The following is a 42,473-nucleotide window of genomic DNA, read 5'->3' as shown; positions in this document are numbered from 1 at the left end:
AAACCCCGCTCGACTTGCATGTATTAGGCACGCCGCCAGCGTTCGTCCTGAGCCAGGATCAAACTCTCCAATAAAGTTATTGAAAAGAGCGATAAGCTCATTTTTAATCTGACGAGATATAAATCTCATTGTTTGCTGTTATTTACATAACAGCGATACTCACTCGTTGTTCAGTTTTCAAAGATCAAGCATTTCGTTCGGTCATTTGTTGACCGGAATTAGAGTATATCACACTAATTTCTTCTTTGCAACTTATTTTTTTCAAAACTTTTAAGTCGCTTTTTTGCTTAGCGGTCCTTTTCTCGACCGGAATTAGAATATACCATGCCTGTAAATCAATTGCTACATGTAAAATATTCCAATGCATACGACCTGCAATTTGCTTTTCTCATGTGCAGGTCGTGTAGACAACTGTCTTTATATTTCCCTTAAATGAGCTTCCCATTCCATAATCGAAAATTTTTCAGTGACTTCCTTCAGCTGCTCAGGCACCTCTACTGTACACATCAATTCCAGGCTGTTACCGTCTGGGTCTTTAAAATAGATAGAACCATTACCCTGATAAGGTCGAATGAATGGTGCTACCGAAGTTCTGCCGCCAAAGGGGACTGCCTTCACTCCAATCGACCCAAGCCACTGTTCAGCCTCTGCCAGACTGCTGTAACTTACCCTGAAGGCAATATGCCGCAGGGACGGATGATAAGGAGTGTCGACTTCTTTCCCTTCCCACAGACCGAGCCAGCTTTTCCCTTTCTCCAGCCAGTAAAATAAAGTCTCATCATCACGCCACGCTAATTCCAATCCTAGCTTGGTATAGAATGCTTCTGCAGTCTTCAGGTTACGGACAGGGAGATGCGCTTCGTACAATCCTTTTATCATTGTATCAGTCCCCCTTCGCTGCACCGAGCAGCCGTTCCTCACCTCGCTTCAGCTGCTGGGTCAGATGAAGAAAAGTTTCAGTAACCTTGTAGACCCGATCATCCATCTCCAGACTGCCTTCATAATCTTCATACTCCTGTTCAAATTGCATTCGCTGTGAACCGCCGATGGAAATCCACTCGGGACAGTTAATGCCATGGAGATTACGTATAATCGCCTGAAGATGCTGAAGCGAACTAACCCCAACTGCACCTCCAGCCGAGCATACGCTTAGTACCGCTTTACCGCTGAAATAACTTTGCCCCAGGTAATCCAAGGCGTTCTTCAATACCCCACTAATGCTCCCATGATATTCAGGTGTTGCAAGAACAATAGCATCGGTACCGGCAAAAGCGGACTGCAGAACCTGAACATTCGTGTCCATTCCTTCAATATCTGCCGAGTAGAACGGCAAGGGGTGTTTAAATAAATCAATGATCTGTACATGATGCCCTTTTCTCTGCATCAGATTAGCAGCATAAGCTGCCAGACGTGTACTCGTTGCACCCTTACGATTGCTTCCAGCCAAAACAACAATATTCATATCCCTTCGTCCCTTCATTCCTTTAAGATAGTTCTATTCTAAAAGGAATCCAGGAGGCCGGCGTCAGCAGACAGAACGATCTTCTTCCAAATAAAAAGCCAGCCCTAAGGCTGAGCTGTACGACCTCCGATGTACCGGCTGATGAATACGCGGGATTAAGGATGTTCTTTCAGTCTCCCGTCTTTCAGCAGCAGTACCCTGTCACACAAAGACAGTATCCGTTCATCATGCGTGACCATCACCGCACTTGTCCCTTCCGCTTTGACCTGCTGTGCGATCAGACTCACTACATCCTGACCCCTCGCTGAGTCCAGGCTGGCTGTAGGCTCATCGGCATAAAGCACCGCCGGGTCATTCATGAGCGCGCGTGCCACCGCTACGCGCTGACGCTCTCCCCCCGACAGCTTATCCGGATAAGCACTGCTTCGATGGCTCAAGCCCATCTGCTCAATCAATTGCCGTGCCCTGTAGGCTGCGTCCGCCTTATGGATACCGGCCAGGCTGGCCACCAGCCGCAGCTGTTCTTCAACCTTAAGATAGGGAATCAGATTGGCGTTCTGAAAAATAAAGCCGATCTTATGGAGCCGAAGTTTCGACAGCGTATCAGGAGACTTGCCAAGAATGGATTCTCCGTCAATCTCGACTTGACCGCTAGACGGCTCCAGCAGCGCACCTGCTATGGACAGGAACGTGCTTTTACCTGAACCAGACGGTCCCATTACCGCTACCAATTCCCCTGCAGCTACCTCCAGGTTCAATTGATCGAGTACCGTGCGGTTCGCAGTCCCATCTCTAAAGGTACGTGTAATGTTGCGGAGTATCAGTCGGTTGTTCATGCTGCAGCCCTCCCAATAGCTTCAAGTGCGTTGATTCTGGCTATTTTCCATACCGAAAACAAGGAGCCTGCCAAGGACATCAGAATAAAGGCTAGGCAAGTCAGCAGCAGTACAGGCAAATGTAGCCGGAACGGCATGGATGCCGGCAGCATGGCTTCAAATCCCTTGACGAGAACGATACTGACAACAAGGCTGACCGCCGAGAGGATCAACACCTGCGCTGCGGCGCTCCCGGCCAGATAAGCTGTACGGGCACCCATTGCTTTTAATACGCCGTATTGGCTTGTTTTTTGAATCGTCATGACATAGAAGAATACGGCCAACACAAAAGCAGAGATTACAAATAAAAAGACAATCATCATGAGCAGAGAGCCCTGCTCCTCCTTATAACCAGGAATAGCCGATACCGCTTGTGACTTCGTCAACACTTCTGTGCCCGGCACTTGGGCTTGTATCGATTCGGCTTCCGAATCAACAGCCTTGATGGCAATCGCATTAAAGGCGGAGCCATCTGTTACCGACGGGCTGCCGGCAGCCTGGCTGCGGGATTGTGATTCAAGAAGAGCCCACGTTGACATATTCATCAATATTACCGGCGTATGGCTGAAGGACTCATTTTGCACAAATCCGGCAACGATCCACTCGGACCCTGAAGCTTGATCCACAAGTCTGCTCCCCAACTTAACGCCCTGCTCCATAAGACTCTCGTCTACCACGACCTGTCCTGTCCCCGGCAGGCCGGATCCTTCCGTCAATCGCGGCATCAGCCACCCATGTGTATCCACAGCCAGCAGCGTGACGTCCACTTTCCCTGGCTCTCCATCCTGTACGACGGTGGTCATTTTAACCCCAAGCGGCTCAGCTTGCCCTGCACCGGCAGTTTCCCTCACTTCGTCCAGCTTCTGCGGGGACAGTTCAGACCTCGTCAACCGATGCTCTGCTCCCTGTTCCAATATAAAATGCGTCGCAGACATATTCTGGACAGATGCCGCATTATCGTAAGCCAGCCCCTGTGCAAGTCCTGTAACGAACATGACCAGAAACCCGACCAGCAGCATAATAACGCCTATCAGGATATACCTGCCCTTGGAAAATCTCATTTCACGTAAAGCTAAGTACATTCAAGCTCCCCCCCTCTGTGTAGCCCCAGTATAGGGAGCCAACATGAACGGAGTATGAATAACAGATTACAGTTGTTACTCCGGAAGCCGGATTGTAAAGCAGGTACCTTCCGGGGAGCTGGATACCGTAATTATGCCGCTGTGCAGCTGGATGATTTTCTGTACGATAGCTAATCCGAGTCCAGTCCCGCCAGCTGATCGCTCGCGGGCATGATCCACCCGGTAGAAGCGGTCAAAGACAAAAGGAAGATGCTCTTCCGGGATGCCGTCCCCTGTATCCTGAATGGACACGGTCATTGCAGATCTGGACGGTTTTGCATGTATGGAGATGGATCTGCCTTGAGGAATGTACCTGATCGCGTTGCTCAGGATATTCATCCATACCTGCATCAGCAGCACTTCATCTCCTCGTATATGAATAGACTCCGGGATCGACAGCTTAAGCAGCAATCCTTTCTCCTCCAACTGCCATTGGAGCACCTGAATTACTTGAAGCAATTGAACACGAAGCCCGAAAGTTTTCATCGTCAGCGTTTCTTCTCCCTGTTCCAGCGAGGACAGCAGGAGCAGCTGTTTGCTCAGCTGGGCAAGATGACGGCTTTCCTTTTCAATAATCTCCGCATACTGCCGGCTCTCCCCCTTCGACAGCTCATTCTCCGCCAACACTTTGGCAAATCCCTGGATGGATGTCAGCGGGGACTGGATCTCATGGGATACATTGGACACGAACTGCTGGCGCGATTGATCTGCCCGCTCTAAGGCCTGGCTCATAGTTGTAAAATGTCCGGCCAGCTGGCCGATTTCATCCCTTCTCCGGATCGGCAGCTTCAGCCGGTAGTCGCCCTGAGCAATTCGCTTTGTGGCTTCGGACAGCCGGGAAATCGGTTTGACCAAATAACGGGTACTGACAAGAAACAGCAGAATGCTGATAACGACCGTGCACAGGATAATCAGGGCAAAAAAGACACGCAGCTCGCCAAACTGCTGTATAACATCAGGTCGTATGAATAAAGCATAAGTATGGCCTTTATATTGAATCGGAGTGCCTACTGTGTTGCTCAATGTATTCTCAAAAAAACCGGTTATAAACGGCTTGTTGGGAAATTCAGCAATGCCGTGATACCGCTCCCCTTTCAGCACCCGGTCACGAGCCAATCGGCTCAAATTTTTTTCCCGGAAGCTGCGGCCGTAGTACTGTTCATCCCCTTGCCCGTCGGTCAGATAAATTTGATATCCCAGTGCAGCGGCATGATCCAGGTAACGGTCCATATTTTCTGCAGAATCTTCAATATATCGTTCAATCTCTACTGCCGTATGCATTAGTTTATTGTCATTGTAAGGTTTTAATTTGAGATGATAATAGATATTGGAGGAAAGGAACCCCAGCATACTGCTGACGATAATGACCAGTAATGTAAATAGAAAAACACGGGAATACAAGGTCTTCAACGCCGCCCCACCTCGATCTTGTAACCGATGCCCCGAACGGTCTGGATGCTGAAGTCATCCGAGTAGTCTGCAAACCGCTGGCGCAAACGCTTAATGTGCACATCAACCGTCCGCTCGTCCCCTTCATAGTCCGCTCCCCAAACCAAAGAGATCAGCTCATCCCTAGAGAAGAGACGTCCCGGATATTGCGCGAGCTGGGTCAGCAGCTCAAACTCCTTCATAGGAAGAATGAAGGTAGACTCTCCGTCCGAGACTTCTACGTTATTCCGATTAATCACAATCCGGTTCAGACGGATTACATCACTGGACGTCCTGTGATAACGGCGGAACAAGGCTTTCACCCGGAAAACAAGCTCCTCAGGCTCAAAAGGCTTAGTGACATAATCATCCGTCCCCCGGAGGTAGCCCTGCTCTTTGTCTGTCAGCTGGTCTTTGGCTGTCAGCATGATGATGGGAATATCATAGTGCTCTCTAATATGCTCGCACAGTTCAAGCCCGCCCATATGGGGCATCATGACATCAATAATGGTTAAGTCTACGGCTTCGGCCTCCAGATACTGAACAGCTTCCAATCCATCCCCCGCTTCCAATAAACGGTATCCCTCTTTGGTCAGGACATACCGCAGCAGCGTCCGGATATGCTCATCATCATCAACAACCAAAATACGTTTCATTTTCACCATCGCTCACTTTATGTTTTAGGATGCCATTAAGTATATCGCAAGGAACTGAGACCAACAAAAACCTCTCATCGTGATCGTTCAGGTTAATAACCTTTCTTCACTGCATAGATTGCTGCCTGGGTACGGTCTGTCAGACCCAGCTTATCGAGCAGATGACTGACATGTGTTTTGACAGTCTTCTCCGTGATGACCAGCTCTTCCGCAATCGCTTTGTTGCTCTTTCCGCAGGCAATAAGCGCCAGCACCTCTCGCTCCCGCGGCGTCAGCCGATCAGGGTTATCTATCGAATCAGCCGCAACCGTTGTGCCGGATATCCCTTTCGTCTCCATCAATGAGGATGAACCAGCCGCCACGTGCTGCATGAGCTGGCCGGCTGCATCCGGATGCAGCTCCACCCTGCCCTGGTATACACTGCGGATGGCTTCAGCCAGTTCCTCTGGTTCAATATCCTTGAGCAGGTAGCCTTTTACGCCGGCTTGGACCGCAGGCAGAACATGGGACGGATCGCAAAAGGACGTCATAACGATCACCTTCACCTCCGGATAGGAAGCGGTTATCGCCTGTGCCGCCTGAATTCCATCCAATACCGGCATATTCAAATCCATCAGTATAATATCCGGCTGCAGCTCAGCCACCTGCTCCAATGCTTCCCGGCCGTCCGAAGCCTCCCCAACAAGAACGATATCCTGCTGAGTGGACAGGAACACCTGCATGCCCCGGCGCACCATAGCGTGATCGTCGGCCAGCAGCAGTCTGATACTCATCTTGAATCCCCCTCTTCTCCTATATATTTCTCTATTGGCAAACGGACTTCAACCGTCGTGCCTTTTCCTGTAACACTGTAAAGCACAAGCCGTCCTCCCAGCGCTTCAGCCCGCTCTTTCATCATGGTCAAACCGTAGGATGCTCCCGCCTCTCTGGGTCTGTTCGTGGCAGCACCGCCCCGCCCCTGATCCGCTACATGGAATGTAACCGCGTCGTCACGAGCGCTTAACCTGATCTCGGCGCTCCTCGTACCGGCATGCTTGCTGATATTGTTGAGCGCTTCCTGCCCGATCCGCCAGAGCGCTTCCTCCATGGTAGAGGGCAGCTCGGCAATGCCGTTTACTTCCAGATGGACACGGAGGCCGAGCTGCCGGGCATAGTTCTGCAGCGCTGGGGTCAGTCCCTCTTCGAGGCCGGCAGGCCGCAGCTGTGTAATCAGGCTGCGCATTTCTTTGAGAGCAGCTTGGGACAAAGTACGCATGTCAGATACAGCTTCCAGCAGCTGGTGCTCCTGCTCACTTCCGCCAAGCATGCTCTCTACTCCCCGCGCCGTCAGCGAGAGGGAGAACAGCATCTGGCTGACCGAGTCATGCAGATCCCGTGCCAGACGGTTGCGTTCCTCGAGCCGGGCGAGCTTCCGGCGGTTCTCCTCAAGCTGCAGATGTTCCAGAGCAATAGCTATATGTTCCGCCGCAGCCTCCAGCACCTCAGCATCCACTTCCTCGGTATGTCTGTCAGACGGATAAGCGGCCAGCAGGAACAGCTGCGCCCGGTTTCCGCTCAGCGGGAGAGGTACGGCCAGCACATGTGAAAGTTCAGACTCGCTGCCGTGTGACCGGCAAAGATGCGTCCATTCCGCCATCTCAGCCTGCTCGGCTGCCGCATATCTCCGTTCTCCTACACGGGTAGTGAGCAGACGAGCAGCCCCAGATACAGCCGTCGTATGGACGATAGGGCAATTCGAGCGGCCCGCGGCTCCCGATATGTAGCTCAGACCGCTCTCCACCCGATAGAGCGCTGTCAAAGGCAAATGAAAATGTTTCTGCAGCAGCCGGATACTCTCGTCCTCCAGCCTCGTTCTACTGCCTGTATCCGCCACTGTCCGGTCCAGTGCACGGCTGAATTCACCCAATCTGGCGAACAAGTCCCCCCTGTGCTGCTCTGCCTGCCACAAGCGGATACGCTCGAGTGTCCCGCCGATCTGGTAAGCTACAGACTGGAGCAGCGCGAGCTCCCGGTCTGTAAAATGCTCCTTGCCAGGTGCGGCAACGTTCATCAGACCAAAACGCCGCGTCCCTGACACTAATGGAATGGTCGCATGATGGGTAATCCCGCAGGTATCTCCCCATTTGTAGTCGACGGCGTCTTCCAGCCTCTTGCAGTTCAGGATATTCACCGCATCCTGCAGCCGGCCGTCACGATAACGGTTCAGGCACCAGCATGCCGGAGAGCACATCGGCTGCATGCCGTCCTTACATAAAGCCGGGGGCATTCCGCATGCCGCCTTCAGCTCCTGGGGGGAATCGGTATCTTCGAGAAGAAATATCCACCCCGCAGTCAATCCGGTAAGCTCGAGCAGCTTATGCAGCACCTCAGACAACATGTGATCAGGGTCACCGCACTCGTTCAGCGTCTGGGCAATCGTTTTGAGGATCTCCAGCTCCTGTGCAGGTGTGTCCATAAGGACCCTCCTTTCAGCCGTAAAATCATTTTCCTTCTATTATAGCATTAGCTGCAGCATGAGAGGATACATGCAGAAGAGGATGCCTGCTCATCAGGGAAGGCTGTACCGCGGCCAAAGCAAAAAGCTCCTTCCATGTAGGAAAGAGCTCCTCTTCAAATCATATCCATACATACCGTTACTCCCGACTGCAGACTGGCCTGAACGTCAATCAGCCGCTGATTACGGCTCCCGCGGAAACGAAGAGACACGTCTTTCTCTCGCTCCACAAAGGACCCGTCCACGATAACATCGCACAGCTCCGCCAGCCTTCTCATCGCCGAGCGTTTCAGCAATGCCTCAAATTCATAACCTGTATATGCCCACACCGTGTGGCCCGGGCAGGTCTCCCGGTAACGCTGGACAAAGGGAATACACTCTCCAGCTGAGAAGAAAGGATCCCCGCCGCATAGGGTCAGCCCTTCCAAAAGCGGGTTATCTGCAGCTTCCCGAATGACTTCTTCCTGCCGTTCTGGAGTGAACACTTCACCTGCCGAGAAGCTCCAGGATTCCGTGTTAAAACAGCCCGGACAGCCGTGCCGGCAGCCGCTGATGAAGACGACGGCGCGCAGCCCTGTTCCTTCATTGACTGACTCCCGGATATACCCGCATATATTCATCGGTGTTTGACCCGGTCGCGGACCTCGGCCTGCTTGGCATTATTGAATCTGACCTTGTAATCGCCTGTCAGGTAGCCGGTCACCCGGCGCAGCCGCTGGATGTGAACCTGTTCCTCATCCGCTCCGCACTGCGGGCAGCAGCTGCCAATGATTCCTTCATATCCGCAGCCGGTACAGCGGTCGATCGGGTGATTAATCGAGAAGTAGCCGATGTCCTGGCTAAGCGCATACTGTACGATCCGCCGAAACGCCTCTGGGTTGCTGCGGGCATTGCCGTCCATCTCAATATAGGAGATAGCGCCTGCGTTGCACAATTTGTGAAATGGAGCTTCCAGCTGGATTTTGCGGGCGGCAGGAAGCTGGTGATAGACCGGGATATGAAACGAATTGGTATAATATTCACGGTCGTTCACTCCCGGAATCAGCCCATAACGCGCCCTGTCAATCGCTGTGAATTTGCCAGACAAGCCCTCGGCCGGTGTCGCGAACAGCGTTATATTCAGGTTATGAATCTCGCTCATCTCATCACAGTAACGGCGCATGTACTCAATGACCCGGTAGGCTTCGCGGTATATATCTTCATCTCCTCCATGATGCCGTCCGAACAGCCCAACCATACATTCCGCAAGGCCGATAAAGCCTATAGCCAGCGTGCCATGCTTCAGCAAGGATGCCACCGGCTCATCTCCTTCCAGCTGTTCCCCGCCTTCCCATACACCTTCACGCATCATGAAATCAAAAGCTTTGGCTGGCTGCGCCGACTGAATTCGATAGCGGTGAATAAGACCACGGGCAGCAATGTCCAGTACGCTTTGAAGCTCATTATAAAACCCTTCCAGATCGGCCTGCTCCCGCTGTCCCTGACAAATGCCGTAATCGATACCCAGCTTTACCAAGTTCACTGTGTTGAATGACAGGTTACCCTTACCGCTCTGGCGGTTACGCCCGAACCGGTCCGCAATCGTACGGGTGCGGCAGCCCATGGTGGCAATAATGGTATCCGGGTCATCCTCACGATAGTAAGGCAGATTGAAGGAGGCATCCACATTTACAAAATTCGGATACATACGCCGGCTGGAGCAGTCTATGGCCTTAAGGAACAAATCATAATTCGGATCGTCCTCCTGCTGATTCACTCCCTGCTTACATTGGAAAATATGCTGCGGAAAAATCGGCGTTTCTCCGTGTCCCAATCCTGCAACAGCAGCCTCCAGGAGTGAATGCGATACCAGCCTTCCTTCTTCTGAGGTGCAGAGTCCGTAGTTAAGCGAGGTAAAAGGAATCTGCCCACCTGCACGACTGCTCATCGTGTTCAGATTATGTATCAGAGATTCGGCCGCCTGCCTTGTCTCCTGCACCGTCTCATCTACGGCGAACGAATAGGCCCGCGGACAAGCAGCTTCAGCCAGGATGCTTCCAAGTCCTATGTCCTGATCATCCAGCTCCGGGGATACTTCGCCAAACAGCCGCTGTCCTTTGCGGTAATGCTTGAGAAAGGAGCGTTTGACATAAGGAGCCAGATCCCAGTCCATCTTATTCGCCGATACGCCGCCATACTGACTGTTCTGCTGGGACTGAAAGATAATAGCCACCAGTGCCACCGCCGACATAATCCCCTGTGGAGTGCGGACAGAGCCGTTACCGGTGTTAAAGCCTTTGGCCAGCAAACGGTCGAACGGGATAAAGATACAGTTGGTGGTTCCGAGTGCATACTGATCAAGATCATGAACATAGATCGAGCCGGCCTCGATGGCGGCAGACAGTTCTTTCGGAAGCACGGCATGATGCGCATACCATTTGGCGCTTTCGGAGCCGATTTTACTCATTTTACCGCTGAAAGAGTCGCCGTTCATGTTGGCGTTCTCGCGCAGCAGATCCCGGTCCCGTGAACCGATAATGCCGGAGATCATGCTGTCAAAATAAGCTGTCTCTGTAAGAACAGCTCCTTTTCGCCCCGATTGGCCCTGTTCCTGACGTTCACCTCTGCCGGTCGTGCGGCACGTCGTGTCATGCCAACGGCTCCGTTCACACAGACGTTCTTCCTCAGCAAGCCCGGGAGCGAATCCCGCTTGGATATTCATCTGATCAACCTCCATGCTATGCGCTTGTATTTTTCAGGACGCGAGTACTAGTAATTCTTCGCAAACACAACATATAGAACTTTCAACAAATTATAATTCCATATTTAGTCTCTATCATGTGACAATTCTCACATCTACAGACCATAGGAAATGAGAACCCCGGCAGTTCAAAAGCGCACAGAATCCCCGTACCTATGCGGTACAGGGACAGATCATACATAAGAAGGGTGGTGCAGAAATTTTAACAATTGTTTGTCCGCGTTATGTCCTGCGGGCAGCGACCAGAATATCCATATGACGCGCCTGGCGAAGCACCTGATTCACAACCGAACCCCGCCAAAGCTCTGCTGCCCGGGATAACCGAGACTGTCCTATAATCATCTGTGTTACCTTGCGGCGATCGGCCTCCATGACCAGAACCCGCGGCAGCTGACGGCGGTCTCTACTTTTATAGATGAGAAAAGTCCCGCCCAGCCGTTCCGTCAAGCGCTGCAGTTCCTCCAGCAGAAGACGGGCCGCTGAGGACAGTTCTGTCGCTCCAATCTGTACATAGGCGGCATGCCACGAGGCCTTCAGGCGATAGGCGATGCGAAAGCCGCGCCGAATTAATCGTTCCGCTTCATTACTTAGATTGACGCAGACACAGATCACTTCCTGGCGCCGCCAAGGTCCACGCAGGGAAGATGTTCGCTCCCAGGCCTCGAGACGCTCATCAACATCATCGGCGATCTCCCGCAGCGCCAGTTCACGGAGCGCGATTAGGTTGCCCGTCTTGAAGAAATGGCTCAAGGCCTGCGGAACCTTGTACATGGCATAGATCCTGCCTTCCTCCAGCCGTTTGCGGAGTACCCGCGGGGATACATCAATCAGCTGGACTTCATCAGCCATACGCAGAATATGATCAGGCACCGTCTCACGCATGACAACTCCCGTAATCTGTTCCACCGCATCGTTCAGGCTCTCCAGGTGCTGAACATTCATCGTCGAGATGACCGAGATGCCTGCATGAAGAATCTCTAATACATCTTCGTATCTTTTACGGTTGCGGCTGCCGGGGATATTCGTATGCGCGAGTTCATCGATAAGGACAACCTCTGGAGCCAGAGCGATCACAGCTTCAGTATCCATCTCTTCCAGCCGGGCTCCGCGGTAATCCAGCACACGCCTTGGTACGACATCAAGAGCTCCTGCCTGGGCCTCCGTTTCCTGCCTTCCGTGCGTCTCCAGCAGACCGATCATGACACGGATACCGCTCCGCTGCAGATCATTACCTTCGCGCAGCATGGTGTAAGTCTTGCCTACGCCCGGAGCGGCACCGATGTATATTTTAAACCGTCCTCGTTTAATGTGGCTGATCTGCTCCTGGATCTCTTCCCGCCCAAGACGCCGATAGGTTGGGGGCGGCAGAGCTGGCATCGTTTTGGCCGGCAAAATCCGTTCACCCTCCCGCTCTGTACGATCAGCAACGACGAAGATGTCCATCTGATGAATCATACGCAGCAGACCGTGAATCACAGAGCCGTGCCACAGCTCCTGCCACTTGGATTGCCTGGAGTGGCCTATAACCATCCTCGTCGTATAATTCTGCAGCGCATAGTCCACCAGCTTGCGAGGGAGCAGACGGTGGCTGCTAAAAGGAAGCTCCTCCATATCTGCTCCAACCTTTGCCGCAAGCTTCAGCATCGCCTTCTTGAACACAAGCTCTTCCTTGCCGAGCTTCTTTTCTTGCCGTACTAGTGTAACGACCTGCAGATCACCGTTCAGACGGCGGGCAATCTGCTGGCCGCGCCGGATATAGATTGAACCATTCCAATGATATTGGGCCGCTACCAGTATACGCTCGCTCGCCCCATTGGGACCCACCGTATCGTTCTCCTCCCAGTGCTTCTCCAGTGAGCCATTGACTCCCTCCGCAACCAAGCGCAGCGCCAGCTCACGCAGCACTCCAACGTTGCTGAGTGTCATGATATCCATACGCTGGTTCACCAACAGGTTCTCCTTTTCAATCCGTCCCAGCAGCTGCTCAGGTGTAACATCAATCAGCCTGACATCATCCGCTAGCGTCAGCGTGTCTGAAGGCACACTTTCCTCCACCTCAACCCCGGTCAGCCGGGAAGCAATATGCCGTACTCCTTCCAGCTCATAAACATTCACTGTTGTTATAACGCTAATTCCATGCTGTCTCAGATATTGGATATCGTCCAGCCGGGTCGTAAACTCAGCACCAGGCCGATTGTGGTGAGCAAGCCCATCTACTAGAACGACCTCGGGATTGCGCTGAAGCAGCGCGGGAAGATTAAGGTCTTTGCGCTCCAGGCCGTTCTTCTCCCAATGAATACTTGGTATCCGCTCCAGTCCAAGACTAAGCTCCACCGTTTCCGGGCGCCTGGATGTCGTCACTGCGCAAATCACGACATCCACGCCCTGCTTCTTCAACTGCAAACCCTCGAATAACATATGATAGGTCTTGCCTGAGCCGCTGACAGCGCCGATCAGAATGTCCAGCCGTCCCCGTCCCAGACTGGAGATCATCTTCAGCAGCTCCTCCGGTGTCTTGCGTCTGAATGTGTCCATCTCCGGGGCCTCTCCCTCTCTTTATTCCGGCATCAGCGATTTCAATTCCAGATTTAATTCCAGTACATTCACCGCCGGTTCACCCAGAAAACCCAGCTCTCTTCCTTCGGTATGCTTGTTCACCAGCAGCTTCAATTTAGAGGGAGAAATGCCGGTTAGTTTACTGATCCGTGGAATCTGCACCTCTGCAGCAGCAGGGCTGATGTGGGGATCCAGGCCTGAGCCGGAGTTGGTGATTAGATCCAGCGGCAGGCTTCCGATCTGCACGTCAGGGTTCTGAGTGTGCCACTCCTTGACTGCGTCGGATGTCCGCTTCAGCATATCCGGATTGGAAGGCGCATAGTTGGGTGAACCGGAAGCCCCGTTATATTCAATACTTGAGACCCTGTTCTGAAAAAAAGCCTGATCCCTGTTCTCCTGTCCAATCAATCTCGATCCGACGACTTCTGCTTGGTCGTTGAGAATCAGGCTCCCGTTCGCCCGCTCCGGCATCACAGTCTGGGCGAAACCCGTAACCAGCAGGTTATAGCCGAGCCCCAGCACAATCATCATCAGCAGACTTATTCGCAGTGAACTCATAACATATCGCATGAGCATGTTTACATCCTCTCCTCTTCGTTACACCCATAAATGTACAAGCATATCCAGCAGCTTAATGCCTACGAATGGCGCTGCTACACCCCCGAGACCATAGATCAGCAGGTTGCGGGACAGCAGCCGTGATGAGCTCATCGGCTTGTAGGCCACACCCTTCATCGCAAGCGGAATCAGGAGCGGTATAATCACCGCATTGAAGATCAGAGCGGACAGAATGGCTGACGTCGGCGATCCCAGCTTCATCACATTCAGCAGCTCCATCTGCGGAATAGCAACCATGAACATGGCAGGAATGATCGCAAAATATTTGGCCACATCGTTCGCAATACTGAACGTCGTCAGTGCCCCTCTGGTCATGAGCAGCTGCTTGCCTATGGCAACTACATCAATAATTTTCGATGGATCCGAGTCGAGGTCGACCATGTTGGCTGCCTCCTTCGCAGCCACTGTGCCGCTGTTCATGGCGATGCCCACATCTGCCTGCGCCAGAGCAGGCGCATCGTTGGTGCCGTCACCGGTCATGGCGACCAGCTTGCCGGAAGCCTGTTCGCTCCGGATCACAGCGATCTTATCCTCCGGCGTGCTCTCGGCGATAAAGTCATCCACACCCGCTTCCCTTGCAATCGTGGCTGCCGTCAGCGGATTATCTCCCGTACACATCACGGTACGAATCCCCATCTGACGCAGCAGCTCGAAGCGCTCGCGCATCCCCGGCTTTACCGTATCCTTTAGATAAATCACACCATAGATGGTACGGTCGACAGCGACGGCGAGCGGTGTCCCCCCAGCGGAGGCTATTGCATCGCTGCTGCTGTCCAGGTCGGGGGGAAGCTCGCCGCCCTGGGATTGAACCCACCTTTTGACCGCATCAACCGCCCCCTTGCGTACCTGTTGGCCGTTCGCGAGATCCAGACCGCTCATGCGTGTCTCCGCCCGAAACTCGATGAAGCTTGCACCTTCCGATAGCGCGGTGTCATACACCATCTGTTCCTTCCGCATCCACTCCAGTACCGAACGCCCTTCCGGTGTCTCATCCTGAAGCGAGCTGACCGCCGCCCACCGCGCTGCCTCCGCACGGCTGTATCCGCCAACGGGGATGATCTCGCTAGCCATACGGTTCCCGAAAGTGATGGTACCCGTTTTGTCGAGGATAATCGTATTGATATCACCGGAAGCTTCAACGGCTTTTCCCGACATGGCAACAACATTGAAACGGGTAACCCGGTCCATGCCGGCAATCCCGATCGCAGACAGCAGACCGCCAATCGTGGTAGGAATCAGGCAAACCAGCAGCGCGATCAGGATCGGCACCTGAAGCTGGATGTTCAGATAGCTCGACAGGAAAGGGAGCGTGACCACGACGACCATAAAAATCAGCGTCAGGCTGGTCAGGACCGTGTTGAGGGCAATCTCATTCGGTGTCTTCTGCCGCTTGGCTCCTTCCACCAGCGAGATCATACGATCCAGAAAGGATTCACCCGGATCGCTCGTGATTCGCACCTGAATCTCATCACTGATCACACGTGTACCGCCGGTGACAGAACTGAAGTCGCCTCCTGCTTCCTTGATGACCGGCGCGGATTCACCGGTAATCGCAGATTCATCAACCGAGGCAAGGCCGTCGATGACTTCCCCATCGCCAGGAATGAGTTCTCCCTGCGTCACCACAACGATATCGCCCTTGCGCAGATCTACGGACAGCACCTCCTTGATCTGTCCTCCGGCAAGCTTCCTAGCCTTGATTTCCTGCTTTGTCTTCTTGAGCGTATCGGCCTGTGCCTTGCCGCGCCCCTCCGCCAGAGCCTCGGCGAAATTCGCGAACAGGACGGTGATCAGCAGAATAACCGTAACAGCAGTATTGAAACCTGCTGATCCGCCTGCTCCTAAAGCATTGGGCAAGAAAATTAAAAAGAACGTAATGATCATGCATACCTCGACAACAAACATAATCGGATTGCGCACCATCACGCGGGGATCCAGCTTATAGAAGGACTCCTTCACCGCCTTGCGGACCAGTCCGGCATCCAGCGTCCATTTCTTCTCACTCATCGTGTTCGTTCCTCCAATAGTAGTCGTTCATTTGTTCATCCTTTATTTGTTCATCCATAGTAATTGCACGTCTTGAGTCTTTAGGGCAGCAGCGTCAGCTGCTCTGCCACAGGGCCAAGTACGACAGAAGGGAAGAAAGTCAGCGCCCCCACGATTAACACCGTACCCGCAAACACAATTCCGAATAAGCCGCTGTCCGTGCGAAACGTCCCGCTTGTCTCAGGCACAGCCTTCTTCGCGGCCAGGGACCCGGCTGCAGCAAGAAGCAGGACCATCGAGATATAGCGGCCGAGGAACATGACAATACCTGTTGTCATATTCCAGAAGAGATTGGCGTCGCCCAGACCTTCAAAACCCGAGCCGTTATTGGCCGCAGAAGACGTGTACTCATACAGGACCTGAGTCAGGCCATGGTAGCCCGGATTGGATATGGTATTGGCATGTGTGAACAGAGCAGCGGCAGTCGGAACCAGGATTAGCAGCGGCTGAATAACGAGCAGGACTGCAATCAGCTTCATTTCACGGCCTTCAATTTTTCTACCCAGAAATTCAGGCGTTCGTCCAACCATCAACCCGGACAGGAATACCGCGATGATGGCGTACATCAGGACATTGAGAAAACCTACCCCTATGCCGCCGAAAACGGTATTGAGCATCATATTCGCCAGAGGCACCATGCCCCCGATGGGAGTCAGCGTATCATGCATCGTATTCACGGCTCCCGTCTCGGAAGCTGTTGTTACGACCGAGTACAACGAGGATTGGGCGGTGCCAAAACGAACCTCTTTCCCTTCCATACTGCCCTGCTGATGTTCTATACTTAGTGTATTTAACGCCTTGTTACCTGAATATTCAGCGGTTAGAGATATGCTTATCATGATGATAAACAGCACCGCCATAGAGACGAACAGCACCCGCCCCTGTTTTGCGCTGCCGGACATTTTGCCATAGGTAAACGGCAGAGCCGTTGTCACCAGCAGCATCAGAAGGATCTGCAGCATATTACTGATCGCGTTCGGGTTCTCAAACGGATGAGCCGAATTGGCCCCAAAGAACCCTCCGCCGTTATTGCCCAGCTCCTTGATCGAAAGAAATGAACCCACCGGTCCACGCGCAATTTCCTGCACACCTCCTCCAATGGTATGGGCAACCTCCGTCGGTTCGAGCGTCTGTGGAACTCCAAGTGCAATGAATATTAGCGCACCAGCCAGCGCGATGGGGAGAAGGATACGGGTAATACTCCGCACCCAATCCACAAAGAAGTTGCCCAAAGGTCTGCCCGTTAACGCGCGGATAAAAGCGAGGGCAACCGCCAGCCCTGTAGCTGGTGAAGCGAACAGCATAAAGACGATGGCCACCATCTGTGAGAAATAAGATAAACCGCTCTCCCCGCTGTAATGCTGAAGGTCAGTATTTGTCATAAAACTGATCGCAGTATTAAAAGCAGTATGTGCATCCATAGCTCCTATACCGTTCGGATTCAGCGGGAGCCATCCCTGCAGCCGGAAGATCAGGTACACCAGGAGGATCATCACAGCATTGCTTACCAGCAGTGCTGTCGCATACTGCTTCCAGCTCTGATTCTGGCGGCGAATACCACTGATTGCATAGATCGGTTTCTCCAGCCAGCCAAACCAACGGTCAAGCGCTGTCTTTTCATAATCAAACACTTTGGCAATGTACAGCCCCATTGGACGTGCCAGCAGCAGCACAATTCCCAGCGTAACTGCAATGGACAGAACAGCAAACATGTTTATAACAACCTCCTAGCAGGCTAATGAATTTTTTTTATTAATGAACACTTAGAATTTCTCGGGATTCAGCAGGACATAGACCAGGTACACAAATAATACAGCCACGACGCTCATCAGGAACCAAGTCATCACTCACGCCCTCCTTCCTCAATGACATATTCAGACCACCGGATCAGTCCCAGCATCAAAAGAAACAACCCCAGCATAACAGCTGCCATCCATACATCCATTTGTACTTCAACCCCTTTTCATGTCAGCCTTATTTGATCAAAAATGATAGTTCCTCCTTCTCTCGAGCTGGGAGAAGCCTTCTGTATGTGAACAGCACAAAGAAGCCAGCGGAAAAGAGGTCCCTTCCCGTGGCTTCCTGATCGCGGCCGGGCCGCTTGCAGTGTCACTACAGAATGCTGCCTCTCCCAATATGCGCTGACGAGGTTAGCTGCCGGATTCGGGCTTGAGAGCTGCCCTACACCAATGCCACTCACACCTGACGAGCTGACACCGGTGATTCACCCCTGGGTAGAATGTACCCCTTTGGTTCCCCCGCTCCCTTGCTATTAAGGGATTAAGCACTGCATCACCTGATTCGGCGGCCTGCCGGTAAGGGATGCAGATGAATCATACTTCCGGTGTGATCGCCTGTAAATGGAATGTAAAGCCGGAAAAGGAGGTTTTCAGCCATTTTCATGCTGGAATGTAATTCAGTTCTGCAATTTTCTGCATCAAGCTTGTAATATCTTTCATTTTCTTGAATAATGAAATATTCAAAGATAAATAGAGATAATCTAAGATAATAAAAGATTACCCCCGATTTAGTTCTTGAAATTGTCTGTATTTGACCGATAAGACCTAGAAAATGCTGAAATTTCCGTTTACAATCCAACCCCTCCGGCGTATGATGTCATAGACACATTACAGTGCATGTGATCGTTGTCCTGAATTGTCCTTACAGCCCTGAATGGAGACCACCCGTGCTCCCAGGGCTTGTTCTTATGCTGTGCTTGCTGCGTTGCAGCCGGCCTTTCCGTTATATTTCAACAAATTACAAAATTAAACAACTCACAGGTAAGGAGACTGATTTCCCTTGAATGTATTGCATCTCTCGCCCGCCCTGCGCGGAACCGACCTTTCGCTTCTGACAATCGACGCCATGGAATTATACCGTTATGACTGCAAGAAAATTGCGCACCGCTACCCTGAGTTTGATTCCTATTGCAACTGCGGACTGCTCAAAATCACAAGTCATGGCATCGTGGGTTGGGCTGAGTATCATATACCGGATGGCCAGAAACATTTTGATCTTATTACTTGGGGATCTGTATTCCGTAAGCTCAAAGGAAAAACGATGGCGGAAGCCGCTAAATGGATTGATTGCAAGCAGGAAGCATGGGGAGAGGTTCGCACCTCACTGGTGCAGTCTGCCCTGGCCGATCTGGCGGCCCGCGCCCAGACTCCTGCCGAGCGTATGCCGGCAGCCCATTCTCTTGAGCGCTCTATATTGTTTGACTATGCCCAGGCGTATTTTGCCTTTTAAATAAGGGGAACCTGATTCTGTATGGAAATCTGTACAGAACGGGGGAGTTCCCTGTGGAAATGAATCCCGTCACGCCATTTGAGCCTGTGAGCACAGCTGTTCTGCCACAAGGGCCGGAATGGACTGCCCAGGTCAAATGGGATGGTGTTCGCATGCTTATCTATAGCGATGGACAACAGGTACGTCTGATAAACCGCAAGCATAACGAGCGGACCTTACAGTATCCAGAGCTGCTGAATCCTGCTGACTACTGTCTCGCCTCCTCTTTCATTCTGGACGGAGAGCTGGTTGCGTGGCAGGAAGGCAAGCCCTCCTTTCATGAAATCATGAAGAGAGACAGCCTGCGCAAATCGCAAAGCATTATGGCTGCCGTCCCCCGTGTGCCGGTCACTTATATGGTCTTTGATCTCCTGTATCTGAACGGAAATTGGGTCATGGAGCGTCCGCTGTCCGAGCGCCAGCAGCTGCTGCAGCAGATCATTCGTCCGCAGAGTCAGGTACAACTCGTACACGATTTTCCGGATGGAGAATCCTTGTTCAAAGCCATCGAGCAGCAGGGAATGGAAGGTGTCATCTGCAAAAGGCTGGACAGTCCCTATGTGCTTAGCGGTAAAGACAAGCGATGGCAGAAAAAGAAGATCAGCCGCGATCTGTATGCCGTCATTGGCGGAGTCACCTACCGGGACGGGATGGTGAACGCTCTGCTGCTCGGTCTCTACGGCGATGAGGATCAGCTTATCTATATCGGGCATGCCGGTGCAGGACGGTTCACCGTTCGCGATTGGCGTAATCTGACCGAAATGGTCGAACTCATGAAGACCCCGCACCGCCCTTTCAGCAATATTCCGGAACGCAGCAAAGACGCTGTCTGGCTGAAGCCGGAGATAAGTGTGAAGGTCAGCTATCTGGAGTGGACACCCGGCGGTACCATGCGGCACCCGGGGCTGGAAAGTCTCTCTCCGCATGTTAAGCCGCAGGATTGCCGAATCGACCAGGTTTAGTACGAACGCAAAAGCACCTTGTCCGAGATCGCATTACGGTCTCAGGGCAAGGTGCCTTTTCGTATCGTTTGTCGATATAACTTTTTTGGGGTCAATCGGACCCGAATGCCTTCAGTTTCTGAATCAGATCCGCCGCAGCCTGATCCGTGAACCGAAGCTTCCCGCATTCCTGTACAATCCGCCCCTCCCGGATGCGCTGATCCAGCCAGTCAGTGATCCAAGCCGGAGCATATCCGCCCTGACCGAATCCTCCGCCGAAGGCAATCATTTTGGAGTAGATATCCAGATAGTGCTGGCGGCTTGTATCAGGGTAAGATCTGGTGTACAGCCAGAACTGCACATCATACATTAGACAGGAAAGCTCATCCGCATGAAAAGAAAAGTGTCCCTTCTCCTCTACGACCTGTCTACAAATCCGGCGAATTCGGGCTTCAATCTGGTCGATCTCCGTCACGGATTCGCACAGCTCGGTGAGCAGCGGCGAAAATTGTCCTTCGTTCACCCTGCGCAGATCCTCTTTCTTATCTTCTTCAGATGTATCGTACGCTTCTTCTGTAACCAGTCCGCGGATGAATTCTTCGAAGTTCCCGGCCAGAAACGTAATCTCATAACCCGCTTCCTGATCAACATGAATGACCTCCGGCTCACCTTCCCTGCCGCATGCACGGTAGTCAAGCATTACAATATCGTGGCCAGCCGAAGGGCAGTCACAGATCATGACACCGATATCCGGGTATCCCCAATCCTCGATCATAAAGCGGCTGCCCATATCTCCGCAGAGCGAGTAGCTTTTATCCCGCCCGATGCCCAGCATACCTGAGATTGCAATATGATCCTCTGCCCAGGAAGTCGCCTCTTCGGTTGGAAAGCAGGTCGCCTTAGGTATCCCTCCGTTCCGCTGCTTCATCAAGGCAATGTAAGAGGCCGGAAGCTTATATCCCAGCTCTTCTTCAACCGAGGCAATCATTGCATCGGTGAGAGGTTCCGATTCATAAGCCTTTCCGGCATATTCACTGTCCTCCCAGAAATCCGAGAGATCCATACCCGCCAGAGGCTCTCGCTCTGCAGAAGAATTCTCCCGGGAAGCTGCTTGTCTGGCCGCTCTTCTCGCTGCCTCTCTATGCTGCTTATCAGCTCCGCTCCGGCTCCACTCCAGCAGTTCCTCGACAGTCTCATCCCCAGGCTCAAGGAGATTCGCTTTGCTGAAGGCCTGTATTGCTTCCTCATACCTTTTCAGATAATAAAGTCCATAGCCCCTGCGGTAATGCCATTTGGCATCCCCTTCTCCTTCCCTGGATACACGGTCCAGCTGCACCACAGCTTCTTCATATTGCCCCACATTGTTGTAAGCACGGCCCAGCTCACTGACAACCTCATAATCCTGTTCTGCCTCCGGCATTGCCAGAATGGTGTCAATAATTTGCTGATGGTCGTCCTCTTCATACCACTTCGTGAATTGCTCCCTCAGCTTCTCGTTCATAGCGGCCTAATACCTCCTGATTTAAATCTTTATGGATAATGTTTCTATTTTCCCTATTATACCAAAATATAAAATAAAACAAGTGTTCGCTTTATCTTGACAATAGATTCCAGATTCGGTAGAGTAAAAACTGAAATTGAGATTTGACATGTATCTTATTGTGGAGGAAGCACCTCACAGAAGAGCCCAGGCTCTCGCTGTGTGGTGCTTTTTTATTTTCCATTGATAGGGACATAGGGTCAGACTATTTTCCAAAAAGAACTAAGGGAGAGGATTTTATGAGAAAGTCAAAATGGATGATCATCTTCACCTGCTTTATCCTGATGGCAGGCGGTATATTCACAGCTTCGCCGCCAGCTGATGCCGCGGAGCGCGACAGCTCTCTAAGCAGCATGGATAAGCTGTTCGACAGCCTCCAAGCGCTGGAGATCGCCAACAAAATCCAGAATCAGCGAACCGTTGAGCTTCGCCGCAGTAATGATCAATCTGCCAAGTCGGTGCGCGAAGCCGTCAAGCAGATTGGCGCCGTGCAGATCAAACAGCTGGAGAACAGCTGGAAGCAGGCGCAGGCCCGCTATGCCCCGCTTCTGTCCCAATATGCAGCTCTGCAGAAACAGTTGAAGGAGGCACGAGCACGCAAGGACAAGAAGAGCGTTACGACATTGTCGCTGCAGATTAACAGTATAAAGCCCTCCGTTGATGCGGCCCGGCTAGAGATCAGGAATAGACGTGCAGCTTTGACTGCAGCCAAGAATACAGCAGCGGCTCAGGCCAAGCCGATCCAGACGATGCTCAGTACTATTACAACCATCCGTAAAGATATACAGACTGAGAAAAAGCACATATCAGGATATAAAAAAAGCATCACCGCCGGGACCAAAGTTTTCAATCAGGCCGTAAAACGGGGGGATGCCATAACTGCACTCGCACAGCTCACTCGTTCGTACACTCTGCTGCAGCAGGTGGCAGCCAGCCAGCAGAAAGTACATGTCTGGGAACAGAAGATCACCGGTGTGATTCAAGACTGCCGTTCTCGATTGCCTAAGTAATCTGAAATAAGAAACAGACTGGTGGCTTGCATGCTCTTCTGCATGCAAGCCACCAGTCTGTGTCACTCATTAAATTTTGAATCCTTTTACCGTATCATTAAGACGATTCACACTTTCCTTCACCTGAACAGATTGCTTCGTTACCTCAGAGGACTGGTCTGCAGAAGCCAGCATATTCTCTGCAATATGCTGTGTCGAGACTGCCGATTCCACACTGGCTGTCGCAATCTCATTAGCCGCTCTGGCTACGTTCTGCACGGAGGCATCTACCTCTCGCAGCGTAGCTTCCAGACTGTTCGACAGCTGTGTAAACGAAGTGGTATCACTATAATACTGCTCTGCCGTCTGCTCCAGCCGCTGATAATCCTCACGAACCTGCGTCTCCAGAAATCGGAGGAGCTCTTGTGAGCTGGCGGATAGCTTGGCTACAGAATCGATAACGGTCAGCGTAACTCCCTGAATTTCAGCTACTGCATTCTGGGACCCATCTGCCAGCTTCCGGATTTCATCGGCAACTACGGCAAAGCCTCTTCCTGATTCTCCTGCGCGTGCAGCTTCAATGGAGGCATTCAGGGCAAGCAGATTTGTCTGCTCCGTGATTTCCATAATAGACTGGGAGAGGACGCCAATTTGTTCCACGGCCTTGGACTGTTCGAGCGCTTCGGTCAAATGTACTTTGTTCTCCTGGTAGATCTGTGCGGCCGTTTGGCGTGAGGAAACAGCTTCCTGCTTCAGGATTTGTGCTTTTTGACTAGAGGTATAAGCCGCTTCCGAACCGGACTTAGCTTCAGCGGAGACCATAGTGATCGCCTGTTGAATTTCTGAGGCTGATCGCTTCATCTCATCGGTATATGCCGAGGTCTCTTCCATGGCAGCCGACAGTTCTTCCACCGTTGCCGATACCTCCCGGACCTTTTCATCCAGTGCAATCATATTGTTATTGCTCTTGTCACTCAGCAGGTGAATCTGTCCTGATTCTTTAACAATACCGCTGATAATTTCTTTGGTCGCAACTCCCATTTGTTGAATAGAGCGGCCGATCTGTGAAATTTCGTTATTATCCTGCTGAATCCGCGGGTCGAGCTCGGCGGTCAGATCCCCATTGGTCATGTGCTCACTGTACAGCATAACCATCTTCATTCTGCTGCGAAGGTTGCGGATCGTCATGAACGATAATACCAGCAGCGCCAAAATACAGGCAGCCGAAGCTATCATCAGGATCGTTTTCTTCAGTTGAAGGTCTGTCTGGGTGTCATAATACAAATCGGAAGATAGTTTATTGTTGTACTCAGATATTTTAGTGATTTGTTCAACGATAGCCGTGCTTTCTTTGTTAATTCTTCCGCGCTCATCATTATCATATTGGCCTGTATCCTTCTTGACGGCCATGATAGCTTCAATATCCTGATAATATGTACCCATCTTGGACTCCAGATCCGCGAACATCGCCTGCTCGCTGGCATCCAGCTTTCTCTGAGCGAAATTATCAAGACCTTTTGTAACAAGCCCTTTTCCTTTTTGTACCTGCTGATACTGCTTGTCTGTATATTGGGCAGAATCTAAAATTTTGGTGTAATTGGCTCTCATATTGTAGAAGTTGGCCTTCAGATCGAGAATGTTCGTCTGGTGAAGAAAGCGGTCAGTATAAAGACTGCCTTGTCGCTCAATAGCAGTCTGAAAGCCAAAAATACCAATTCCGGATACGAGGATCAATACCGCCAGACTTATACTGATCATCGTGATGACACTGGTTGTGATTTTAAAGCCATGCCGTTTTGGTTTTGTTGATTTCTCTGCTTCTTTTCTCTGGTTTGGTTGATTTTCCTGCATAATCATATTTCCCCCTTGATGCTTATCATACCGTTGTCACTCCGTTTCCCCGCTTGCGTCCGAGCTGTAGGTTTCCTTTCTGTTCAGCTTACACTCAAACAGTCCTGCACGCCGCCTGCTCTTCATACGGAGTATCAAGGGGATGCAATGACCATCACTTCAATCGAATGACAGCATTCGACATTTGGAGTGTTGATCATTATATCGTAACAAATATGACTTTTGTTTATAGCTGACAAGAGATTCATTACATATAACGAACTTCTTGTTATTTGCATTTTTATGCAAAAAAAAAAAAAAAACCGCAGCCTGGGGCTGCGGTTCGCAACAACAATTTCTTCAGTTCAACCAAATCGGTATGTCCAGAACCGTTCTGTTCCGAATCTTTCCTGTACTTCACGGTCATTTGCTGTTTTCTTGCCCAGATCCAGCTGCCACTGAGAGCGGTGAGCTTGGATAGAGCCGATCTTTTGTTTGACAAAAGCTCGAACATCACGCACCACATCCGGCTTGCCCAGAATATCCTCGCAGCCTTTCGAGAAGGCAACTCCATGCACTTCCGGTCTCTCATCAACAGGAAGCTTGGCCACGGCACGGACGACGGCCGCACCTGTAGCATCATGATCCGGATGTACGCTGTATCCTGGATAGAAAGTCATGATAAGTGAAGGCTTCAGTTCTTCAATGAGCGCCAGAATCGGAGCCTCCACGTCCTCATCTTTCTCAAACTCAACCATTTTGTCATGAAAACCGAGCAATCGCAGGTCTGTAATACCGATGGAACGGCAGGACTCAAGCAGCTCCAGCTTACGTATACCAGGAAGGGTAATCCGATTGGCGAACAGCGGTCTGCCCATATTGCGCGCCATCTGTCCCAAGGTCAGGCAGGCATAGGTAACCGGTACACCTTCCGAGATAAATTTAGCGAGTGAACCGGACATGCTGTGGCACTCGTCATCCGGGTGAGGGAGCACGACCAGTATATGTCTATGTTTGTCCATATCACAGTTCCTCCTTGCCGTATTGGAATGGCTCACGGCTCAGCTGCAGAGAAACGACCAGCTTACCGTCCTGGTCATGACCTGCAAGAATCAGGCGCTCCTGATCCTGATCTTCCCAATGCGTCAAGCCTTCGGAGAAGACCCAGCCTTCCTCCATCTTCAATCCAACCCGGTAGGGACCGCGGCCGGAGATGGCACCGTGGGAATATCTGATTTTTCCGTTGCTAATGAATGTGGAGGCAGCGTGACGCTGCACATCCGTATGGGCAGCATAGGCGCCCGAAGTCAATTCAAGATGAAGATAGATGTCCTGGTCCTTGAGTAGGTCCAGCATCCTTTGTATTTCACTTGGCATGATCAGCTGCATCTTCATTCCTCCTATATCAACGTCACACCCGAAGGGTGAATCATTTAACGGGATTAAGACCCTGCTCATTATTATAGCACTAATATCCCAAAAGACAGCATCTGCGTGAATCCGTCTGCACAACACACAAAACTTGAACAAAAAAGAATAAACGCATCCGTCCCAAATATAAGAATTCCCTCAAGACTCTGATACAATAACTCAGGAAGATATATGTATTTTTCTTATTCCCAGGAGGTCGAATGATAATGTCCCATGAGTATAATCAGGCAAATGTTGACCGCTTTCTCGGATTTCAGGATGAATATGACCGCAATCGCCCTAAAGCACCTCTGCTTGTCACTCAGCTACTGTCCAATTATACAGGAGGCCGCCCCAGCCTGGTCGTTGATATCGGCTGCGGGACCGGGTTATCTACATTTGCCTGGCAAGGAAAGGCAGACCGTATTATCGGCGTGGAACCCAGCAGCGACATGATCGGTAAGGCGAGAACAAAACTGCTGGACTATGCCGGGTCACAGATTACCTTTGTTCAAGGCTACTCGCATCAGCTCGATTTGCCGGCAGGTTCAGCAGATATCATCACCTGCTCCCAGTCCTTTCACTGGATGGAGCCGCAGTCTACGCTGAACGAAGCCGCACGGGTCCTGCGTGAAGGCGGCATCTTCGCCGCCTATGACTGTGACTGGCCTCCGGTGCTGCAATGGGATGTCGAAGCTGCTTACAGCCAGCTGATCCAGAAGGCCGACAGGCTGGCAGCCGAGCTCGCAGAGCCTTCCGCCCGTGCGAGCAAACGGGATAAGGAACAGCACCTTCTTCATATTCAGGAGAGCGGTTTATTCCGATACTGCCGGGAAATCGTCTTTCATAATACAGAGCCTTGTAACGCAGAACGGTATATCGGAATTCTGCTCAGCCAAGGCGGGCTGCAAAGTGCGCTGAAGCTGGGCACCCAGGCGCTTGATGAGGATCTGCAGTATTTTCGTGGACTGGTTGAACAAGCCTTCCAGGAACGCACGCTGGATATCCTATTCAGCTACCGGATGAGGCTCGGGATCAAATAATTATTGCTATTCGCCCATTAGGGTGAGCCTTTTTAATTTAACTTCGGCTGCTTCCGGAGGGTCAATACGTATGCCGTCAATTCGCGCAAGTTGATCCGGGATGCAGAGGAACAACTGCACTTCTCCTTCCTGGACCGGTATGGCTGCACTCCACTTCTCACTGTATCCTTCATTTGGCGGCATCACGTAAACTTGAACCTGACCTGTATGACTTGATTTCAAATCAATCCTTATATATTTGTAATGCGATCGCTGAAGTGCGGCGGGCACTGGAAAAGCAATACCCGGGTCCCCTCGCCCAGTTAGGAGCTCCAACTCGTGGTTAATCCCTTTTCCCCATTCAAATCTTTCGAATAAGTTACGTTGTCAGAACCAAATGGTATGTCAGCTGCAGCTTGAAGTGTCTCTTTGGGCGGGTTATCCATAAGTCGAATTCCTGTCCAGTCCGGAGATGCAGAAAGATGAACAATAATCAGATCATGCATCTTGGCAACAGCCCCCTCTTCCGGCCATACCGGCAAATTGGCAGCGAGCGCCGTACCCTCGGCCTTCTGTTCCTCTGTAGGAACGTTAAAGGAATATCCAAGTGCATGCATGAAATCCTGTATTCGAAGCTGACTCCCCCCATCCCATTCAAAAAATGAATATCCCAACACTTCCTGTTTTTTAATTCCATGATGTTCAGCTTGAATGTGACTACCCACGTAAACTACCGGTTCCTGTGGAACTTCACCAAGATTAAGATTGTTCACTTTCGAACTGATCTGGCGGGCCAGGCTCACATCCTCCTGATAGCGGTTATAGTCACCGTAGAACAATTGGGCTACTGCATTGGACTGGTGAAATACAGCGAATGCAGCCAACGTCAGTATTATCCTGTGGAGGAATGGAAGCCGAATAATTGAGTACACCATGATCCAAACCGACGCTACGAGAAGCGACCACACAAAATTACCACGTATCGGCACAACCGTTCCCAATAAAATGTACAGCACAAAAGGCATCAGTATAAATGCTGTAAGACATACCGCCAGCAGTCCGGCATTCCCTTCGTTACGGCCACTTATAAGTCTCCATATGTAATAGATCAAGAGTGCTGCACTCGCCAGAATACTTGGCAGCAGCAGAAAACTCCCATAAATCACTTTCCCTGTGAATAAACTTGTAAAGTATGTAATTAAGCGATGAATGATCACGCTGGGATCTTCTTTACCCCATGCCATAAAGTTCTCAATGTAGCCAGAAGCCGGGACAAACCATTGGATGGTATAATCAGCTGCTTTGTATATTATCAGACTCCCTCCGGCAGCTGCTGCATTCCTTATCACCATATGTAAAAATTGCTTATAACCCATTGCTTTCTTTTGTTGATCTTGTTTCATAAGGTACAGGATCATATGAATGATTAATCCCATGACGAATGCTGGCAGAAAAGCTTGATATACTGACGTTGCCAATGCGGCTAGAAGAAGCCCTGAGTAAAAATAACCCCAGCCCGCTTGCCGTACCGCCCATCTAAAAGTAAACAGAACAGCCAGGGCTGCAGCGACCCAGCCAATACCCAGCTCAAAACTCATCATAGAAAAACCGACATTCTCAGCATGAACAGGGAATGTCACAAATAAAAGCACAGCTATTAAACCTGCAGCATCCATTCGTTGATCATCCCTATAACTTCTTGTCGTATGGAAGCTGTATCCCCACACAAGGCCCGATATGGAGAGCAAAGTTACAGCCAACAGTGTGCTTGTTACGGAATTGGTGTTCCAAAAATTAAAAATATCCTTCAGTAACGTAATCCCAAAGCGCCCTTGTCCGCTCCAGCTGTACTGCGAGCCCAATTCCAGGGCAACTTCTTCATCAATTGACAAGGTGTAGTGCGTCATTGCAAAACCATACGCGAACAAGACTGCGAATACCAGTAATCCGACGGTCCAAATGTTCATTCGTACATAATAATAGAAACTTCTAATCTCGTTTTGTAATCTACTACGATCCTGATCCTGAACCATCTAACCAACCTTCCCTTAATGCTGTTTACAATCTTTAACAGAATAACTCATCCTAACGGACACCTCAATCCAAATAAAGGAAAAATAAATCAGCTATTATATAGAAAAAGACTGCCTCGAACACCTTAACGGCATTCGCGGCAGTCCTTGTGGTTACATATCCTATACTTATAGCTTGTTGAATGCTTCAGTCAGGACAGGAACGATTTGGGACTTACGGGATACAACACCCTTCAGCTCCACTTTGTTGTCTGTCAGCTGTACATTGTATGCTTGTTCTACTACGGCAGCCTGGGAACCCAGAGCAAGACCGATGGAGCTGCTGTTCACAATGTCTGTGACTACAAACAGGAACAGATCCAGGTTTTTCTCCGCCACCACCTTGGACAAAGCATCTTCCAGTTCAGCCTGACGGGACAGCACATCATTGGTATCGACCGCGTTAACCTGAGCAATCTCAACTTTGTGCCCGTTCAGGGAGAATTCTTTGGCATCCAGTGTAATCAGCTGTTCAATGGAATGTTGGCTCAGGTCAGCGCCTGCCTTCAGCATATCGAAGCCGTACTTGTCCGCATCGACACCAGCAATCTCAGCCAGCTCTCGGGCCGCAGCCACATCCTGCTCTGTGCAGGTCGGGGATTTGAACAGCAGGGAGTCCGACACAATCGCAGACAGCATTAGACCCGCGATTTCCTTCGGAATTTCTACGCCGTTCTCTTTATACAATTTATTCAAAATCGTAGCCGTGCATCCGACTGGCTCGGCACGATAGTACAGCGGATGGGCCGTTTCAAAGTTCGCGATGCGGTGATGGTCGATAACTTCAGTTACACGCACCTGATCGATATCGTCTGCGCTTTGCTGGCGTTCATTGTGGTCCACCAGGATCACCGTGTCGGTCTCTTCCGATACGTTCTGCACCAGACGTGGCGCAGCCACCTTGAAGTAATCCAGGGCGTACTGGGTTTCGCCGTTTACTTCGCCCAGGCGTACCGCTTCTGCATCAACGCCAAGTTTTTGTTTGAGCACAGCATAAGCGATTGCAGAGGTAATCGTGTCTGTATCCGGATTTTTGTGTCCGAAAATCAAAGTTTTTCCCATTTCTTCGGCTCCTTTTTCATCTTAGTAGTAGTAGTCAGGGACCAATAGAATTTTGTGATTCTATCAATCCCGTATTCTCGATTAAACCCATAGCGATTATAACATTAATTGTACAGGCGTGGAATCGGAGCTTAAGTATGTTTGCAGCAAATAAAAACTAAAAAGAACATCTGCATAAAGCAGATGCTCTCTGATCCAATCCATTACACCTGGTGAATTCCCTGCAGGCGTGCAAGCTTATCAGGATAATCTGTAATAATCCCCGCTACCCCGGCCTGCAGCAGACTTTTCATTTCCTCTTCCTGATTGACTGTCCACGGATGGTAAACCAAGCCTGATACTGCCGCTTCCCGTACCCATTCAGGCTGAACCGCTTTGCTGTAAGCATGCAGTGCTGTGGCTCCCAATGACAGGGCGTAATCCCAGGGACGGTACAAACCTTCTATATATAAAATACCGGTCCGGATCTCAGGCGCCAGCTGATGACAACGCACGAGCGAGTAATGATTAAAGCTCGAAATAACAACCTGTTCCTCAAGACCGCGGCTGCGGACCGCTTCAATTACTAATTCCTCCATTCCGTCATAAGGAATCATGCTGTTCTTCAGCTCAAGATTAAGGATCACGCTGTTTTGCGAAGCAAGGTCCAGCAGTTCTTCCAGAAGGGGAATATGTGCACCCTGGAATTCTTCTCCAAACCAAGATCCAGCATCAAGTTGACGCAGCTCTTTAGCCGTCAACTCCTGTACCATCCTGTCACTGCCTGCCGTTCTTTTCAGATTTTCATCATGGATCAGTACCAGCTTTCCATCCTTAGTCAGCTGCACATCCGTTTCAATACCGGTGGCTCCCAGCTGCAGAGCATGCTCAAAAGCTTCCATAGTATTTTCCGGGCAATAACCAGATGCTCCTCTGTGGGCAAAGTTAACCACTCTGTTCATGGCCAATCCCTCCTGGGATAACAATTATTTAAATGCTATCTCCTATTATAACTGCCTACTATTTGTGTCATGTTAACTCCGTTTTGAAATAATAAGCTTTTCTATCATAAAAATGGAATATATTAGTGTATAAATAAAAGATCCTTCTTTAGCACTATTCATATTCTAGGGATACCAACATTCGCTTTTCATCCATCGACATTGTTCTGGCGAAGAAAGCGACTATTCTAACCGCCTTTCTGCCAAAAAAAGGACTTGCGAAACAGTTTCAATTTTGGGTCCCGTTTAATTCGATGCTTCTTATTCTTTAGAAGCGGGCTGTTCAGCCTAGTCGTGTAAGTTTTAAAAAAGAGACTTTTGAAACTTCCCTCCCGGCCTCTGACTATGGACTCTCAAGCATATGGCAGATTGATGTTATATCACATTCTATCTCTTTAAAACTAGTTATAGTCATTCATATAAACGGATGGTAATATATCCCTCAAATCGTAAATAAGCGATATTTATACTTGCTGTCGCAACTAAATTCTAAAAGAAGAGAGGGTAACCATTTGAGAAGATTCCATTTATTCCGAAAAATCACTGCTGCATCCGCAGCACTGGCTCTCCTTGCGGCACCCGTTTTTCCAAGCTCGTATGCAGCTGCCGACATATCAAGTGAGAGGCTTACCAGCGCGCTAAACAGAACCGGGTCTACCACAGCCGATGCTTCAGTTCCAGCTCACAGCGCAGCCTTCATCTCACCCAAGCTCAATACAACGATTAGCAAAGAAGTACGCGTGATTGTCCAGCTCAGCAACCAGCCGGTGGCTGTCGGCAAATATGCCGCCAGAATGGGCATTACTTCTTTTGCAGCAGAATCCACAGCGACAGCTATTCAATCCGAACAGAGCACCTTCATGAGCCGAGCAGCAGCCCAAGGCATACCACTGAAAATCAACTATCAATTCAATACTGTTCTTAATGGTGTAGAGGTAACCGTGCCAGCCAATAAAATTCCGGAGCTTGCCAAGCTGCCGGGCGTCAAATCGGTGTACGAAAATGCCGTCTATTACTCCATTCCGGTAATCGGCGAATTGAATAATGGCAGTGATCAGCCTAACTTTGACATCGCTCCGCTCAAACAAATCGGTGTAGATGCTGCCTGGTCCAAGGGATTGACTGGCAAAGGCATCAAAGTCGGTGTCATCGATACAGGTGTAGACTACGAGCACCCAGATTTAAAAGGGGCCTTCAAGAACGGCGATTATGGCTATGATTCCTTTTATAAAGATAACGATCCATACGAGGAACCACCCGTTCCTGAAGAAGGCTTCGCCGGTACCTATCACGGGACTCACGTCTCCGGCACTATTGCCGGCCGTGGAACGAATCCTTCTTCCGGTATTGTACAAAAAGGCGTCGCGTACGAATCCGAACTCCACGTCTATAAAGTACTCGGACGTAACGATGTGACAGGCCGTTCCTCGGGATCCTCAGCTCAGGTGATCGACGGGATCGAACGTGCTGTCAAGGATGGTATGCAGGTCATCAACCTGTCGCTGGGATCGGATTCTGTGAAGGACCCTAACTCACCCGATTCCATTGCCATCAATAATGCGGTACTTAGCGGTGTTGTAGCCGTTGTAGCCAACGGCAACGCAGCGGATGAAGCCCCGCCGCAATATTACTACACGATGGGCGCACCAGCCTCCTCACAGCTCGCTATTTCCGTCGGTGCTGTAACAAGTCCTAGCAATCATTACACAGCGCAGGTCAGCGACGTTTCTTATGTGGAATCGCCGGCGTCCTCTGTAACTGCGGATACGTATGCCGACAGTACATCTGTCGCGACTGCCACTTATGAACCTGAAGCCCCTCCAACAGCTACCCAGGCTACTTATGACCTCAATGTTATGGGATGGGAGACTGGCAAAGAAAATTTCGCATCGGTTCTGGGTACAAATCCCTTGGATTCGGTCTACGTTAATCTTGGACAAGAGGAGGATTATGCCGGCAAGGATGTGGAAGGAAAAGTGGTACTGGTATCCCGCGGTACACTGGCATTCGTTGATAAATTAGCGATCGCCAAAGAACATGGAGCGGTTGCAGCTGTTATTTTTAACGGGAATGCTTCCGCCTCCAATCCATCACAAGCCGATCTGAGCAGCTCGGTAAGCGGACGTGACGGATTTATCGGATCCACTGCTTATCTGGGTGACAGCTTCGACTTTATCCCTGCTTTTGATATGAAAGGCTCTGAAGGCCGTGCACTCGCCAAGCGTCTGCTGAATAATTCGGATATTCATTTCCGCCTGGCTTTCAGCAGTGACTATCCACTGACACAAGACCCGGGTGATCAAATGGCATCCTTCAGCTCCCGAGGGCCAAACTCGGACGGCAGCCTCGGCATTAAACCGGATGTCAGTGCACCTGGTGTAAACATCTTGTCTACTTGGCCTGCTTATGGCAAACAGAATCCAGGTATATCGTACGATACCGCCTACAACCGCATCAGCGGAACCAGTATGGCAACACCGCATGTGGCCGGCCTGGCCGTGCTGCTGAAGCAGCAGCATCCGGACTGGACGCCGATGGATATCCGAGCTGCCTTGGCCAACACATCGGATACCATCCATGATGCCACAGGAACCTTGTATGATGTCTATTCTCAAGGAGCGGGACGTGTCGATATTGCGAACGCCATTGAGACCCCTGCCCTGCTGGAAGCCGTCGATCCGATCACTATCCTGGACAAAGACCTGAATCCTCAGGATATTACCAATTACAGTTCCTCTATCAGCTTTGGGGTTCTCAAGGCAGGAAGCACGGCTAAGAAGCAGCTGCAGCTAAGCAACAAAAGTGGTCAAAGCGTGCAGTACAAGGCACATATTGATCTGCACAATCAAGTAACGTCGAATCCATACGATCCTGTGGCAACACCCGATGTTCGTAACATTAACGTTCAATTAAACGGTCTGAATGCCGACAGCACCATCACAGCTGGTCCTAACGAGCAGACGCCGTTCTACCTGGCTGTCTCTCCGAAGTCCGGTGCAGCTAAAGGCGTGTACGAAGGTGAAGTTGTACTTGAAAGTGCCGGGTATCCGACACTCCATCTGCCATTCGTTGTTCATGTCGGCAACGAGCTTCCTGACAACGGACTCGGCGTACAAGATGTAGAACTGACTCACAACCTAATCTCAACAGACCCTAAGAGTGATCAAAAGACAACTAATGTCTCCTTCCGTCTGACTGCTGAAGATGTTAATGTCATTGATCTGTTGGTACTGAACCTGGATGATGAAGTGGTTGGCGTTATGGATTCCATCTCGAAGAAGGATCTGTCCCTGCTCAAGCCGGGTGAGTACACTTTTAAGAAAGTAGATACTTCGTATATAGACGGCGAGAAAGACCGAAAAGGTAAAGATATCGTTAAATCTCTGCCTGAAGGTCAATATCAGCTGATGATTCAGGCTCAATATGTTGATAAGGCTACCGGTGAATCTTCCGGCGAGGGTTATATCGCCTTTGCTTCCCTCCGTGTCGCAGACCTGGAATCCGAGCTGGTTGACAAAGCCGCGGCTGCTTTTGACCCGAAAATAACCAACACTAGCGTCATTGGACGCCAGGTACTTACATTACCCAAAACGGATGGAGTCAAGTATGAAGTCACAAAGAGCAGTGAACGTTCCTATGTAGACAGTAAAGGTATACTCAAAAAAATCCCAAAAACCAAAGCAGTGAATGTCACCTTAACGGTTAAAATTACATCCAAAGCCAATCCTTCTAAATACGAACTTGTTCCTGTTACTTTTACAATCGGCACCCGCTCTAAATAAACAGACCAGACAAAAGAACGCAGCCCTTATGAGGACTGCGTTCTTTTGCTTATTTATGATATACAACCTCGATTGACTATGTCTCCTTGAAGCGAGGTTAACCTTACTCTACCACAATATGTCCGTCATCACTGAACTATACGGCTGGCCGCCTTCAGCAGCACACGGTTAATCTCTGCAGCATGGATCGGCTTGCTGATAAAATCATCCATACCGGCCTCTGCACACTGCAGCCGATCTTCAACCCTGGCAAAAGCCGTGACAGCTGCAATGAAGGGGCGCTGTTCTGCAGGAAGCTTTTCACAGATCCTTTTGGCCGCCATCAGACCATCCATGACAGGCATCTGCACATCCATCAGTACCAGATCATACGTGCCGTTTAACACCGCCTGAACAGCCTCTTCTCCATTCTCTACCGAATCCGGGGTATATCCGCGTTTTTGCAGCAGCGTTTGCAGTAATTTCCGGTTCACCGGATGATCATCGACTATTAATATTCGGAGCGGTCCATAGAGTGAAGATTCTCTCTTTTTCCCTTCATCGATACCTTCGGCATCGGCTCGTTCACTTGTGAAATCAGCCAGGGGTGCTCCCTCTTCCTCTTCAGATGCAAAACCGGAAAGCGGCAGCGTAAAATAGAAGGTAGAGCCGACGTTCTCCGTACTCTCCACACCAATGACCCCGCCCATGAGTTCTACCAGCTGCTTGCTGATGGCAAGACCTAGCCCGGTCCCCCCATATTTCCGATTAATCGTAGGGTGCAGCTGCGAGAAGGACTGGAATAGCATGTTCTGGCGGTTGGCAGCAATACCGATCCCTGTGTCATGAACGCTGAACCGCAGGTTAGAGCAGCTGCCATCTGCTGGTCTCAGGGATTCAACGGCTACCTGCACCCTACCTTCATCTGTGAACTTCACCGCATTACCAATGAGATTAACAAGTACCTGGCGAAGGCGTGTGCTGTCTCCCGTAATGGCTTCCGGCACATCATTGCCATAATCAAGAGACAGCCCAATCCCTTTCTCCGCAGCCTTAGGTGCGAATAACTCCAGAGTTGTCTCCAGGAGGTGCAGCAAATCAATCGGTTCCTGTTCCAGCGTCATTTTGCCTGCTTCAATTTTACTGAAATCCAAAATTTCATTGAGAATATGGAGCAGGGCCTCACTGCTCTCATTAATAATCCGTGCATACCCCTGCTGCTCTTCAGACAGCTCGGTATCCAGCAGCAGACTGGTCATACCAATTACACCATTCATCGGTGTACGAAGCTCATGGCTCATGATCGCCAGGAACTCCGACTTGGCACGGTCAGCTTGTTCGGCCAGTTCTTTGGCGCGGATAATCTCCTTCTCACCAGTGACATCGCGGAAGACCACGACAGCCCCTTTACGTTCCCCCTTATCATAGAGCGGGGTAACCTGGAAATCCGCCAGAAAACTGGAGCCGTCCTTACGCCAGAATACGGCCTCCTTGCTGGAGTAAGCATAACCGTCCCGCAGAGCGGACAGCAGCGGACTTTCGTCCACAATGTAGGAACTTCCGTCCAGACGTGTCTGTTGAATCCGCTGCAGGTAGGAAGGATCATGAAGCAGCTCATCCGGGCCCAGACCTAGCATGGCGGATCCGGCAGGATTGATAAAGGTGGCATTCCCCTCGAGATCCAGTCCAAAAATCCCTTCCGAAACTGAATTCAGAATCAGCGTATACTCATTGCTCAACTTCTCAATCTGCTCGATGTAACGGATGCGCTCCGTGATGTCCATGGAGATGCCGTACACACCAACAACCTCATTGTTTACTTTAATAGGAATGTTGATGGTGTTAATCTCAACGGGGTAACCGTCTTTATGAAGGATCGTCAGATCATAATTCTGAGGATATCCGAGAGTAGCCTGGGTAAAATGATAATTAGTTCTCTCGATATCCTTTTCGGCAACCACCAGGCCATAATACATACCGATCAGTTCTTCCAGGGAGTACCCCAGCAGCCGCTCCAGGTTAGCATTTGCCGTCAGGTAATCTCCATCTAGGTTCATAGAGTAAACCGCAAGCGGATTATATTCAAACAGTGATTTATAGCGCTGTTCACTCTCCTGCAGCCTGAATTCGAACTGCTTGTGCTCCGTAATATCCCTGGCTACCGAAATAATCTCCAGCGGACGGCCGTCTTCATCGTAAATGTAACGGCTGTTCGATTCCAGCCATACATAATGGCCGTCCTTGTGACGATACCGGTATGCTACCGGGGCCTGAGTCTCCTGCTGCTCAATCCGATTAACATACTCCACAAGGTCATCAAGGTCATCCGGATGTACGTAACTTAGTGAATGGGTGCCCACCATTTCCTCCGGCTTGTAGCCTAAAATGGCTTCACAAGCAGGGGAGCAATAGAGGTAAGTATGGGTTTCAATCGACGTCCTGTTCAGGAAGTCCATCGAATTTTCCGAGATCAGCCTGTAGTTGCGTTCACTCTCTCTAAGCTGCTTCTCCAGCAGTACCCGGTCCGTAATGTTCTGCATCATGCCGACCATCTCGATGGCATGCCCATGCTCATCACGTGCAACTTCCCATTGGGAATGGATATACAGCTGATCTTGTTCCGGCACCAGTACCCGGAAGGTAAATTCACCCGCATCTCCATTTCGGATGACTTCCTCCACCCGTTGTGTGATCCAGTCCCGGTCCTCAGGGTGAACAACATTGAAAAATCCGCTTAGGTCACTGTAAAACCCGGCCAACTGTCCCGAAAATAACCGCTGCAGCTCTGCAGAGAATGTCGCCTCGTTCCGGATCAGATCATACCGCCAGGAACCGACCTGGGCTACACGCTGCGCCTGGTTGAGCTGATTTTCATATTTTTTGCGTTCCGTGATATTACGTCCCATGGCAACAATACGGTCTACCTCGCCATCCGGCCTGTACTCCACATGAAACGATGTCTCAAACCACAAATAATGACCGTCCTTGTGACGAACTCGCCGTGTGAAAATGTCACTCTCCGAATATAACTTGCCGGGCTGCCCCATCTCCCGCGAATCGGTTTGATGGTAATACAGCGATCGATGTGTTCCCACCATCTCGGAAGGCTCGTAACCCAGCAAATGTTTGACAGAGGGTGAAGCATAACGGATAATTCCATCCGGACCGCTGACCGTAATAATATCCTTGTCATCCTTCAGGAACATCATATAGATATCGCGTTCGAGATTATCCTCAGAAGGCGCTGTATTTACATTGCTGATATCGTGGGCATACGCGGCGAGCAGCCGGCCTGTATGCTCTTCCGGCCATTCCGCAACCAAAAGGGACAGCTGCAGCCGTACCCATACTTCACGACCATTCCGATGAATATATCGTTTATCGATAGTCTGTACCGCTTCCGGTGACTGGATCAGGTTCTCCACCAGCCGGGCATAGTCCGGTTCATCTCCGGCAGCCAATTCAGCGAAGGACAGATTTCTCAGCTCCCCCTCCTCATAGCCCAGCAGGCAGTAAAAAGCTTTATTGAACCGCAGCCAGCTCCCGCTGTCTGCATCAATCACGGCAATGCCGATCGGCGCTTGATCCAAGATATGTTCGAGCATAGCCAATTTGTCTGCCGGTGAATTCATCTTCAACTTGCCTCCTTAACAATACACATGCATGGAGTAATATTACCCAGTTCCTTAGGTATCCGCATTCCCTAAAAACTACTGATTTTAGTAAAACAGAATATAAAAAAAGCCCCGCTGCTTCAGCAGCGGCGGGGCTGGACGGCGGCCCCTTCTCAGACGAGAGTTTCACCGTCATAGGATGTAATCATTTTGTACAGATCCGGTCGACGGTCGCGGAAGACACCCCATTCGATACGCTGTGTCTCCAGCGCGTCCAGATCAAACTCAGCAACCAGCACCGATTCTTCCGCACGCCCTGCTTCAGCAACCTTGTTGCCCTGCGGCCCTGCGATGAAGGAAGAACCATAGAATGTAATCTGGGAATCCTCGTCTTCTTCAAAGCCAATACGGTTGGAAGCAATAACCGGCATGAGATTAGAGCCGGCGTGACCCAGCATGCAGGCCTGCCAGTGATCCTTGGAATCGATGGAACCGTCCTGCGGCTCAGAACCGATTGCCGTCGGGTAAAAGAGGAGCTCCGCTCCCATCAATGCCATACAGCGGGCCGCTTCGGGGTACCATTGATCCCAGCAAATGCCGATGCCAATTTTGGCATAACGTGTTTTCCATACTTTAAAGCCGGTATCTCCCGGATTAAAATAAAACTTCTCTTCATAGCCCGGGCCATCCGGGATATGACTCTTACGGTAGTGGCCCAGAACCTCGCCATCGGCGTCAATCACCGCAAGCGAGTTGTATCTCGCATAGTTTTTTTTCTCGTAAAAGCTGATCGGCAGAACTACTTTTAACTCTTTGGCCACCTGTTTAAAATGCTGAATCGCCTTGTTGCTCTCCAGCTCCGTTGCATACTGGTAGTAGTCCGCCTTCTCCTTCTGACAGAAGTAAGGTGTTTCAAACAGCTCCTGCAGCAGAATAATCTGTGCGCCTTCGGCTGCTGCTTGTCTGACCAGGGCATCCGCTTTGCGGATATTATCGTCAATATCCCACGAGCAGCTCATTTGGGTTGCCGCTACTTTAACATTTCTCATTAAAAGTTGTCCTCACTTTCAATATTGAATTTCTTTAATATAGCAAGCGGTGCACTCTGCCCCGCTGATCTTCTTTATTTACCCGCAGGCAGCTGCTGGGTTGTACAGTGTACATTCCCGCCTTCACGGATGATCGCCATACCGTTAATCGTACGGATCCTGCGTTCCGGGTACAGGTTCTGCAGCACTTCAGCCGCTTTGCGGTCTGTCTCTTCAGCGGCTCCGCCGAAAACAGGCAGAATGAGGCCGCCGTTAACAAAATAAAAGTTCAAATAGCTCAGCGTCAGCCGGCTCTCTTCGTGCATGGCTAGCGGCGGCTGTTCGATCTCAATCACTTCAAGCGCACGGCCCCGGGCATCCTTGCTCTCACGGAGAATTTTCAGATTCTCCTGTGTAATCTTATAGTTCTCATCAGCAGGATCATTGCATACCTGCATAATGATCTTACCCGGTGCAGCGAAGCACGCAACATTATCGACATGGCCGTCGGTCTCGTCCCCGCTCAATCCGCGCTTCAGCCAGATGATCTGGCTGACATTCAGATGCATCTTCACCTGTTCTTCAATCTGCTCACGTGTCAGGTCCGGGTTGCGGTTCGGGTTGAGCAGGCACTCCTCTGTCGTAAGAAGAGTTCCTTCCCCATCTACATGGATGGAGCCGCCCTCCATCACCAGCGGCGCATCAAAGCGGCGGATGTTCAGCTTTTCAAGAATATAAGGTGCTACAGCATCATCCAGATCCCATGGCTCATATTTGCCGCCCCAGGCGTTGAAGCGCCAGTTAATACCTGCACGTTCACCTTCTGCATTCACCACGAATGTCGGTCCGTTGTCACGCAGCCAGGCATCGTTATGCTCCAGCGGCAGCAATTCAACATGTTGACCCTTGAACAAGGGACGTACCTTCTCCAGATCGGAAGGATTAACGACCAGCGTAACCGGCTCAAATTCGGCAATGGCGCTGACCAGTTCGGTATACCCCTGACATACGTCTTCATAATCATCCGGATATACCATGGAGTCCTGAACAGGCCAGGAGAGAAAGGTACGCTCATGCTTCTCCCATTCCGCAGGCATTGTATATTGTAGAGCTTGTGGATTCATCTATAATCAACTCTCTCTTATTCGATAAATTTTGCGGCTTTCACAGCAGCCAGATACCTACTTGGGACAAGTCTCTCAAAGGGCAACCATATAGAAACCCTATGGGCAGTCCGGCACCCCTGAATATCATACAATATATTGAGGTGCAGAAAAAGAATTGAAAGCAAATATTAAAGGTTTACCTTCAATTCCCTCGCAGCACCTTCCCTCTTAGCAATCCGCGGCTTATTTCTACTTGAATACTAACCGATTTTACCTAGCCTGCTTCACTATGTCTCTTTAAAGCTTGAACGCTTTTTAGTATTATGTAATATTTACTCACATTATCAGATTAACATCGACATTCAAGGCTAATTCCGTACAATATTCGACATTTATAATCCATACATTCGTATTCACAACAATGTAAACGCAATATTAATTCTATGTTAACGAAAAATTTTATCGAAATAGAGATATGAATTTTCTGTAATATCTATTATAATAAAATAGTTTAGTAGACGAGTTAAATATACTTACATCGAAAGGGATGAAACATTTCGTGAAACAAGGTTTCAGGAATAAAGTTAGTAAAGTTGTAGCCTCCTCTCTAACGATTGGATTGCTTTCCGTGCCGCTCAGCGGTGTCTTCGTTTCTGCAGCACCGGCCACTTCTACTGTGAAGCTGCGTGTTATGGAGACGACTGATGTACATACCAACCTCATGTCCTACGACTATTACAAGAGTGCTGATGCACCAACCGTAGGTCTGGCACGTACAGCAACTCTCGTCAAAGAGGCACGTAAGGAGAACGCGAATACGTTCCTGATCGATAATGGCGATCTGATCCAGGGTACACCGCTGGGAACTTACGAGGCACTGGTTGATCCTGTTAAAGCAGGCGAAGTGCACGCTGTCTATAAGGCCATGAATCTCATGGGCTACGACATCGCTACTTTTGGTAACCATGAGTTCAACTATGGACTTGATTTTCTGAACGTGGCTATCAAAGGTGCCAATTTCCCTTATGTGAACGCCAACGTCTACAACGATGACAAAGACAACAATCCTGATAACGACGTAAACACATTCACCCCTTACAAGATTATTTCCAAGACATTCAAAGATGAATCCGGTCAGGAACAGACGGTCAAGATCGGCGTGCTTGGTCTCGTTACACCACAAATTACCGAATGGGATAAAGCGAACCTGGAAGGTAAAGTGATAACCAAGGACATCGTCGCTACGGCTGAGAAATTCATACCTAAAATGAGAGCCGAAGGTGCAGACATTATTATCGCATCTGCACACACTGGATTTAACGGAAGCGCTCAAGCCAATGTATTGGCTGAAGATGCCATCTATCCGCTCAGCAAGGTAAAAGGCATCGATGCAATTACCTTCTCTCACACCCATAAAGTTTTCCCTGCCAAGGACGACAAGTCTCTGGATGCCCTGTTCAAGGACGCTTCCGGCAACCTCCTTCCTGGTGTAGATAACGCGAAGGGAACCATTAACGGTGTTCCTGCAGTGCAGGCAGGATACGGCGGCAGCAACCTGGGTCTAATCGACCTGACGCTGGAAAAGCAGGATGGCAAATGGACTGTAGCTTCTTCCCAGTCCTCCACCAAAGCTATTTATGATACGGCAGCGAAGAAGTCCCTGGCTGAGCCGGATCAGGCCATTGTAGATGCCGTTAAGGCAGAGCATGAAGCCACCATAAAGTACACGAACAGCCCGATCGGTACAACAACCGCTCCAATCTACAGCTACTTTGCACTGGTGAAGGATGATCCGTCCGTTCAGATCGTAACCAATGCCCAGAAAGAGTATGTA

General features: G+C 50.4%; 32 protein-coding genes, 1 rRNA gene and 1 riboswitch (1 of these 34 only partly in view). Of the genes, 6 read left to right on the top strand and 27 right to left on the bottom strand.

What is annotated here, in order from left to right; all coding sequences use genetic code 11:
• From Q5741_RS17715 to kdpF, 16 genes are all read right to left on the bottom strand, one after another.
• Positions 1 to 74, bottom strand: a 16S ribosomal RNA gene (locus Q5741_RS17715); the annotation flags it as partial.
• A gap of 343 nt (positions 75 to 417) precedes the next feature.
• A complete protein-coding gene (locus Q5741_RS17710) occupies positions 418 to 879 on the bottom strand; it encodes a VOC family protein (RefSeq protein WP_305025452.1) in 462 nt (153 codons plus the stop codon).
• A 4-nt stretch (positions 880 to 883) separates the two neighbouring features.
• Positions 884 to 1,462 (bottom strand): NADPH-dependent FMN reductase, encoded by a 579-nt coding sequence (locus tag Q5741_RS17705; protein WP_305025451.1) that lies wholly within the window; start codon positions 1,460 to 1,462, stop codon positions 884 to 886.
• 155 nt (positions 1,463 to 1,617) lie between these two features.
• Entirely contained in the window at positions 1,618 to 2,298 is a 681-nt protein-coding gene (locus Q5741_RS17700; RefSeq protein WP_305025450.1) for an ABC transporter ATP-binding protein, read from the bottom strand.
• The gene (locus Q5741_RS17695; RefSeq protein ID WP_305025449.1) at positions 2,295 to 3,419 is read right to left on the bottom strand and encodes an ABC transporter permease; all 1,125 of its coding nucleotides are present in this window, start codon (positions 3,417 to 3,419) and stop codon (positions 2,295 to 2,297) included. The genes Q5741_RS17700 and Q5741_RS17695 overlap by 4 nt, the downstream gene beginning before the upstream one ends.
• 75 nt (positions 3,420 to 3,494) lie before the next feature.
• Positions 3,495 to 4,868, bottom strand: a complete 1,374-nt coding sequence (locus tag Q5741_RS17690; RefSeq protein WP_305025448.1) for a sensor histidine kinase — start codon at positions 4,866 to 4,868, stop codon at positions 3,495 to 3,497.
• On the bottom strand, positions 4,865 to 5,548 hold the full coding sequence (locus Q5741_RS17685) for a response regulator transcription factor (protein WP_305025454.1): 684 nt from the start codon (positions 5,546 to 5,548) through the stop codon (positions 4,865 to 4,867). Before Q5741_RS17685 ends, Q5741_RS17690 begins: the two co-directional genes overlap by 4 nt.
• A gap of 86 nt (positions 5,549 to 5,634) precedes the next feature.
• Positions 5,635 to 6,315, bottom strand: a complete 681-nt coding sequence (locus tag Q5741_RS17680) for a response regulator (RefSeq protein WP_305025447.1) — start codon at positions 6,313 to 6,315, stop codon at positions 5,635 to 5,637.
• Positions 6,312 to 7,997, bottom strand: a complete 1,686-nt coding sequence (locus Q5741_RS17675; RefSeq protein WP_305025446.1) for a GAF domain-containing sensor histidine kinase — start codon at positions 7,995 to 7,997, stop codon at positions 6,312 to 6,314. The genes Q5741_RS17680 and Q5741_RS17675 overlap by 4 nt, the downstream gene beginning before the upstream one ends.
• Positions 7,998 to 8,152: 155 nt before the next feature.
• On the bottom strand, positions 8,153 to 8,656 hold the full coding sequence (gene nrdG, locus Q5741_RS17670; RefSeq protein WP_305025445.1) for an anaerobic ribonucleoside-triphosphate reductase activating protein: 504 nt from the start codon (positions 8,654 to 8,656) through the stop codon (positions 8,153 to 8,155).
• On the bottom strand, positions 8,653 to 10,566 hold the full coding sequence (locus Q5741_RS17665) for an anaerobic ribonucleoside triphosphate reductase (RefSeq protein WP_305025453.1): 1,914 nt from the start codon (positions 10,564 to 10,566) through the stop codon (positions 8,653 to 8,655). Before Q5741_RS17665 ends, nrdG begins: the two co-directional genes overlap by 4 nt.
• A gap of 432 nt (positions 10,567 to 10,998) precedes the next feature.
• Positions 10,999 to 13,311: a universal stress protein gene (locus Q5741_RS17660; protein ID WP_305025444.1), complete on the bottom strand. Its 2,313-nt coding sequence runs from the start codon at positions 13,309 to 13,311 to the stop codon at positions 10,999 to 11,001.
• A gap of 21 nt (positions 13,312 to 13,332) precedes the next feature.
• Positions 13,333 to 13,908: a potassium-transporting ATPase subunit KdpC gene (kdpC, locus tag Q5741_RS17655; RefSeq protein ID WP_305025443.1), complete on the bottom strand. Its 576-nt coding sequence runs from the start codon at positions 13,906 to 13,908 to the stop codon at positions 13,333 to 13,335.
• 21 nt (positions 13,909 to 13,929) lie between these two features.
• Positions 13,930 to 15,957, bottom strand: coding sequence for a potassium-transporting ATPase subunit KdpB (gene kdpB, locus Q5741_RS17650; RefSeq protein WP_305025442.1), 2,028 nt, complete (start codon positions 15,955 to 15,957; stop codon positions 13,930 to 13,932).
• An 80-nt stretch (positions 15,958 to 16,037) separates the two neighbouring features.
• Positions 16,038 to 17,708, bottom strand: coding sequence for a potassium-transporting ATPase subunit KdpA (kdpA, locus tag Q5741_RS17645; protein ID WP_305025441.1), 1,671 nt, complete (start codon positions 17,706 to 17,708; stop codon positions 16,038 to 16,040).
• Positions 17,709 to 17,759: 51 nt separating this feature from the next.
• Complete coding sequence (kdpF, locus tag Q5741_RS21705; RefSeq protein WP_407074380.1) at positions 17,760 to 17,825, bottom strand: K(+)-transporting ATPase subunit F; 66 nt, start codon at positions 17,823 to 17,825, stop codon at positions 17,760 to 17,762.
• Positions 17,826 to 18,119: 294 nt separating this feature from the next.
• Positions 18,120 to 18,293, bottom strand: a riboswitch (cyclic di-AMP (ydaO/yuaA leader).
• Positions 18,294 to 18,795: 502 nt separating this feature from the next.
• On the opposite strand from kdpF, the gene Q5741_RS17640 reads away from it, so the two are divergent.
• A complete protein-coding gene (locus Q5741_RS17640; protein WP_305025440.1) occupies positions 18,796 to 19,245 on the top strand; it encodes a hypothetical protein in 450 nt (149 codons plus the stop codon).
• Between the two features lie 59 nt (positions 19,246 to 19,304).
• Positions 19,305 to 20,246 (top strand): ATP-dependent DNA ligase, encoded by a 942-nt coding sequence (locus Q5741_RS17635; RefSeq protein ID WP_345784169.1) that lies wholly within the window; start codon positions 19,305 to 19,307, stop codon positions 20,244 to 20,246.
• A 91-nt stretch (positions 20,247 to 20,337) separates the two neighbouring features.
• Here the strand turns inward: Q5741_RS17635 and Q5741_RS17630 are convergent, their stop codons facing one another.
• Positions 20,338 to 21,726 (bottom strand): SMI1/KNR4 family protein, encoded by a 1,389-nt coding sequence (locus tag Q5741_RS17630; RefSeq protein WP_305025438.1) that lies wholly within the window; start codon positions 21,724 to 21,726, stop codon positions 20,338 to 20,340.
• A 278-nt stretch (positions 21,727 to 22,004) separates the two neighbouring features.
• Between Q5741_RS17630 and Q5741_RS17625 the strand changes: the two genes are divergently transcribed.
• Complete coding sequence (locus Q5741_RS17625) at positions 22,005 to 22,775, top strand: hypothetical protein (protein ID WP_305025437.1); 771 nt, start codon at positions 22,005 to 22,007, stop codon at positions 22,773 to 22,775.
• Between the two features lie 69 nt (positions 22,776 to 22,844).
• Here Q5741_RS17625 and Q5741_RS17620 read toward each other — a convergent pair whose 3' ends face one another.
• From Q5741_RS17620 to Q5741_RS17610, 3 genes are all read right to left on the bottom strand, one after another.
• Positions 22,845 to 24,605 (bottom strand): methyl-accepting chemotaxis protein, encoded by a 1,761-nt coding sequence (locus tag Q5741_RS17620; protein ID WP_305025436.1) that lies wholly within the window; start codon positions 24,603 to 24,605, stop codon positions 22,845 to 22,847.
• A gap of 344 nt (positions 24,606 to 24,949) precedes the next feature.
• Positions 24,950 to 25,606 carry a bacillithiol biosynthesis deacetylase BshB2 gene (gene bshB2 / locus Q5741_RS17615; protein ID WP_305025435.1) on the bottom strand — a complete coding sequence of 219 codons (657 nt, stop codon included), beginning with the start codon at positions 25,604 to 25,606 and terminating at the stop codon, positions 24,950 to 24,952.
• 1 nt (position 25,607) lies between these two features.
• Positions 25,608 to 25,973 carry a YojF family protein gene (locus tag Q5741_RS17610; RefSeq protein ID WP_305025434.1) on the bottom strand — a complete coding sequence of 122 codons (366 nt, stop codon included), beginning with the start codon at positions 25,971 to 25,973 and terminating at the stop codon, positions 25,608 to 25,610.
• Between the two features lie 248 nt (positions 25,974 to 26,221).
• Between Q5741_RS17610 and Q5741_RS17605 the strand changes: the two genes are divergently transcribed.
• Positions 26,222 to 27,037 carry a class I SAM-dependent methyltransferase gene (locus tag Q5741_RS17605; protein WP_305025433.1) on the top strand — a complete coding sequence of 272 codons (816 nt, stop codon included), beginning with the start codon at positions 26,222 to 26,224 and terminating at the stop codon, positions 27,035 to 27,037.
• Between the two features lie 6 nt (positions 27,038 to 27,043).
• Here the strand turns inward: Q5741_RS17605 and Q5741_RS17600 are convergent, their stop codons facing one another.
• The 4 genes from Q5741_RS17600 to Q5741_RS17585 all read right to left on the bottom strand — a co-directional run bounded on the left by Q5741_RS17600 (position 27,044) and on the right by Q5741_RS17585 (position 31,091).
• Entirely contained in the window at positions 27,044 to 27,259 is a 216-nt protein-coding gene (locus tag Q5741_RS17600) for a hypothetical protein (protein ID WP_305025432.1), read from the bottom strand.
• Between the two features lie 80 nt (positions 27,260 to 27,339).
• Positions 27,340 to 28,983: a glucosyltransferase domain-containing protein gene (locus Q5741_RS17595; RefSeq protein WP_305025431.1), complete on the bottom strand. Its 1,644-nt coding sequence runs from the start codon at positions 28,981 to 28,983 to the stop codon at positions 27,340 to 27,342.
• Positions 28,984 to 29,217: 234 nt separating this feature from the next.
• The gene (locus Q5741_RS17590) at positions 29,218 to 30,150 is read right to left on the bottom strand and encodes a manganese-dependent inorganic pyrophosphatase (protein WP_305025430.1); all 933 of its coding nucleotides are present in this window, start codon (positions 30,148 to 30,150) and stop codon (positions 29,218 to 29,220) included.
• A 203-nt stretch (positions 30,151 to 30,353) separates the two neighbouring features.
• Entirely contained in the window at positions 30,354 to 31,091 is a 738-nt protein-coding gene (locus Q5741_RS17585; RefSeq protein WP_305025429.1) for a glycerophosphodiester phosphodiesterase, read from the bottom strand.
• Positions 31,092 to 31,642: 551 nt separating this feature from the next.
• Here Q5741_RS17585 and Q5741_RS17580 point away from each other — a divergent pair.
• Positions 31,643 to 34,912, top strand: a complete 3,270-nt coding sequence (locus tag Q5741_RS17580; protein WP_305025428.1) for a S8 family serine peptidase — start codon at positions 31,643 to 31,645, stop codon at positions 34,910 to 34,912.
• Between the two features lie 128 nt (positions 34,913 to 35,040).
• Here the strand turns inward: Q5741_RS17580 and Q5741_RS17575 are convergent, their stop codons facing one another.
• The 3 genes from Q5741_RS17575 to Q5741_RS17565 all read right to left on the bottom strand — a co-directional run bounded on the left by Q5741_RS17575 (position 35,041) and on the right by Q5741_RS17565 (position 40,657).
• Entirely contained in the window at positions 35,041 to 38,523 is a 3,483-nt protein-coding gene (locus Q5741_RS17575) for a PAS domain S-box protein (RefSeq protein ID WP_305025427.1), read from the bottom strand.
• Between the two features lie 155 nt (positions 38,524 to 38,678).
• Entirely contained in the window at positions 38,679 to 39,554 is an 876-nt protein-coding gene (gene aguB / locus Q5741_RS17570) for an N-carbamoylputrescine amidase (protein WP_305025426.1), read from the bottom strand.
• Between the two features lie 74 nt (positions 39,555 to 39,628).
• Positions 39,629 to 40,657 (bottom strand): agmatine deiminase family protein, encoded by a 1,029-nt coding sequence (locus Q5741_RS17565; RefSeq protein ID WP_305025425.1) that lies wholly within the window; start codon positions 40,655 to 40,657, stop codon positions 39,629 to 39,631.
• A 541-nt stretch (positions 40,658 to 41,198) separates the two neighbouring features.
• Here Q5741_RS17565 and Q5741_RS17560 point away from each other — a divergent pair.
• Positions 41,199 to 42,473, top strand: the start of a protein-coding gene (locus Q5741_RS17560; protein WP_305025424.1) for a bifunctional 2',3'-cyclic-nucleotide 2'-phosphodiesterase/3'-nucleotidase. Its footprint extends 2,844 nt past the window's final position; only the first 1,275 of its 4,119 coding nucleotides appear in the window; the start codon lies at positions 41,199 to 41,201; the stop codon falls past the right edge of the window.

The organism is Paenibacillus lacisoli, from assembly GCF_030580655.1.
Taxonomy (GTDB): Bacteria; Bacillota; Bacilli; order Paenibacillales; family Paenibacillaceae; genus Paenibacillus; species Paenibacillus lacisoli.
The sequence above is the reverse complement of the archived record's forward strand: the minus strand, read 5'-3'. Positions and strand labels throughout refer to the sequence as shown.

Excerpts from the sequence above, each read along its gene's own strand:
- Q5741_RS17710 (WP_305025452.1), bottom strand. The coding sequence starts at position 879 with ATGATAAAAGGATTGTACGAAGCGCATCTCCCTGTCCGTAACCTGAAG.
- Q5741_RS17705 (WP_305025451.1), bottom strand. The coding sequence starts at position 1,462 with ATGAATATTGTTGTTTTGGCTGGAAGCAATCGTAAGGGTGCAACGAGT.
- Q5741_RS17700 (WP_305025450.1), bottom strand. The coding sequence starts at position 2,298 with ATGAACAACCGACTGATACTCCGCAACATTACACGTACCTTTAGAGAT.
- Q5741_RS17695 (WP_305025449.1), bottom strand. The coding sequence starts at position 3,419 with ATGTACTTAGCTTTACGTGAAATGAGATTTTCCAAGGGCAGGTATATC.
- Q5741_RS17680 (WP_305025447.1), bottom strand. The coding sequence starts at position 6,315 with ATGAGTATCAGACTGCTGCTGGCCGACGATCACGCTATGGTGCGCCGG.
- Q5741_RS17675 (WP_305025446.1), bottom strand. The coding sequence starts at position 7,997 with ATGGACACACCTGCACAGGAGCTGGAGATCCTCAAAACGATTGCCCAG.
- nrdG (WP_305025445.1), bottom strand. The coding sequence starts at position 8,656 with ATGAATATATGCGGGTATATCCGGGAGTCAGTCAATGAAGGAACAGGG.
- Q5741_RS17665 (WP_305025453.1), bottom strand. The coding sequence starts at position 10,566 with ATGATCTCCGGCATTATCGGTTCACGGGACCGGGATCTGCTGCGCGAG.
- Q5741_RS17660 (WP_305025444.1), bottom strand. The coding sequence starts at position 13,311 with ATGGACACATTCAGACGCAAGACACCGGAGGAGCTGCTGAAGATGATC.
- kdpC (WP_305025443.1), bottom strand. The coding sequence starts at position 13,908 with ATGCTCATGCGATATGTTATGAGTTCACTGCGAATAAGTCTGCTGATG.
- kdpB (WP_305025442.1), bottom strand. The coding sequence starts at position 15,957 with ATGAGTGAGAAGAAATGGACGCTGGATGCCGGACTGGTCCGCAAGGCG.
- kdpA (WP_305025441.1), bottom strand. The coding sequence starts at position 17,708 with ATGTTTGCTGTTCTGTCCATTGCAGTTACGCTGGGAATTGTGCTGCTG.
- Q5741_RS17635 (WP_345784169.1), top strand. The coding sequence starts at position 19,305 with ATGAATCCCGTCACGCCATTTGAGCCTGTGAGCACAGCTGTTCTGCCA.
- Q5741_RS17630 (WP_305025438.1), bottom strand. The coding sequence starts at position 21,726 with ATGAACGAGAAGCTGAGGGAGCAATTCACGAAGTGGTATGAAGAGGAC.
- Q5741_RS17625 (WP_305025437.1), top strand. The coding sequence starts at position 22,005 with ATGAGAAAGTCAAAATGGATGATCATCTTCACCTGCTTTATCCTGATG.
- Q5741_RS17620 (WP_305025436.1), bottom strand. The coding sequence starts at position 24,605 with ATGCAGGAAAATCAACCAAACCAGAGAAAAGAAGCAGAGAAATCAACA.
- bshB2 (WP_305025435.1), bottom strand. The coding sequence starts at position 25,606 with ATGGACAAACATAGACATATACTGGTCGTGCTCCCTCACCCGGATGAC.
- Q5741_RS17610 (WP_305025434.1), bottom strand. The coding sequence starts at position 25,973 with ATGCAGCTGATCATGCCAAGTGAAATACAAAGGATGCTGGACCTACTC.
- Q5741_RS17605 (WP_305025433.1), top strand. The coding sequence starts at position 26,222 with ATGTCCCATGAGTATAATCAGGCAAATGTTGACCGCTTTCTCGGATTT.
- Q5741_RS17595 (WP_305025431.1), bottom strand. The coding sequence starts at position 28,983 with ATGAACATTTGGACCGTCGGATTACTGGTATTCGCAGTCTTGTTCGCG.
- Q5741_RS17590 (WP_305025430.1), bottom strand. The coding sequence starts at position 30,150 with ATGGGAAAAACTTTGATTTTCGGACACAAAAATCCGGATACAGACACG.
- Q5741_RS17585 (WP_305025429.1), bottom strand. The coding sequence starts at position 31,091 with ATGAACAGAGTGGTTAACTTTGCCCACAGAGGAGCATCTGGTTATTGC.
- Q5741_RS17575 (WP_305025427.1), bottom strand. The coding sequence starts at position 38,523 with ATGAATTCACCGGCAGACAAATTGGCTATGCTCGAACATATCTTGGAT.
- aguB (WP_305025426.1), bottom strand. The coding sequence starts at position 39,554 with ATGAGAAATGTTAAAGTAGCGGCAACCCAAATGAGCTGCTCGTGGGAT.
- Q5741_RS17565 (WP_305025425.1), bottom strand. The coding sequence starts at position 40,657 with ATGAATCCACAAGCTCTACAATATACAATGCCTGCGGAATGGGAGAAG.